Source organism: Streptomyces rimosus subsp. rimosus, assembly GCF_000720725.1.
GTDB lineage: Bacteria > Actinomycetota > Actinomycetes > Streptomycetales > Streptomycetaceae > Streptomyces > Streptomyces rimosus_A.
This window is the reverse complement of record NZ_JOCQ01000019.1, coordinates 55,204-105,848: the sequence shown is the minus strand read 5'-3', so window position 1 is coordinate 105,848 and position 50,645 is coordinate 55,204. Positions and strand designations below refer to the sequence as shown.

The 50,645-nt window shown below is 72.2% G+C and carries 47 protein-coding genes, 1 tRNA gene and 1 pseudogene (1 of these 49 running past the window's edge); 24 read left to right on the top strand and 25 right to left on the bottom strand.

The window, feature by feature from the left end; all coding sequences use genetic code 11:
- Both IH45_RS1000000148685 and IH45_RS0112890 read right to left on the bottom strand, forming a co-directional pair.
- A pseudogene (locus tag IH45_RS1000000148685) lies at window positions 1-849 on the bottom strand (SUKH-4 family immunity protein); the annotation flags it as partial.
- Window positions 850-855: 6 nt separating this feature from the next.
- A complete protein-coding gene (locus IH45_RS0112890) occupies window positions 856-1,863 on the bottom strand; it encodes an SMI1/KNR4 family protein (protein WP_030666286.1) in 1,008 nt (335 codons plus the stop codon).
- Window positions 1,864-2,193: 330 nt separating this feature from the next.
- Here IH45_RS0112890 and IH45_RS0112885 point away from each other — a divergent pair, with 330 nt between their 5' ends.
- From IH45_RS0112885 to IH45_RS0112875, 3 genes are all read left to right on the top strand, one after another.
- Window positions 2,194-2,706, top strand: coding sequence for a YwqJ-related putative deaminase (locus tag IH45_RS0112885; protein WP_030644407.1), 513 nt, complete (start codon window positions 2,194-2,196; stop codon window positions 2,704-2,706).
- Window positions 2,707-2,714: 8 nt separating this feature from the next.
- Complete coding sequence (locus tag IH45_RS0112880; protein ID WP_030666285.1) at window positions 2,715-3,275, top strand: SUKH-3 domain-containing protein; 561 nt, start codon at window positions 2,715-2,717, stop codon at window positions 3,273-3,275.
- Between the two features lie 232 nt (window positions 3,276-3,507).
- Window positions 3,508-3,852, top strand: a complete 345-nt coding sequence (locus IH45_RS0112875; protein ID WP_030666284.1) for a hypothetical protein — start codon at window positions 3,508-3,510, stop codon at window positions 3,850-3,852.
- 99 nt (window positions 3,853-3,951) lie between these two features.
- On the opposite strand, the gene IH45_RS0112870 is transcribed toward IH45_RS0112875, so the two are convergent.
- Window positions 3,952-5,457: a sensor histidine kinase gene (locus IH45_RS0112870; RefSeq protein ID WP_234440524.1), complete on the bottom strand. Its 1,506-nt coding sequence runs from the start codon at window positions 5,455-5,457 to the stop codon at window positions 3,952-3,954.
- Window positions 5,458-5,613: 156 nt separating this feature from the next.
- Here IH45_RS0112870 and IH45_RS0112865 point away from each other — a divergent pair, with 156 nt between their 5' ends.
- The 7 genes from IH45_RS0112865 (at window position 5,614) to IH45_RS0112835 (ending at window position 11,332) form a co-directional block, all read left to right on the top strand.
- Entirely contained in the window at window positions 5,614-6,468 is an 855-nt protein-coding gene (locus IH45_RS0112865; RefSeq protein WP_030666282.1) for a hypothetical protein, read from the top strand.
- A 27-nt stretch (window positions 6,469-6,495) separates the two neighbouring features.
- Window positions 6,496-6,567 (top strand) — tRNA-Gln (locus IH45_RS0112860).
- 111 nt (window positions 6,568-6,678) lie between these two features.
- Window positions 6,679-8,136: a bifunctional UDP-N-acetylglucosamine diphosphorylase/glucosamine-1-phosphate N-acetyltransferase GlmU gene (gene glmU / locus IH45_RS0112855; protein WP_030666281.1), complete on the top strand. Its 1,458-nt coding sequence runs from the start codon at window positions 6,679-6,681 to the stop codon at window positions 8,134-8,136.
- Between the two features lie 70 nt (window positions 8,137-8,206).
- Window positions 8,207-9,181: a ribose-phosphate diphosphokinase gene (locus IH45_RS0112850; RefSeq protein ID WP_030374403.1), complete on the top strand. Its 975-nt coding sequence runs from the start codon at window positions 8,207-8,209 to the stop codon at window positions 9,179-9,181.
- Window positions 9,182-9,401: 220 nt separating this feature from the next.
- Complete coding sequence (locus tag IH45_RS0112845; protein ID WP_030666280.1) at window positions 9,402-9,986, top strand: 50S ribosomal protein L25/general stress protein Ctc; 585 nt, start codon at window positions 9,402-9,404, stop codon at window positions 9,984-9,986.
- 115 nt (window positions 9,987-10,101) lie between these two features.
- Complete coding sequence (gene pth, locus IH45_RS0112840) at window positions 10,102-10,695, top strand: aminoacyl-tRNA hydrolase (protein WP_030666279.1); 594 nt, start codon at window positions 10,102-10,104, stop codon at window positions 10,693-10,695.
- An 88-nt stretch (window positions 10,696-10,783) separates the two neighbouring features.
- Window positions 10,784-11,332 carry a hypothetical protein gene (locus IH45_RS0112835; RefSeq protein ID WP_030666277.1) on the top strand — a complete coding sequence of 183 codons (549 nt, stop codon included), beginning with the start codon at window positions 10,784-10,786 and terminating at the stop codon, window positions 11,330-11,332.
- A 21-nt stretch (window positions 11,333-11,353) separates the two neighbouring features.
- Here the strand turns inward: IH45_RS0112835 and IH45_RS0112830 are convergent, their stop codons facing one another.
- Together IH45_RS0112830 and ppc are read right to left on the bottom strand one after the other, a co-directional pair.
- Complete coding sequence (locus IH45_RS0112830; protein ID WP_030666275.1) at window positions 11,354-11,953, bottom strand: hypothetical protein; 600 nt, start codon at window positions 11,951-11,953, stop codon at window positions 11,354-11,356.
- A 134-nt stretch (window positions 11,954-12,087) separates the two neighbouring features.
- A complete protein-coding gene (gene ppc, locus IH45_RS0112825; RefSeq protein WP_030666273.1) occupies window positions 12,088-14,862 on the bottom strand; it encodes a phosphoenolpyruvate carboxylase in 2,775 nt (924 codons plus the stop codon).
- Between the two features lie 376 nt (window positions 14,863-15,238).
- Between ppc and IH45_RS0112820 the strand changes: the two genes are divergently transcribed.
- Window positions 15,239-16,237 carry an acyl-CoA desaturase gene (locus tag IH45_RS0112820; protein WP_030666271.1) on the top strand — a complete coding sequence of 333 codons (999 nt, stop codon included), beginning with the start codon at window positions 15,239-15,241 and terminating at the stop codon, window positions 16,235-16,237.
- 22 nt (window positions 16,238-16,259) lie between these two features.
- Window positions 16,260-16,946, top strand: coding sequence for a TetR/AcrR family transcriptional regulator (locus IH45_RS0112815; RefSeq protein WP_030666270.1), 687 nt, complete (start codon window positions 16,260-16,262; stop codon window positions 16,944-16,946).
- 18 nt (window positions 16,947-16,964) lie between these two features.
- Here IH45_RS0112815 and IH45_RS0112810 read toward each other — a convergent pair whose 3' ends face one another.
- Window positions 16,965-17,333: a VOC family protein gene (locus IH45_RS0112810; RefSeq protein WP_030666269.1), complete on the bottom strand. Its 369-nt coding sequence runs from the start codon at window positions 17,331-17,333 to the stop codon at window positions 16,965-16,967.
- A gap of 17 nt (window positions 17,334-17,350) precedes the next feature.
- A complete protein-coding gene (locus IH45_RS0112805; protein ID WP_030666267.1) occupies window positions 17,351-18,169 on the bottom strand; it encodes a trans-aconitate 2-methyltransferase in 819 nt (272 codons plus the stop codon).
- Between the two features lie 144 nt (window positions 18,170-18,313).
- Here IH45_RS0112805 and IH45_RS0112800 point away from each other — a divergent pair, with 144 nt between their 5' ends.
- From IH45_RS0112800 to IH45_RS0112790, 3 genes are all read left to right on the top strand, one after another.
- Window positions 18,314-18,811, top strand: coding sequence for a MarR family winged helix-turn-helix transcriptional regulator (locus IH45_RS0112800; protein WP_003984378.1), 498 nt, complete (start codon window positions 18,314-18,316; stop codon window positions 18,809-18,811).
- 68 nt (window positions 18,812-18,879) lie between these two features.
- Window positions 18,880-19,803 (top strand): SDR family NAD(P)-dependent oxidoreductase, encoded by a 924-nt coding sequence (locus IH45_RS01000000143575; RefSeq protein ID WP_030666266.1) that lies wholly within the window; start codon window positions 18,880-18,882, stop codon window positions 19,801-19,803.
- A 125-nt stretch (window positions 19,804-19,928) separates the two neighbouring features.
- Window positions 19,929-22,013: a beta-galactosidase gene (locus IH45_RS0112790; protein ID WP_030666264.1), complete on the top strand. Its 2,085-nt coding sequence runs from the start codon at window positions 19,929-19,931 to the stop codon at window positions 22,011-22,013.
- A 40-nt stretch (window positions 22,014-22,053) separates the two neighbouring features.
- Here the strand turns inward: IH45_RS0112790 and IH45_RS0112785 are convergent, their stop codons facing one another.
- The 4 genes from IH45_RS0112785 to galT all read right to left on the bottom strand — a co-directional run bounded on the left by IH45_RS0112785 (window position 22,054) and on the right by galT (window position 26,404).
- Entirely contained in the window at window positions 22,054-22,833 is a 780-nt protein-coding gene (locus IH45_RS0112785; RefSeq protein ID WP_030666263.1) for a LuxR C-terminal-related transcriptional regulator, read from the bottom strand.
- A gap of 327 nt (window positions 22,834-23,160) precedes the next feature.
- On the bottom strand, window positions 23,161-24,393 hold the full coding sequence (galK, locus tag IH45_RS0112780; protein WP_030666262.1) for a galactokinase: 1,233 nt from the start codon (window positions 24,391-24,393) through the stop codon (window positions 23,161-23,163).
- Complete coding sequence (galE, locus tag IH45_RS0112775; protein WP_030666260.1) at window positions 24,390-25,361, bottom strand: UDP-glucose 4-epimerase GalE; 972 nt, start codon at window positions 25,359-25,361, stop codon at window positions 24,390-24,392. Before galE ends, galK begins: the two co-directional genes overlap by 4 nt.
- Window positions 25,358-26,404 carry a galactose-1-phosphate uridylyltransferase gene (galT, locus tag IH45_RS0112770; protein WP_030666258.1) on the bottom strand — a complete coding sequence of 349 codons (1,047 nt, stop codon included), beginning with the start codon at window positions 26,402-26,404 and terminating at the stop codon, window positions 25,358-25,360. The genes galE and galT overlap by 4 nt, the downstream gene beginning before the upstream one ends.
- A 235-nt stretch (window positions 26,405-26,639) precedes the next feature.
- Here galT and IH45_RS0112765 point away from each other — a divergent pair, with 235 nt between their 5' ends.
- Together IH45_RS0112765 and IH45_RS0112760 are read left to right on the top strand one after the other, a co-directional pair.
- Complete coding sequence (locus IH45_RS0112765) at window positions 26,640-28,310, top strand: sodium:solute symporter family protein (RefSeq protein ID WP_030666256.1); 1,671 nt, start codon at window positions 26,640-26,642, stop codon at window positions 28,308-28,310.
- Window positions 28,311-28,338: 28 nt separating this feature from the next.
- On the top strand, window positions 28,339-28,635 hold the full coding sequence (locus IH45_RS0112760) for a hypothetical protein (RefSeq protein ID WP_030666253.1): 297 nt from the start codon (window positions 28,339-28,341) through the stop codon (window positions 28,633-28,635).
- A 9-nt stretch (window positions 28,636-28,644) separates the two neighbouring features.
- Here IH45_RS0112760 and IH45_RS0112755 read toward each other — a convergent pair whose 3' ends face one another.
- Both IH45_RS0112755 and IH45_RS0112750 read right to left on the bottom strand, forming a co-directional pair.
- On the bottom strand, window positions 28,645-29,361 hold the full coding sequence (locus tag IH45_RS0112755) for a response regulator transcription factor (protein ID WP_032917329.1): 717 nt from the start codon (window positions 29,359-29,361) through the stop codon (window positions 28,645-28,647).
- A gap of 228 nt (window positions 29,362-29,589) precedes the next feature.
- The gene (locus IH45_RS0112750) at window positions 29,590-31,389 is read right to left on the bottom strand and encodes an ABC-F family ATP-binding cassette domain-containing protein (RefSeq protein ID WP_030666249.1); all 1,800 of its coding nucleotides are present in this window, start codon (window positions 31,387-31,389) and stop codon (window positions 29,590-29,592) included.
- A gap of 80 nt (window positions 31,390-31,469) precedes the next feature.
- Here IH45_RS0112750 and IH45_RS0112745 point away from each other — a divergent pair, with 80 nt between their 5' ends.
- On the top strand, window positions 31,470-32,168 hold the full coding sequence (locus IH45_RS0112745; RefSeq protein ID WP_030666247.1) for an alpha/beta hydrolase: 699 nt from the start codon (window positions 31,470-31,472) through the stop codon (window positions 32,166-32,168).
- 184 nt (window positions 32,169-32,352) lie between these two features.
- On the opposite strand, the gene IH45_RS0112740 is transcribed toward IH45_RS0112745, so the two are convergent.
- From IH45_RS0112740 to rsmI, 6 genes are all read right to left on the bottom strand, one after another.
- Window positions 32,353-33,258: a 4-(cytidine 5'-diphospho)-2-C-methyl-D-erythritol kinase gene (locus tag IH45_RS0112740; RefSeq protein WP_030666245.1), complete on the bottom strand. Its 906-nt coding sequence runs from the start codon at window positions 33,256-33,258 to the stop codon at window positions 32,353-32,355.
- Window positions 33,255-34,145 (bottom strand): 16S rRNA (adenine(1518)-N(6)/adenine(1519)-N(6))-dimethyltransferase RsmA, encoded by an 891-nt coding sequence (gene rsmA, locus IH45_RS0112735; RefSeq protein WP_030666241.1) that lies wholly within the window; start codon window positions 34,143-34,145, stop codon window positions 33,255-33,257. The genes IH45_RS0112740 and rsmA overlap by 4 nt, the downstream gene beginning before the upstream one ends.
- Before the next feature lie 114 nt (window positions 34,146-34,259).
- Window positions 34,260-35,945, bottom strand: coding sequence for a resuscitation-promoting factor (locus IH45_RS0112730; RefSeq protein ID WP_030666225.1), 1,686 nt, complete (start codon window positions 35,943-35,945; stop codon window positions 34,260-34,262).
- A 125-nt stretch (window positions 35,946-36,070) separates the two neighbouring features.
- On the bottom strand, window positions 36,071-36,946 hold the full coding sequence (locus IH45_RS0112725; RefSeq protein WP_030666223.1) for a TatD family hydrolase: 876 nt from the start codon (window positions 36,944-36,946) through the stop codon (window positions 36,071-36,073).
- 71 nt (window positions 36,947-37,017) lie between these two features.
- Complete coding sequence (locus IH45_RS0112720; protein ID WP_030666221.1) at window positions 37,018-37,515, bottom strand: hypothetical protein; 498 nt, start codon at window positions 37,513-37,515, stop codon at window positions 37,018-37,020.
- 170 nt (window positions 37,516-37,685) lie between these two features.
- Entirely contained in the window at window positions 37,686-38,555 is an 870-nt protein-coding gene (rsmI, locus tag IH45_RS0112715) for a 16S rRNA (cytidine(1402)-2'-O)-methyltransferase (protein WP_030666218.1), read from the bottom strand.
- A gap of 112 nt (window positions 38,556-38,667) precedes the next feature.
- Between rsmI and IH45_RS0112710 the strand changes: the two genes are divergently transcribed.
- From IH45_RS0112710 to IH45_RS0112690, 5 genes are all read left to right on the top strand, one after another.
- Window positions 38,668-40,389: a dolichyl-phosphate-mannose--protein mannosyltransferase gene (locus IH45_RS0112710; RefSeq protein WP_030666215.1), complete on the top strand. Its 1,722-nt coding sequence runs from the start codon at window positions 38,668-38,670 to the stop codon at window positions 40,387-40,389.
- A 152-nt stretch (window positions 40,390-40,541) separates the two neighbouring features.
- Window positions 40,542-40,889 carry a hypothetical protein gene (locus IH45_RS0112705; protein WP_030666212.1) on the top strand — a complete coding sequence of 116 codons (348 nt, stop codon included), beginning with the start codon at window positions 40,542-40,544 and terminating at the stop codon, window positions 40,887-40,889.
- Between the two features lie 142 nt (window positions 40,890-41,031).
- Entirely contained in the window at window positions 41,032-42,684 is a 1,653-nt protein-coding gene (locus IH45_RS0112700; protein ID WP_030666209.1) for a penicillin-binding transpeptidase domain-containing protein, read from the top strand.
- Window positions 42,685-42,897: 213 nt separating this feature from the next.
- The gene (locus IH45_RS0112695; RefSeq protein WP_030666205.1) at window positions 42,898-43,743 is read left to right on the top strand and encodes a DMT family transporter; all 846 of its coding nucleotides are present in this window, start codon (window positions 42,898-42,900) and stop codon (window positions 43,741-43,743) included.
- A gap of 135 nt (window positions 43,744-43,878) precedes the next feature.
- Window positions 43,879-45,270, top strand: a complete 1,392-nt coding sequence (locus IH45_RS0112690; RefSeq protein ID WP_030666202.1) for a carotenoid oxygenase family protein — start codon at window positions 43,879-43,881, stop codon at window positions 45,268-45,270.
- On the opposite strand, the gene IH45_RS0112685 is transcribed toward IH45_RS0112690, so the two are convergent.
- The 6 genes from IH45_RS0112685 to IH45_RS0112660 all read right to left on the bottom strand — a co-directional run bounded on the left by IH45_RS0112685 (window position 45,260) and on the right by IH45_RS0112660 (window position 50,429).
- Complete coding sequence (locus tag IH45_RS0112685) at window positions 45,260-46,087, bottom strand: SDR family NAD(P)-dependent oxidoreductase (protein WP_030666200.1); 828 nt, start codon at window positions 46,085-46,087, stop codon at window positions 45,260-45,262. The two genes, IH45_RS0112690 and IH45_RS0112685, sit on opposite strands and share 11 nt — an antisense overlap.
- 94 nt (window positions 46,088-46,181) lie before the next feature.
- On the bottom strand, window positions 46,182-46,343 hold the full coding sequence (locus IH45_RS1000000148680; RefSeq protein ID WP_158813065.1) for a hypothetical protein: 162 nt from the start codon (window positions 46,341-46,343) through the stop codon (window positions 46,182-46,184).
- 79 nt (window positions 46,344-46,422) lie between these two features.
- Complete coding sequence (locus IH45_RS0112675; protein WP_050514787.1) at window positions 46,423-47,637, bottom strand: serine hydrolase domain-containing protein; 1,215 nt, start codon at window positions 47,635-47,637, stop codon at window positions 46,423-46,425.
- A gap of 89 nt (window positions 47,638-47,726) precedes the next feature.
- A complete protein-coding gene (locus IH45_RS0112670) occupies window positions 47,727-48,515 on the bottom strand; it encodes an energy-coupling factor ABC transporter ATP-binding protein (RefSeq protein ID WP_030666194.1) in 789 nt (262 codons plus the stop codon).
- Entirely contained in the window at window positions 48,503-49,264 is a 762-nt protein-coding gene (gene cbiQ / locus IH45_RS0112665; RefSeq protein ID WP_030666192.1) for a cobalt ECF transporter T component CbiQ, read from the bottom strand. The genes IH45_RS0112670 and cbiQ overlap by 13 nt, the downstream gene beginning before the upstream one ends.
- A 1-nt stretch (window position 49,265) precedes the next feature.
- Complete coding sequence (locus IH45_RS0112660) at window positions 49,266-50,429, bottom strand: energy-coupling factor ABC transporter permease (RefSeq protein ID WP_030666189.1); 1,164 nt, start codon at window positions 50,427-50,429, stop codon at window positions 49,266-49,268.
- 150 nt (window positions 50,430-50,579) lie between these two features.
- Here IH45_RS0112660 and IH45_RS0112655 point away from each other — a divergent pair, with 150 nt between their 5' ends.
- Window positions 50,580-50,645, top strand: partial view of an MDR family MFS transporter gene (locus tag IH45_RS0112655; protein WP_030666186.1) — the 5' portion only. 1,980 nt of this gene lie beyond the right edge of the window; 66 of the gene's 2,046 nt are visible here — the first part of the coding sequence; the start codon lies at window positions 50,580-50,582; the stop codon falls past the right edge of the window.

Here is a 50,645-nt window from a genome sequence, read left to right as displayed (position 1 = left end):
GGGCGGCATCGCCCCGGCGGACGGGCCGGGCGGCGCGGGGGGCGGCGACGACGGCATCGGCGGCGCCACCGGCCCGCCGGTCCCCGGCTCCTCGATCGCCGGCGCCAGCATCGTCCGCGGCAACTGGCTGCCGCCCGCCAGCAGTTCGGTCTTCGCCTCGGGACGCGCGCTCCGCGGCGGCGCGTCCTCCTCGTCGAACCCGGTCAGCGGCGGCGCGAAGACGGTCTCGGGCAGCCCCACCGAACGGTCGTCGCTGCCGTCGTCCGCCCGGATATCGGTACCGGACCACGGGGTGGCACCGTCGGGGACCCGGTCCTGCACGGGCGGCTCGTCCTGTACAGGCTGCTTGTCCTGTATGGGCCGCTCATCCCGTACGGGGCGCTCACCCCCTATGGGCCGCTCGTCCCGTACGGAGGCAGCCCCCGCAGCCCCCGCGGCCGTCTCCCCCGCAGCCGTCTCCCCCGACCGCCGGTCCCCCAGCCCGATCTGGTCCGCCGCCTCCTGCAACCACTCCGGCGGCGTCAGCAGGAACGACGTCGCCTCCAGGTCGATCCGCTGCGGCGGCGCCTCCACCGGGGCGGCATCCGCCACCGCGCCGTACTCCTCCTCGTACCGCCGGATCACCTCACCCACCGGCAGCCCCGGCCACAGCGTCGTCTCCCCGCTGTCCCGCGCGATCACCAGCCGAGCCCGGCCCCCATCCGTGGACGGTCCGCCCTCACGGTCCTCCGCCCAGGCCACGAACCCCAGCTCGAACTCCCGCACCCGCACCTCACGCCGGAACGGACCCGGCACGTCATCGTTGACCCAGCGCTCCGCGCGCTCCTGAGCCTGCGCGAACGTCACCACCGCGCCTCACCCCTCCACCGGAACGGCACGCGCGAAGCCACCGTCCACCATCAAGTTCGCCACCGTCTCCAGCTCCGGCGGACTGCCCGCCAGCTGCTGGAGGAAATCGTCGAAATCCGCGCCGCACGGCAGCAGCAGCCGCTCCACCCGCTCCTGCACCGGCCACCCGTCCCGGTCCCGGGCGTCGTCGTACGCGCAGAACCACACCGAACCCGGCGCCTCCCCCCGCACCCGCACCGCGATCACCCCGCCCTGCACGAACCCCACACCCAGATAGTCCTTGGTGAAGTGGTCACGCAGACACTTGTTGACGTACACCAGATCATTCATCGCGGCCTCGTCCCGCACCGTGAAGAACGGCTGGTCCACCAGCAGCCCCAGATCCGCGTGCAGCCCCACACCCACCGGCGCACAGCCGCCCGCCGCCTTCAAAAACGCCCGGTACGCGCCCGGCAGCCGGTACCCGAGCGACTCCTCGGCCTGCTGCACCTGCTCCTCCGCCACCGACAGCTCCCGGTGCGGCAGCCCGAAGTGCACCGGCCGCGTGTCCTGCAACGGCCGCGTACCGCGCCGGCCGTGATCCACCGAAGCCGTCGCCAGCCCGCCGTGGTGCCGCAGCAGCGCCTTCACCTCGACCGGCACCAGCTCCATCCGCCGCGTACCCGCCACGTGGTGCCACGTCCAGCCGTGCGGCGTCGCCACCGACGGCACGTCCTCCCACAGCTCGTGCCCCTGCGCGTGCAGCGCCACGTTCGCCGACACATAGTCCGTCAGCCGCAGCTCATCCACGCCGAAACCCTCCGGCGGCTCCGCGATCTCCGCGGCCGCCCGCGCGTACGACGAGAAGTCCGGGAACCCGCGCCCGTCCACCGGCACCCCCCGCGGATACCGGGCGGCCCGCACCGGATCCGGGAAGTGCACGACCTGCCCGGCATAGGCCGAGTTCGGTGGCGCGGTGTGGCCCGCGGCCTGGGGGCCGGGAGGTGCCCCCAGCCCGTGCCGACCTGACGTCATGGCGGTGCTCCCTGGCTGATTCCGGCTACTGGGCACAGCCTATGCCGTGCCGCAACAGGCTCTCCCGCGCACACCCGCCCGCCACCCCGCCGCCCCGCCCCAACACCCGCGGCCGATCTCCCACTTCGGCGCACGCCCCCGCCGCGCACCCGTCCGCCGCCCGCCGCCGTACCGGTGCCCGTTCCGGGACCGGACCCGCACACAACCGTGACATCACCGACAGCCCGTCCGACTTCCCCAAGACCCGGGGCATTTGGCAGGCTGATCTCCCCCTACCCTTGCGGGGGACCTCCGGCGTCCCGGGGATTCGGGGAGGGAAAAGCACTGACCATGCGCACCACGGCACACCAGAAGACCGCCGCCACGGGAGACCCCCGCGTCGGCTGGAGCGGCACCGCCGACGACGACCGTCCGCCTGCCCTCCGCCACCGCCGCGACGGCATCCTCCCCACCGTCGGCGCCGCCCTGTCCGTACGCGGACGCACCCTCACCTGTACCGCGAGCAAGGCCGAACAGCCCCCCGTGCTCCACCACCTCGTACAGGACTTCCTCGACACGCTCCCCACCGCCCAGCGCGAACGCTTCACCGGGCGCTGCCCCGAAGCCGTCCTGCTGAGCCGCCACCTGACCGCCGTCGAGGCCAACCGCGGCAAACGCGCCTCCCGCAAACCCCTCACCAACGGCGAGGCCCGCCGCTCCCTGAAACATTCCAAACTCACCGCCCGGCACATCCGCGAGGACGGCGACCCCCTGCACGGCAGCTACGCTCCCCCCTGTCGCTCCTGCGACGCCCTCCTCGCCTTCTTCGGCGTCATGCCCATCGGCACGCACGCAGGGAGCTGACCAGCACCATGCCCCCCACCGCACCGTCCGCGGACTCCGCGGCACCCGTCGCCCCGGTCTACGACCGCTCCCGCAGCGCGGCCACCCGCTTCCCCGTCGCCGTCGACGCGGCCCTCCAGGACGCCGGCTGGCGCCCCGGCCGCTGGGACATGCAGCAGGCCGAACACTGGGCCGACGCCCTGCGCTCGCACGCCTCCCCCGCCGGACACCGGCACACCGTCTTCCCCGCCGCCGTCGAGGCGTGGGCCGAGTTCGGCGGCCTGGACATCAACCCCACCGGGCCCGGCCGCCACATCGCCCCCACCCCCTTCACCCTCGACCCGCTGCACGGCCTCCACCTCGCCCGCACCCTCGGCGACCTCGGCCGCGCCCTGGAGACCGACGTCGCCCCGCTCGGCCAGGAAGCCGGCGGCCAGGCCGTCCTCGCCATCGACACCGAAGGCCGCGTCTACAGCCTCGACCACACCGGCGACTGGTACCTCGGCCCGGACCTCGACCAGGCCCTGAACACGCTGGTCCTCGGCACCCGCCCGATACGGCTCAGCGCGGGGGCCGCTGCGGAGCACTGACGGTCCGGGAGCGCTGACGGTCTGGGAGCGCTGGGGCCGGGCCGTGGGAGCGCTGCGAGCCCGTCCGTGAAGCCCGACCTGAGGGCGTCATAAGGGGCGCTTCGTTCCGTTGCGCCGTGCGAGCCAATGCAGGCGTGTCCGCGTCATCCATAGGTGTGATACCCGGGTAGGCGGCTGCGCGGGCGGGCAGAGGTGAATGCGGCAATTTCTCCGCCTGCAGAGGGGCCTGTTGATGCGTCTTCGCTCCGCCTTCCCCGCCGTTCTCGGCGCCGTCCTGCTTCTGGCCGCCGTTCCCGGTTCCGCCGCTGCGGCCTCGGGGCAGTTCCGCTACTCCTACACGACCGTCGACGGTGACGAGGCCAGCGGCTTCCTGAACAACCCGCCCGGCGGCCGGTGCATCGATCTCCACGGCGTCGGCGAGGACAACCCCAAGCCGGGCCACTCGCCGAAGAACCGCACCGACGCCTGGGCGACCGTCTTCACCGACACCGACTGCGAGGGCAACTCCTTCCGCCTGAAGCCACGCACCGGCGGCGCGTCGGAGCGCCTGAAGGTACGGTCGGTCATCTTCGACTGAGGCAAGCAGGCCCCGGGGCCGCTTCGGAGGCCTCAGCCCCCGTACAGCCACGGGGCCTCATCCCCCCGTACCGCTACATGCACCCAGTCCCCCGTACCGCTACGCGGACTCAACCCCCCGCCGCCCCGGCAGCACCGCCGACACCCGGAAACCGCCCGCCTCCGTCGGCCCCGACACGAACACCCCGCCCAGACCGGCCACCCGCTCCCGCATACCGACCAGACCGTTGCCGCCGCTCGGCAGCCCGACATCCACCGCGCCACCCGCCGACGGACCGTTCTCCACCTGTACGGCGACCTCACCCTCGCGGTGCGCCAGCCGGACCCGGACCCGGGCACCCGGCGCGTGCTTGTGCACGTTCGTCAGCGCCTCCTGCACCACCCGGTACACCGTCTGCTCCGCCCCCGACGGATAACCGTCCTCCGCGGCCACGCCGTCCACCGACAGCTCCACCGCCATCCCGGCCGCCCGCGACTGCCCCACCAGATCACCCAGCTCCGCCAGCGACGGCCCCTCGCCGCCCTCCGGCTCCGCCGTCACCACCGCGGCACCGCCCCGCACCCGGCCACCGGCACCGGCCTCCGCCGCCCGCGCCCCGGACCGCGCCCCGGCACCCCTCGCGCCACCGGGCTCCGCCGGCCCAGCCGCCCCCGCGTCCGCCACAGCCGTACCCGCGCCGTCCGCCCGCGCCTTCGCCTTCGCCTTGGACGCCACCGCCACCAGGCGCTCCGGCTCGTCCGACACCGGCGCCGACGGCCGGCCCGCCGCCCCCTCCCCGGTCCGCAGCACGCCCAGCATCTCCCGCAGCTCGGTCAGCGCCTGCCGGCCCATGTCCCCCACCAGGCCCGCGTTCCGCGACGCCTTCTCCGGGTCCTTCAGCGCCACCGCCTGCAACGCCGCCGCGTGCACCACCATCAGGCTCACCCGGTGCGCCACCACGTCGTGCATCTCCCGCGCGATCCGGGTCCGCTCCTCGTTACGGGCCCACTCCGCCCGCTCCTCGGCCCGGTCGGCCAGCAGCGACAGCTCCCGCTCCAGCCCGTCCGCCCGCTCCCGCAGGCTCTCCACCAGGCGGCGCCGGGCCCCCACGTACAGACCCCACAGCACCGGCGGCGCCGTAACGATCAGCCCCACCGCGACCGACATCACCAGCACGAACCACGTCGGCGGCTGGAAGCCGGGCTCGTTGAGCAGGTCCTGCCGGAGCGAGAAGAAGCTGCTGACCAGCGTCCCGATCACCGACATCCCGGCCAGCAGCCCGAGCACCCGGCGCGGCACGTCGGAGACCGCCAGCGAATACAGGCCCACGATGCTCAGCAGCGCGCCCATCTGCGTCGGCGTCACCGCGATCGAGACCAGCACCACGGCCACCGGCCAGCGGCGGCGCAGCAGCAGCACCGGGCCCACCACCAGGCCGAGCAGCAGCCCGGCCCACGCGGGCAGCCCGGAGTCCCCGGCGAAGTCCAGCCCCTCGACCACGGTCTCCAGCGTCGAGACGACGGCCAGCGACACATCCAGGACGGCGCTCCGCCGCCGTGGCCACCACCACGGCCCGGAGGGCGCGTCCCTCGCACCCGTTGCTTCGATTGCCCCCGTTGCGGTCATACCGACCAGCCTACGGGCGCCCGCACGCGTTTTTCCGTCGAGCGCTCTGCACGCGAGTGCACCGTTACGGACCAGTACCGTCCCGTTTTCCCTCGAACTGTTGAATCGCCCACATTTTCGACCCCGCTGTACACCGCCCGGCCCGACGCTGAGCGCATGCACGACCACACACGAGCGGACTTCGAGTCCCTGCGCGACCAGGCCGTCACCCTCCGCCGCGCGGGCTTGAGCCGCCGCCAGATCCGCGACCGCCTCCACATCCACAACAACGACATCCTCAACCGCCTCCTGGAAGGCGAGCCCCCACCGGACTGGACCCGGCGCCCGAACGCGAAGGACGAGTTGCGGGCCAAGGCGCGGGAGCTGCGGGGGCGGGGGATGACGTACGACGAGATCCAGGTCGAGCTGGGCTGCTCGAAGAGCTCCATCTCCCTGTGGGTACGGGATATGCCCAAGCCGTCGCCTCGGCGGACCCGGACGGAGCAAGCCCAGCTCGCCGCCCGCAAGCGCTGGGAGCACGAGCTGACGATCCGGGACAAGGAGCGACAACGGACCAAGGCCACGGCCATGGGCGAAATCGGCACGCTTTCCGACCGAGAACTGATGCTGGTGGGCGTCGGGCTCTACTGGTCCGAGGGGACGAAGAGCAAGCCGCACCGCACGACGGAGACCATCGAGTTCGTCAACAGCGACCCAACCATGATCGAGATCTTCCTGGCCTGGCTGAAGCTGATGTCCGTCGAGCCCGAACGACTGCGGTTCCACGTGATGATCCATGAGTCCGCCGACGTAGCCGCAGCCGAGCACTACTGGGCGGATCTGGTCGGCCTCGATGTCACGGACTTCGGCAAGACGACCCTGAAGAAACACAACCCGAAGACAGTGCGCAAGAATGTGGGCGAGGGCTATCACGGCTGTCTCGTGGTCCGGGTTCGACGCGGAGCCGACCTATACCGTCGCGTCGAAGGCTGGTGGTACGGCATAGTGTTGGGAGTCCGGTCAACAGCCTGACGGAATGTCCGGTTTGTGCCGCAATAGTCCCCCGTGGTGTAATTGGCAGCACTGTGGCTTTTGGTGCCATCTGTTCGGGTTCGAGTCCTGACGGGGGAGCAATACTAAGTTCGGGTCCCGACCACAGGTCGGGACCCGCCCGCGTTTCGCCCGCAAACCACACCGGTATCCTTCGGGTGTCCACCACCCGAAGAAGCCGAAGGGCATCCCGTGAGCGCCAACCGCCCGGCCGCCGTCGTCGTTCTCGCAGCGGGTGAGGGCACCCGCATGAAGTCGTCGACCCCCAAGGTCCTGCACGCGATCTGCGGTCGCTCCCTCGTGGGGCATGTCGTCGCCGCCTCCCGAGAGCTGGACCCCGAGCACCTCGTCGTGGTCGTCGGTCACGCCCGTGAGCAGGTCGGCGGGCACCTCGCCGAGATCGACCCGGAGGTGCGCACCGCGGTCCAGCACGAGCAGAACGGCACCGGCCATGCCGTCCGCATGGGCCTGGAGGAGCTGAGCGACAGCGGTGTCACCCTCGACGGCACCGTGATCGTCGTGTGCGGCGACACCCCGCTGCTGACCGGCGGGACCCTCAAGAAGCTCGGTGACACCCACGCCGCGGACGGCAACGCCGTCACGGTGCTGTCGGCCGAGGTCCCGGACTCGACCGGGTACGGCCGGATCGTGCGCGACGAGAACACCGGCGCGGTCACCGAGATCGTCGAGCACAAGGACGCCACGGACGCGCAGCGCGCGATCCGGGAGATCAACTCCGGGGTGTTCGCGTTCGACGCGCAGCTGCTGACCGACGCGCTGGGCAAGGTGCGTACGGACAACAGCCAGGGTGAGGAGTACCTCACCGATGTGCTGGGGATCCTGCGCGAGGCCGGCCACCGGGTCGGTGCCGCGGTGGCGGACGACCACCGGGAGATCCTGGGCATCAACAACCGGGTGCAGCTCGCGGAGGCGCGCCGGCTGCTCAACGACCGCCTGCTGCACCGCGCGATGCTGGACGGCGTGACGGTCGTGGACCCGGCGACGACGTGGGTGGATGTGACGGTGACGTTCGAGGCGGACGCCATGGTGCACCCGGGTACCCAGCTGCTGGGCGCCACGCATGTCGCGGCGCACGCCGAGGTGGGTCCGGACTCGCGGCTGAAGGACACGTCGGTCGGCGAGGGGGCGACGGTGTCGTTCACGGTCGCGGACGGCGCGAAGGTCGGTCCGGGTGCGAGCGTGGGTCCGTACGCGTATCTGCGTCCGGGTACGGATCTCGGCCCGAAGGCGAAGGCCGGTACGTACGTGGAGATGAAGAACGCGTCGATCGGTGAGGGCACGAAGGTGCCGCACCTGTCGTATGTGGGTGACGCGACGATCGGTGAGTTCACCAACATCGGTGCGGCGAGCGTGTTCGTGAACTACGACGGCGAGGCGAAGCACCACACGACGGTCGGGTCGCACTGCAAGACCGGCTCGGACAACATGTTTGTGGCTCCTGTCACGGTCGGGGACGGCGCGTACACCGCTGCCGGCTCGGTCATCACCAAGGATGTGCCCCCGGGTTCGCTGGCGGTCGCGCGCGGCCAGCAGCGGAATATCGAGGGCTGGGTCGCCCGTAAGCGTCCCGGAAGCGCCGCCGCGCAGGCTGCGTCTGCTGCTGGCCAGGAGTCCGACGGCGAGCAGTGATCGTGCTCGGGTACGCCGTGCGGGGCGTACCGTGATAAGTGCACGCAAACAGGATTCGAGGAGATTTGCTGTGACCGGGATCAAGACGACCGGCGAGAAGAAGCTGATGCTCTTCTCCGGCCGCGCCCACCCCGAGCTGGCTGAGGAGGTCGCCCACCAGCTGGGTGTCGGGCTGGTCCCGACCAAGGCGTTCGACTTCGCCAACGGCGAGATCTACGTCCGTTACCAGGAGTCGGCGCGCGGTGCGGACTGCTTCCTGATGCAGAGCCACACGGCTCCCATCAACAAGTGGATCATGGAACAGTTGATCATGATCGATGCGCTGAAGCGGGCCTCGGCCCGCAGCATCACCGTGGTCATCCCGTCCTACGGCTACGCCCGCCAGGACAAGAAGCACCGCGGCCGCGAGCCGATCTCGGCCCGCCTGATCGCCGATCTGCTGAAGTGCGCGGGCGCGGACCGGATCGTCACGGTCGACCTGCACACGGACCAGATCCAGGGCTTCTTCGACGGCCCGGTGGACCACCTGTTCGCACTGCCGGTGCTCGCCGACTACGTGGGCGCGAAGGTGGACCGCGAGAAGCTGACGGTGGTCTCGCCGGACGCGGGCCGGGTGCGGGTCGCGGACCGCTGGTGCGACCGGCTGGACGCGCCGCTGGCGATCGTCCACAAGCGCCGGGACAAGGACGTGGCGAACCAGGTCACCGTCCACGAGGTCGTCGGTGACGTGAAGGACCGGGTCTGCGTCCTGGTGGACGACATGATCGACACCGGTGGCACGATCTGCGCCGCGGCGGAGGCGCTGTTCGCGAACGGCGCGGCGGACGTCATCGTGACGGCCACGCACGGCATCCTGTCCGGTCCGGCGGCGGACCGGCTGAAGAACTCGAAGGTCAGCGAGTTCGTCTTCACCAACACCCTGCCCACCCCGTCCGAGCTGGAGCTGGACAAGATCACGGTGCTGTCGATGGCGCCGACGATCGCCCGGGCGATCCGTGAGGTGTTCGAGGACGGCTCGGTGACCAGCCTCTTCGAGGAGCAGTGAGCCGGATTCCGTAGCCCTGGGGGCTGACGGAGATCGACTTTGGGGGCGGCCTCCCCGCCGGGTAGACTCATGGAGTTGCTCGGCGAGGGAGGCCGCACTTTTCTGTGGTGCGGCGGTCCGTTATCGACGCGCTCTTCGTAGCAGGTCTGTCGTGGGCCGGGTGACGCCCCACAGATCCGTCCGGTCCTTCCGCGACCGTGCCGACTACGAGGAGTGCCACATGGCCGAGGTCAAGCTCGACGCCAAGATCCGTACCGACTTCGGTAAGGGTGCCGCCCGCCGTTCCCGCCGCGAGAACATGGTTCCCGGCGTGATCTACGGTCACGGTGACGCCCCGAAGCACGTCGCCATCTACAACCACGCGCTGATGATGGCCCTGAAGACCCCGAACGCGCTGATCCGTCTGGAGATGGACGGCGAGAGCATGCTGGTCATCCCCAAGGCCGTGCAGCGTGAGGCCATCCGCGGCTTCCTGGTCCACGTGGACTTCCTGGCCGTGCGCAAGGGCGAGAAGGTCACCGTCGAGGTGCCGATCCACGTCGAGGGCGACCTGGCGCCGGGTGCCAACCTGCTGGAGCACCTGCTGAACACCCTGCCGCTGGAGGCCGAGGCCACCCACATCCCGGAGTCGGTGACCGTCTCCGTGGCGGGCCTGGACGCCGGTGACTCGGTGCACGCCAAGGACATCACCCTGCCGACCGGCTCGGCCCTGGCCATCGACGAGGAGACCGTGGTGCTCCAGGTCGTCGCGGCGCAGGCCGAGGCGCCGGCGGAGGCCGAGGGCGACGAGTCCGCCGAGGGCTGATCGCTTCCGTAACACGGGTTATCGTCTCGACCGCCGCCCCGCACCGTGCGTGCGTGGCGGCGGTCGAGCCGTTTCACGGGGCCGGCCGGTCCGGTTGCTGCAAGGAGACATGAGGATGACGACGGACGCTGAGGGTCCCTGGCTGGTCGCGGGGCTGGGCAACCCGGGCCCCGAGTACGCGGCCAACCGCCACAACGTGGGGTTCATGGTGGCGGACCTGCTCGCGGAGCGGATGCGCGGGCGGTTCAAGGCGCACAAGGCGCGGGCGCAGGTCGTGGAGGGCCGGATCGGCCCGCCGGGTCCGGGCAGCCGCCGGGTGGTGATCGCCAAGCCGATGACGTTCATGAACCTGTCGGGCGGTCCGGTGACGGCGCTGCGGGACTTCTACAAGGTGCCGGTCGGCAACATCGTGGCGGTGCACGACGAGCTGGACATCGATTACGGGGCGCTGCGGCTGAAGCTGGGCGGCGGTGACAACGGCCACAACGGTCTGAAGTCGATCACGAAGTCGCTGGGTGCGGAGTATCACCGGGTGCGGTTCGGTATCGGGCGTCCGCCGGGCCGTATGCAGGTGGCGGATTTCGTTCTGAAGGACTTCTCCGGCGCGGAGCGCAAGGAGCTGGACTATTTCGTGGACCGGGCGGCGGACGCGGTGGAGGCGCTGATCGTGGACGGTCTGGAGCGGGCGCAGAGCACGTACAACTCGTGACGGCGCGGCGGTGTCCGGTGGGTGGCGGGTGGCGGTGGACCCGGCCCCAGGTTGACCGCGGACAGTCACATGCCCAAGGATCGCCGCCATGCCCAAGAGCAGTCCGAGTACCAAGACGCGCGGCCGTACCGGTCGTACGGCCAAGAAGCGCAGCCGCACCCGTCGGCTGGGGGAGAGCGCCTACGGGCTGCTGCTGGTCGCCCGTACCGGGCTGATGGCGGCGCTGGCGCTGTTGCTGCTGGTGGCGGGCGTGTGGACGTCGTGGAACACGGCCAAGTACGCGATGTTCGTGAAGGGGCGTGAGCGCGGCACGATGACGGTGGCGGACTGCCGTGACGATCGGTGTGCGGGCCCGTACGTCCCCTCGGGGGGCGGTGGCGGGCGCCCGGCGCGGGTGTCGATGGCTGCTGCGGCGGCGCCCGGCGAGGGTGAGCGGGTCGAGGTGGTGCTCAAGCCCGGCACGGACCGTGCCGTGCGGACCGGCCCGGGCGGCATCCTGCATGCGTGGGTGCCGTTCGCGGGTTCACTGCTGCTGGCGGCGCTGGTGGTGGCGGGCGGTATGAAGATGCGGCGCACGGCGTGGGTGATGGGGGCGCTGGGGGCGGTGTTGCTGGGGGCTGCGTTCGTGGCGTTGTAGGGGTCCCTGCGGTGGGCCTCCTCAGTGCCGGTCGTGCATTTCCCACATGCCGAGTTCGTCGTCGTGGGCGCGCAGCCGGGTGACGGCCTCGCTGAGGGTGCGCTGCTCGGTGAGCTCGTAGAACAGGAAGAGCGGGGCGAAGACGCTGGCGTAGCCGAACGGTGCGCCGCGCGGTGCGATGTACGCGCTCGCTCCGGCGTCGAGGAAGGCGTCGGCCAGGGCCGGGTCGCCGGTGTCGCAGCCGTTGTTGATGACGACGCTGCCCGGCAGGCGGAGGTGTGTCCGCACCTCGTCGGGTCCGGCGGAGGCGTTGAACGGCTGGAAGGCGGCGAGTTCCGGGGCGAGGTCGTCGAGCAGGATGCGGCCTTCGTCGCCGTGGCAGGACAGGATGACGTACGGCGCGACCGGCCGGCTGCCGTCGAGGGCGGCCACGAAGTGCCGGGGCTGTCCGATGGGCAGGTAGTGGACCTGCACGCCGAAGCTCTCCAGGGCGTCCCGGAGCGGCCGTGCGTACCCGCTCTCCAGGTCCAGCAGGTCCACGGAGGTCCAGGCCAGCCGTCCCGCCTGGACTTCCCGTACGCGCGACGGCCGCTGTGTCGCGAGCCAGGTCTCTTCGTCCATGCGCGGTACCCCCCTAACGACCGTTGGCCGGGGCACGAGCCCCGGCCAACCATCCAAGTCCGTCCGGCGATTGAGGACAATCGTTTATCCGGCGCGCAGCGGCCGGCCCGGGTCACGCCGGGCCGGCCGCCGGGTCACCCCGTGTTGCGCAGCCCCGCCGCCACACCGTTGACGGTGAGCAGCAGCGCCCGTGCCAGCACCGGGTCGGATTCCTCGCCGCGTTCGACGGCGGTCCGCTGCCGGTGGAGCAGCGAGACCTGGAGGTAGGAGATCGGGTCCAGGTAGGCGTCGCGGATGTGGAAGGTCTGCTTGAGGACCGGGTTGGAGTCGAGGAGTTCGGTCTCGCCGGTGATGCGCAGGACTTCCTGGACGGTCAGTTCGTGCTCGGCCTTGATGGTGTCGAAGACGTGCTTGAGCTCGTCGGGTACGAGGGTGTCGACGTAGTGCCGGGCGATCCGCAGGTCGGTCTTGGCCAGCGTCATCTCGACGTTGGACAGGAAGTTGCGGAAGAAGTGCCAGTGCTCGTGCATCTCGTCGAGGACGACGTCGAGTCCGGCCTCGCGGGCGGCCTTCAGGCCGGTGCCGACGCCGTACCAGCCGGGGACGATCTGGCGGGACTGGGTCCAGCCGAAGACCCACGGGATGGCGCGCAGGCCGTCGAGGCCGGCGCCGGAGTCGGGGCGGCGGGAGGGCCGGGAGCCGAGGTGGAGGTCGGCGAGCTGGTCGACGGGGGTGGACGCGAAGAAGTACGCGGGCAGGTCGGGGTCCTCGACCAGCTTGCGGTAGGCGCCGTGGGCGGCGTCGGAGACGGTCTCCATGGCGGCGTCCCAGCGGGCCAGGGCCTCGTCGGACTGGCGGGGCGCGGTATGCAGCGCGGATGCCTGGAGGGTGGCGGCGACGGTCAGTTCCAGGTTCTCCCGGGCGAGGGAGGGGACCAGATACTTGTCGGAGATGACCTCGCCCTGTTCGGTGACCTTGATCTCGCCTTCGAGGGTGCCGTAGGGCTGGGCGAGGATCGCGTCGTGGGAGGGGCCGCCGCCGCGGCCGACGGTGCCGCCGCGGCCGTGGAAGAGGCGCAGGCGTACGCCGTGCCGGTGGGCGACGTCGCGCAGCAGGCGCTGGGCGCGGTGGATCTCCCACTGGCTGGTGGTGATGCCGCCGAACTTGGAGGAGTCGGAGTAGCCGAGCATGACCTCCTGGACGTCGCCGCGCAGGGCGACCAGGCGCCGGTAGGAGGGGTCGGCGAGCATTTCGTCCAGCAGCTGGTCGGCGATCTTCAGCTCGTCGGTGGTCTCCAGGAGCGGCACGATGCCGATCTTGGCCCAGCCGGCGTGCAGGTCGATGAGGCCGGCCTCGCGGGCCAGGACGGTGGCGGCGAAGACGTCGTCGGAGCCCTGGCACATGGAGATGATGTAGGACTCGACGACCTCGGGGCCGAAGGTGTCCTTGGCCTTGCGGATGGTTTCGAAGACGCCGAGGGTCTTGGCGCCGGCCTCGTCCAGGGGGGCGGGGCTGGGGGCGAGGGGGCGACGCGAGCGCAGTTCCTTGGCGAGGAGCTTGCGGCGGTAGTCGCGCGGCATGTCGGTGTAGCGCCAGGATTCCTCGCCGAGGCGGTCGAAGAGCTGGCCGAGGGCGTGGTGGTGGGCGTCGGCGTGTTCGCGGACGTCCATGGTGGCGAGCTGGAGGCCGAAGGCGGAGATGGTGCGCAGGGTGCGCTCCAGCCGGCCGTCGGCGACGAGGCCGCCGCGGTGTGCGCGCAGCGAGGTCTGGATGAGGGCGAGGTCGTCGATGAGTCCCGCGGTGCCGAGGTAGTCGCGGCCGGGGACGTGCGGGGTGTCGCCCGCCAGGCGTTCGCGGGTGTTGACGAGCTTCTGGCGGATGCAGGTGGCCTTGAGGCGGTAGGGCTCCTCGGCGTTCAGCCGCTTGTAGCGGGGGCTGATCTCGGGGAGCGCGTCGAGGTCCTGCTGGAGGGAGGCGAGGAGTTCTTCGGTGGCGCCGCAGTTGCGGATGGAGTTGGACAGGGCGCCGCGCAGCTCGTCGATGTGTTCGAGGGCGTCGGTGATGCCGTGTTCGTGCTGGAGGATCAGCACGTCCCAGGTGACCTGGGGGGTGACGTTGGGGTTGCCGTCGCGGTCGCCGCCGATCCAGGTTCCGAAGGTCAGCGGGCGGGTGCCGGGGGGCAGCTCGGTGCCGGCGCGTTCCAGTTCGGCGGCGAGGTCTTCGAGGACGTCGCCGACGGCGCCGCGGCCGAGTTCGTCCAGGTAGTAGATGGCGTTGCGGGCCTCGTCGGTGGGCTCGGGGCGGGCGACGCGCAGTTCGTCGGTCTGCCAGATGAGGTCGATGTTCTCGGCGAGGCGGAGGTCGGCGCGGCGGCGCTCGGTGGCGTCCGTACGGTCGAGGAGTTCGGCGACCTTGCGGAGCTTGGTGAGGACGGAGCGGCGGGCGGCCTCGGTGGGGTGGGCGGTGAAGACGGGGCGGACGCCGAGGTTGGCGGCGGTGGCGCGCAGGTGCTCGGGGTCGGCGTCCTTGAGCATGTCGGCGGTGCGGGCGAGGATGCCGCCTTCGGCGGCGCGCTTGGCGCGCAGTTCGCGGCCGCGGTGGACCTGCTCGGTGACGTTGGCGAGGTGGAAGTAGGTGGAGAAGGCGCGGACCAGCTTGGCGGCGGTGGCCAGGTCGGTCTCGCCGAGGAGCCGGGCGGCGGCCTCGCCGTCGGAGCGGGTCAGGGCGCGCACCTGTTCGACGAGGTCCAGCAGCTCCTGGCCTTCCTGGCGGACGAGGGTCTCGCCGAGGAGGTCGCCGAGGCGGCGGATGTCGGCGCGCAGGGGCCCGTTGTCGCGGGCGGCGTCGGCGGCGGCCGGGGTGGCGGTGCGCTCGTCGTTCGCGGCGGGGGTGATGTCGGCACTGCTCACAGGTGCGGCTCCTTGCAGTGATCTTCGTGATCTGAGCACGTCCGGGCTTGCAGGGGGTACTCCCCTACCGGTGGTGGGCGGGGAGGGTCGCGGACCGCGCTGTCCGACGTTCCCCAGGATAGGTCTCCGCGCGGTCGGCGGATCACCCTGTCCGTTCTGTGGGACCTACCTGCCACGGGCGGTGCTCACACCTGCGCGTTGACCGGATGTGACGGAACTTGCACCGCTCTCCCGGCTTGTTCTGCCGCAATTCGGTCACTCGTTACCGACCTGTCGGACCCTTGTCCGTGTCGGCGGCACTGCCATACTTACGAGACCGTAGGTTACGGTCCCGTAGCCGTAGCCGTGCCCCCGAGCCCCCGACGAGGGACACCACATGACCGCTAGCCCCGAAGTCATCGAAGAGACTCCCAAACCAGCCGAAACCGGAACGCCGCTGCCGTCGGCGACGCTCGGCGGCGACAGCAAACGCTCGGTCGAACAGATCACCCTGCTGCTGTTCATCACCGTGCCCTTCCTGGCGCTGGTGGCCGCGGTGCCGCTGGCCTGGGGCTGGGGGGTGAGCTGGCTCGACCTGGCGCTGCTGGCGGCGATGTACTTCATCGGCTGCCACGGCATCACGATCGGCTTCCACCGCTACTTCACCCACGGGGCCTTCAAGGCGAAGCGCCCGCTGCGCATCGCGCTCGCGATCATGGGGTCGATGGCGGTGGAGGGGCCGCTGGTGCGCTGGGTGGCGGACCACCGCAAGCACCACAAGTTCTCCGACGCGGAGGGCGACCCGCACTCGCCGTGGCGGTACGGCGAGACGGTCCCGGCGCTCATGAAGGGCCTGTGGTGGGCGCACGTCGGATGGATGTTCGACGAGGAGCAGACGCCGCAGCACAAGTACGCGCCCGACCTGATCAAGGACGACGCGATCCGCCGCGTCTCCCGCCAGTTCGTCCTGTGGACGGTGGTCTCGCTGCTGGCCCCGCCCCTGATCGGCGGCCTGGTCACGATGTCCTGGCAGGGCGCGCTCACCGCGTTCTTCTGGGGCTCCCTGGTGCGCGTGGCCCTGCTCCACCACGTCACCTGGTCGATCAACTCGATCTGTCACGCGGTCGGCAAGCGCCCTTTCAGGTCCCGCGACCGGTCCGGCAACGTCTGGTGGCTGGCGGTGCTCTCGTGCGGCGAGTCGTGGCACAACCTGCACCACGCCGATCCGACGTGCGCGCGGCACGGCGTCCTGCGGGGGCAGCTGGATTCCAGCGCCCGGCTGATCCGCTGGTTCGAGAAGGCGGGCTGGGCGTACGACGTGCGCTGGCCGAACGCCTCGCGGCTGGACGCCCGGCGCCTGGCGGGGGCCGCGAGCGGGGGTGCCGGGGAGCGGTAGCCGGGGAAGGCATGATGGACGGGTGGCGATCGACGGCAGCAGCGTGAACGACAAGCAGGGCAAGGCCCCCTCCGGCGCGGGCACCCGGCGCACCCGCAGGGTGCGGATGACGGGCGCCCAGCGCCGTGAGCAGCTGCTCGACATCGGCCGCACGCTCTTCGCGGAGCGCGGCTTCGAGGGCACCTCGGTCGAGGAGATCGCGGCCAAGGCCGGTGTCTCCAAGCCGGTCGTCTACGAGCACTTCGGCGGCAAGGAGGGGCTGTACGCGGTCGTGGTGGACCGCGAGATGCGCCAGCTGCTGGACATGGTCACCGGCGCGCTGACCGCCGGCCACCCCCGTGAGCTGCTCGAACAGGCCGCGTTCGCGCTCCTGGACTACATCGAGACGTATACGGACGGCTTCCGCATCCTGGTCCGCGACTCCCCCGTCGCCCAGTCCACCGGCACCTTCGCGTCGCTGATCAGCGATATCGCCACCCAGGTCGAGGACATTCTGGGCCTGGAGTTCAAGGCCCGCGGCTTCGACCCGAAACTGGCCCCCCTGTATGCGCAGGCCCTGGTCGGCATGGTCGCGCTGACCGGTCAGTGGTGGCTGGACGTCCGTAAGCCGAAGAAGGCCGAGGTGGCCGCCCACCTGGTCAACCTGGCCTGGCACGGGCTGGACGGCCTGGAGCCGAAGCCGCGTCTGATAGGCCACCGCCGGTCCTGAACCGGACCGGTCACCCGGTCACCCGCCGCTTCGCCGCTCCAGGAATTCCAGGCGGTTGCCGATGGGGTCGTACGCGTAGAAGCGGTCGTGGTCCGGCAGGCCGTCGTCCCAGGTGACCTGGATGCCGTGGGCGGCCAGGCGGCGGGCGTAGGCGCCGAGGCCCGAGACGCGCAGGGCCGGGTGGGCCTTGCGGGCGGGGTGGAAGTCGGGATCGATGCCCAGGTGGAGCTGAGCCTCACCGGCCTCGAACCAGCATCCGCCCCGGCCGGCCAGCGAAGGCGGCTTCGGGGCCTCCCGCAGCCCGAGCACGCCCCCGTAGAACCCTCGCAGAGCGGGCTCGCTGCCCGGCGGGGCCGCAAGCTGGACATGGTCGAGGCCGGTGATCACAGTCTCACCTCACAGGGTCATCGTTCCTTGTGGGCCACCACGAAGATGCGGCGGAACGGGAAGACCGTGCCGTGCGGGCCGGGTGGGTAGGACTTGCGGAGCAGGTCGCGGTACTGGGACAGGAATTCGTCGCGGGCGGCCGGGTCGTCCTCCAGGGCGGTCAGCACGGGGCGCAGGGCGGTGCCCTTGACCCAGTCCAGGACCGGGTCCTCGCCCTGGAGGAGCTGGACGTAGGTCGTCTCCCAGGCGTCGACCGCGCAGCCGAGCGCGGTGAGGCGTTCCAGGTAGCCGGTGGGGTCGAGGATGTGCACGAAGCGGCGGCCGTGGCCGGCGAGGCGGTCGCGCCACTGCGGTTCGTCGCACAGGTCGCCGAGCAGCGCGTGGCTGGGCGAGGTGAAGTTCCCGGGGACCTGGAAGGCGAGGGTGCCGCCGGGGGTGAGGCCGTCGATCCAGGCCGGCAGGGATTCGGGGTGGTTGGGGACCCATTGCAGCGCCGCGTTGGAGACGATCAGGTCGAAGGGTTCCGCGGGGCGCCAGTGGGTGGCGTCGGCGGGCCCGAAGTCGAGGTGGCCGCCGCCGGGGGTGGGGCCCGCGTAGGCCTCGGCCTCCTTGAGCATGTCCGCGGAGCTGTCCAGGCCGGTGATGTGCGCGTCGGGCCAGCGGTCGGCGAGCTGGACGGTGACGTTGCCGGGGCCGCAGCCGAGGTCGGCGATGCGGGCGGGGCGGTTCCGGTTGGGCAGCTCGGGTATGCGGGCGAGCAGATCGTGGAACGGGCGCGTGCGGTGTCCGGCGTGGCGCAGGTACTGCTGTGGATCCCAGGTTGGTGCGACGTGCATGTTCGAACCCCTTCAGCGGATGCAGGGCTGGTGCAGGCCACGCGAGCGCGGCGTGAGCCCATCGCCGACGATGCCCAATAGTCCACCGAAATATATCTTGACGTCAAGAGACTTCACATCGACAGACCAACTACACTGATCTCCATGGAGGACGAGGTCGACCGACTGGTCGCAGCATGGCGCCGGGAGCGCCCGGACCTCGACGTGGAACCGCTTGAGGTCCTCAGCCGCATCAGCAGGCTGGCCAGACACCTCGACCGCGCCCGCCGCCTCGCCTTCTCCGAGGTCGGCCTGGAGCCCTGGGAGTTCGACGTGCTCACCGCGCTGCGCCGCGCGGGGGCGCCGTACCAGCTCTCCCCCGGGGCGCTGCTGACGCAGACCCTGGTCACCTCCGGCACGATGACCAACCGTATCGACCGGCTCGCGAAGAAGGGCCTGGTCGAGCGGCTGCCCGACCCCAGCGACCGGCGCGGGGTGCTGGTGCGGCTGACGCCGGAGGGGCGCGAGGCGGCGGACGAGTCGCTGGCCGGGCTGCTCACCCAGGAGCGCGCGATCCTGGCCGAGCTGTCCCACCAGCAGCGTGGCGAACTGGCCCGTCTGCTGCGCCAGTTGACGGCCCCCTTCGACAACACACCCGGCTGAGAGCCTGGGGCCGCCCGGCCCGCCACGGCCCCTTGCCGCGCACTCGCCCGGTGGGCTTGGATCGCTCCATGAGCCAGCACGGCCCGCGGGGCCAGCAAGGGCACGAGGGACGGCAGGGACACGAGGGGCGGCACGGGCGCGAGGGCCGGCCGGGACACCGCGAACAGCAGGAGCCGTACGGGCGGCAGACTCCGTACGGGCGGCACGGGCACCGGCGTCCCTCCGGGGCGCCGGACGGCGCGCGCTTTCCCGGGCGCACGGTCCTGGTGACCGGCGCCGCCGCCGGGATCGGCGCCGCGACCGCCGACCGGCTGGCCGCCGAGGGCGCGCAGGTACTGATCCTGGACATCGACGACGAGCTGGGCGAGCGCACCGCCCGCCGCATCCGCGCCGCGGGCGGCCGGGCCTCGTACGAGCACTGCGACGTGGCGCGCGAGGAGCACTGGCAGCGCGCCGTACGGGCCGCGCGGCAGCGGTACGGCCCGGTGGACGCCCTGGTCGGCAACGCCGCCCTGCAAGGGCTGCACGCGCCCGCCGACCTGGCTGCCCCGACGGACTGGGAGCGGCAGCTGGCGATCAACCTGACGGGCGCTTTCCTGGGCGTCCGGGCCGTCCTTCCCGACCTGCGGGAGCGCGGTGGTGCGATCGCGCTCATCTCGTCGGTGCAGGCCCGCTTCGGGCTGCCGGGCCGTCCCGCGTACGCCGCGTCCAAGGCGGGGCTGACCGGGCTGGCGCGCCAGCTGGCGGTCGAGTACGGACCGGAGGTACGGGTGAACTGCGTACTGCCCGGCCCCGTGTTGACCGCCGCGTGGGACGCCATCGGCGAGGCGGACCGGCGGGCCACCGCGGCGGAGACCGCGGCCGGGCGGCTCGGGCGTCCGGAGGAGGTGGCGGCGGCCGTCGCGTTCCTGCTCTCCGACGACGCGTCGTTCGTGACGGGGACGGAGCTGGTGGTGGACGGCGGCTGGAGCGTCCGCAAGAACTCGTCCTGAGGCCGCGCGGCCGGATGTGCGCCCCGCGGTGCCCGCGGGCGGGAATCATGGCGTACGGGCGGCGCCGCCCCGCGTACGCGCCGCCCGCAGCTCGTGCCGGTACACGTCGCGACCCGGGAGACCCGATGGGCATCCACTTCGGTGCGGACTACAACCCCGAGCAGTGGCCCGAGGAGGTGTGGGAGGCGGATCTGGGCCTGATGAAGCAGGCGCACGTCACGATGGTGACCGCCGGGATCTTCTCGTGGGCGCGGGCCGAGCCCCGGCCCGGCGCGTACGACTTCGACTGGTTCGACCGGGTCATGGACGGCCTCGGCGGCGCGGGCATCCGTGTGTGCCTGGCCACCATGACCGCCTCCCCGCCGCCCTGGCTCACCCACGCACACCCGGAGATCCTGCCGCAGGGCCCGGACGGGCAGCGCCGCTGGCCCGGCGGGCGGCAGCACTACTGCCCCTCCAGCCCCGTCTACCGCGAACACGCCGTCCGCCTCGTCAAGCGGCTCGCCGCCCGCTACGCCGAGCATCCCGCGCTGGCCCTGTGGCACATCGGCAACGAGTACGGCTGCCACACCCGCCAGTGCTACTGCGACGTGTCGGCTGCGGACTTCCGGGACTGGCTGCGCGCGCGGTACGGGAGCGTGGACCGCCTCAACGACGCCTGGTCGACGGCCTTCTGGTCGCAGGCGTACACGGACTTCGAGGAGGTGCTGCCGCCGCGTACCGCCCCCACCTTCCCCAACCCGGCGCAGCAGCTGGACTACCTGCGCTTCAGCGACGACGCGCTGCGCCGCTGCTACCTGGCGGAGAAGAAGGTGCTGACGCGCCTGAGCCCCGCGGTGCCGGTGACCACGAACCTGATGCCGTTCCACAAGCCGGTGGACGCCTTCGCGTGGTCGCGGGACATGGACGCGATGGCGCTGGATTTCTACCAGGACCCCTTCGACCCCGGGACGCATCTGACGGCCGCGTACACCTTCGACCTGATGCGGTCGGCGCGCGGCGGGCGGCCCTGGCTGCTGCTGGAGCAGGCGCCCGGCGCGGTCAACTGGCGGGCCCGCAACGGCACCAAGCCGCCGGGCGCGATGCGCCTGTGGAGCTGGCAGGCCGTCGCGCAGGGCGCGGACGCCGTCCTGTACTTCCAGTGGCGGCAGTCGCGCGGCGGCGCGGAGAAGTTCCACTCCGCGGTGGTGCCGCACGCCGGTACGGACACCCGGATCTTCCGGGAGGTCTCCGAGCTGGGGCGGGAGCTGGCGTCCGTACCGGAGATCGCGGGGACGCGGGTGGTGCGGCCGACGGCGGCGCTGGTGACGGACTGGGACAGCTGGCGGGCCCTGGAGCTGGACTCGCACCCGTCGACGGCGCTGCGCCTGCCGGAGCTGGCGCTGGGGCACTACCGGCCGCTGTTCGAGGCGGGTGTCACGTGCGACGTGGTGCCGCCGGACCGCGCCCTGTCCGGCTACCGGCTGGTCGTCGTGCCGAACCTGTACCTGCTGACCGAGCCGGTCGCGGCGCGGCTGGCGGCGTACGTACGGGGCGGCGGGCACCTGCTGGTGTCGTTCTTCTCGGGCGTGGTGGACGCCTGCGACCGGGTGCACCCCGGTGGCTGTCCGGGGCCGCTGCGGTCGCTGCTGGGCCTGCGGGTGGAGGAGTTCTGGCCGCTGGACGAGGGGGCGACGGTGGGCGTACGGGGTGCCGCGGGCGTACGGAAGCCGGGCGGGCCGGGGCGTGCGGGAGGGGCGCCGGGTGCCTGGGAGCTGCCCTCCGGTACGGCGGACCTGTGGTCGGAGGCGATTCTCCTCGAAGGTGCCGAGCCCGTCGCGCGGTTCGCGGACGGCGACCTGGCGGGCGCCCCGGCCGTCACCCGGCACGGCTACGGCACGGGCACGGTGACCTACGTCGGCACCCGCCTCGAACCGGCCCTGATGCGGGCCCTGATGGACCACGTACGGGCGGCGGCGGGCGTGCGGCCGGTGCTGGCCGGGCTGCCCGAGGGCGTACAGGCCACCGTGCGGGAGGGCGCCGGCGGGCGCTTCCTCTTCCTCCTCAACCACGGTGCGAGGGCGGCCGACATCACGCTGCCCTGCCCGATGGCCGACGCGCTCGCCGGGGCGCGCGGGGAGCGGTCGGAGCACACCTACCGGATCGCGCTGCCGGCCCGTGGTGTGGCCGTGCTGAAGGACCCGCGCGGGGCGGGGTCCGCGGGCGGCTGACCGGTGCCGGGCGCGGCGCGGGCGGTCCCCGCGCCGCGCCTCAGGTGAGCGCGGAGGCCGCGGCGGTGGCCGGTTCCAGCTCCACCGGCCCGACCCCGGCCCGCCGCGCCAGCGCCACGGCGGCCAGCGTCGAGTGCACGCCGAGCTTGCCGAGCACGTTCTGCATGTGCGTACGGACCGTGTGCGGGGACAGGAACAGCCGCTCGGCGACCGCCTTGCGGCCCAGCCCCGCCACCATGCAGCGCAGCACCTCGCGCTCGCGCGGCGTCAGCGACTCCACCAGGCGCTCGCTCTCCGTGCGGTGCTTGCGCGCCGCCGTCAGCTCCCGCAGGACGCCGGTCAGCAGTGCGGGCGGCAGATGCGTCTCGTCGCGCAGCACGCCGCGGATGACGGCGAGCAGGCGGGAGAGCGAGCAGTCCTTGGCGACCCAGCCGCCGGCGCCCGCCTGGAGCGCGAAGGCGGCCCGGCGCGGGTCGTCCTTCTCGGCGAGCACGACGGTACGGACGTACGGATAGGCCGTACGGACGCCCGCGACCAGCGAGATGCCGTCCAGCGGGCCGCCGTCCGCGCTGCCGTCGCGGCCCGGCGTGGGCTGCGACGGTACGGATGCCAGCGGTGCCGTGACGGTGCCGAGGTCGGCGTCGATGAGCATCACGTCGAAGCGCCGGCCGTCGGCGGCCGCCCGCTCCAGGCTGCGCAGGGCAGCCGGTCCACTGCCGGCCGCCGCCACGTCCACGTCCTGTTCGGCCGCGAGCGCGGCCGCCAGGGACTCGGCGAAGATGCGGTGGTCGTCGACCACCAGAACCCGGATGCGTTGCACTGAGACCCCCTGTCTCGGGGAACGGACCAAGTGGGCACGACGCCCGGGACCGAGGCCGACGCAGCCGCACGGCCGCCGCCGTGCCGCATGACCACCCCACCCCGGGCGTCGTACCCGACTGTCTCGCCCCCTGATCAGCACCGGCCCCCACCGGTGCTGGCACTCAGATTACGGACGGGGTGCGGCAACGGAAGGCTATTGGCAAAACTGCCCGGCCCAAGTGTTCAGGGTGGGGCCCAGCGGCCGTCGAGGGGCGGAAGTCGACAAGGTTCGTCTCAATTCGATCGGCCGTGGGCGGGCCGGTGACCCCGGTCCCGCCCCCGTGCCTCACACCAGCCGCCGCGCCCCCGCGCTCGGTACGGCCGGGAAGATCCGCGGCGCGGTGTGCCCGGCCGCCGCGAACGCCTCCGTGATCCGTACGGCGACGGTGTCCGCGTCCGCCTCCTCGACGAGCACGACGGCCGAGCCGCCGAACCCGCCGCCGGTCATCCGGGCCCCGAGCGCGCCCGCCGCCCCGGCCGCCTCGACGGCGAGGTCCAGTTCGGCGCAGGAGACCCGGAAGTCGTCGCGCAGCGAGGCGTGTCCGGCGGTCAGCAGCGGGCCGATGGCGCGGGCCTCGCCGGCGTCCAGGCGGGCGATGACCTCTTCGACGCGCCGGTTCTCGGTCACCACGTGCCGGACCACCGCCGCCGTACCGGGGCCGCCGCCGACCGGCCCGGCCCCCTGTCCATCGTCCGCCGCGGCCAACTTGTCCAATGCCTCGGGCAGATGCGCGTACGGCACATCGCGCAGCGCGCGTACGCCGAGCGCCCGCGCACCGCGCTCGCACATGGCGCGGCGCTGTGCGTACGCGCCGTCCCCCAGCTCGTGTGTGACGCGGGTGTCCACGACCAGAAGCCGCAGCCCCTCCCCCGCCAAATCGAACGGGACCTGCCGCTGGGCGAGGTCGCGGGTGTCCAGGAACAGGGCGTGGCCGTCCGTGCAACAGGCCGCCGCGGTCTGGTCCATGATGCCGCAGGGCACACCCACGAAGGCGTTCTCGGCGCGCTGGGCGAGCTGCGCCAGGCGCTGCCGGGTAAGGCCGAGGCCGTACAGGTCGTCGAGGGCGAGCGCGGTGACGACCTCCAGGGCGGCCGACGAGGACAGGCCCGCGCCGACCGGGACGGTGCTCTCGTAGTGCAGATCCGCGCCGCCGACGGGCAGCCCGGCCTCCCGCAGGGCCCAGGCGACACCCGCCGGATAAGCCGCCCAGCCGCCGTCCGCGGCCGGGCGCAGGGTGTCCAGGCGCAGTTCGACGGTCTGGCCGCCGCCGCTGCCGTCGCCGGAGTGCACCCGCAGCACGCCGTCGGCGCGGGGCGCGACGGCGGCGAGGGTGGTGTGCGGCAGGGCGAGCGGCATCACGAAGCCGTCGTTGTAGTCGGTGTGTTCGCCGATGAGGTTGACGCGGCCGGGCGCCGCCCACACCCCGGCGGGGGCGGTGCCGTAGACCTCGCGGAAGCGGTCGGCGGTGTGGCGGGCGCGTTGTTCCTGATCGGCCGTCGGCCGGCTGGTGTCCGTCATGGGGTGCCGGCCTCCCTGCTGCGGGCGAACTCCCAGGCGTCCGCGACGATGTCGGCCAGATCCGTACGGCTGGGACGCCAGCCGAGCCGGTCGATCGCGGTCTGCGCGGAGGCGACCAGGACGGCGGGGTCGCCGCCGCGGCGGCCCGCGGTGATCTCGGGTACGGGGTGGCCGGTGACCTTGCGGACGGTCTCGATGACCTCGCGCACGGAGAAGCCGTTGCCGTTGCCGAGGTTGCAGATGAGGTGTTCGCCCGGTTTCGCGGCGGTGAGCGCGAGCAGGTGGGCCTCCGCCAGGTCGGCGACATGGATGTAGTCGCGTACGCAGGTGCCGTCGGGCGTCGGGTAGTCGTCGCCGTAGACGGAGATGGCGTCCCGCTTGCCCAGGGCGACCTGGAGGACGAGGGGGATCAGGTGCGACTCCGGGTCGTGGCGCTCGCCGCAGTCGCCGTACGCGCCCGCGACGTTGAAGTAGCGCAGCGAGACGGCGGCCAGGCCGTGCGCGGCGCACTCGCCCGCGATCATGTGGTCGACGGCGAGCTTGGAGGCGCCGTACGGGCTGGTGGGCGCGGTGGGCGCGGACTCGGTGATCGGGGTGCGCTCGGGCTCGCCGTAGGTGGCGGCGGTGGAGGAGAAGACCAGGGTGCGCACGCCGGCGCCGCGCATCGCGGCGAGCAGGTCCATGGTGCCGCCGACGTTGTTGCGCCAGTACTTCTCGGGGTCCGTGACCGACTCGCCGACCTGCGAGAAGGCGGCGAAGTGCAGCACCGCGTCGTAGGAGCCGTCCAGGTGGCGGGCGGCGTCCTGGACGCGGCCCTCGATGAAGTCGGTGCCGGCCGGGACGCCCGCGCGGTGCCCGGTGGACAGGTCGTCGAGGACCGTGACGGAGTGCCCCGCCTCGACCAGGTGGGCGGCGACGACGCTGCCCACGTATCCCGCACCGCCGGTGACCAGGTACTTGTTGCTCACTCGCTCGCTACCTCTCGCAGTCGTTCGGCCGCAGCCTCCGGCGGCACGTCGTTGATGAACACGTTCATGCCGGATTCGGAACCCGCGAGGAACTTCAGCTTGCCGGAAGTCCGGCGGACGGTGAAAAGCTCCAGATGGAGCGCGAACTCGCCGCGGTCGGCGGCGTGCAGCGGCGCCTGGTGCCAGGCGGAGATGTACGGGGTCGGTGGCTCGTCGGGGCCGAAGATCCGGTCGAACCGCCGCAAGACTTCCAGATAGACCTGTGGGAACTCTGTGCGCGCCGCCTCGCCGAGCGCGAGCAGGTCGGGGACCCGGTGCTTGGGGTAGAGGTGGACCTCGTACGGCCAGTGGGCGGCGTACGGGACGAAGGCGGTCCAGTGCTCGGCGTCCAGCACGATGCGGCGGCCGTCGGCGCGTTCGTCGGCGAGCACGTCGTCGAAGAGGTTGCGGCCGCCGGTCTGTTCGCGATGGGCGGCCAGTGAGGCCAGCATCCGCTCGGTGCGCGGGGTGACGAAGGGATAGGCGTAGATCTGGCCGTGCGGGTGGCCGAGGGTCACGCCGATCTCCGCGCCGCGGTTCTCGAAGCAGAAGACCTGCCGGACGGCGGGGTGCTGGGAGAGTTCGGCGGTGCGGTCGGTCCAGGCCTCCAGGACGAGCGCGGCCTGTTCCTCGGTGAGGTCGGCGAAGGAGGCGTCGTGGTCCGGGGTGAAGCAGACGACCTCGCAGCGGCCGGTGTCGCCGGCCAGGGAGGGGAAGCGGTTCTCGAAGACGGCGACGTCGTAGTCGGCGGCGGGGATCTCGGTGGCGCGGCCGTCGCGGGAGGGGCACAGCGGGCAGGCGTCGGCCGGCGGGTGGTAGGTGCGGCCCTGGCGGTGCGAGGCGACGGCGACGGCGTCGCCGAGGAGGCGGTCGTGGCGGATCCCGGAGGCGGTGGAGACCGGGTCGAGCGGCCGGTGGTCGGCGTCGTCGCGCACCACGTCGTCGCGCAGGTCGTAGTAGATGAGCTCCCGGCCGTCGGCGAGCCGGGTCATCGTCTTCTTCACTGGAGCGCTCCTCGCCACACCCACCAAACACAAACACACACAATGAAGCACAACTAAACAAGCCCGTCAACGCCCGACCGTGGCCCGCCGCGGCCGGATCCGCACCCGGAGATTCCCTCACAAAACACCCGGCCCCATCACGATGGGGCCACGAGACCGAACAAAAGTCTTCAGTTTCTGAACGACCGCGCGTAGGTTCCTGTGCGTTCATCACGCACAGAGAAGTGAGTGCCCCATGATCACCTTGGCCGCAGGGCTACGGCTGCCCACCAACGGGCTCGATTACGCGATTCTGGCCATCTACTTCGTCGTCGTCCTCGGCATCGGCTTCGCCGCCCGGCGCAGCGTGAAGACCAGCCTGGACTTCTTCCTGTCCGGGCGGTCGCTGCCCGCCTGGGTCACCGGCCTCGCCTTCGTCGCCGCCAACCTCGGCGCGACCGAGATCCTCGGCATGGCCGCCACCGGCGCACAGTACGGCGTCGCCGTCGTGCACTGGTACTGGATCGGCGCCATCCCGGCCATGGTGTTCCTCGGCCTGGTGATGATGCCCTTCTACTACGGCTCGCGGGTCCGCTCCGTACCGGAGTTCCTGCTCCAGCGCTTCGACAAGTCGGCGCACCTGCTCAGCTCGGTGCTGTTCGCCTTCGCCGCCATCCTGATCGCGGGCGTCAACCTCTACGCGCTGTCGATCGTCGTCGAGGCGCTGCTGGGCTGGCCGCAGTGGGTGGCCATCGTCGTCGCCGGGCTGTTCGTCCTCGCGTACATCACCGTCGGCGGCCTGTCCTCGGCGATCTACAACGAGGTGCTGCAGTTCTTCGTGATCCTGGCCGCGCTCATCCCGATCTGCGTCATCGGCCTCAAGCGGGTCGGCGGCTGGGACGGGCTGTCCGGGACGCTGGAGAAGAAGTACGGGCACAGCTTCCTGACCGCCTGGGACGGCACCGGCATCGGCGAGCCCAACGCGCTGGGCGCCAACTGGCTGACGATCATCCTGGGCCTGGGCTTCGTGCTCTCCTTCGGCTACTGGACCACCAACTTCGCCGAGGTGCAGCGCGCGCTGTCCGCGAAGAACCTCTCCGCCGCGCAGCGCACCCCGCTGATCGCCGCGTACCCGAAGATGTTCATCGCCTTCCTGGTGATGATCCCCGGCCTGGTCGCCGCGGTCGTCGTGCCCCGTATCGGCCAGGAGGGCTCGGACCTGACCTACAACGACGCCATTCCGCTGCTGATGCGCGACCTGCTGCCGAACGGCGTCCTGGGCATCGCGGTCACCGGCCTGCTGGCCGCCTTCATGGCGGGCATGGCCGCCAACGTCTCGTCGTTCAACACGGTCTTCACCTCCGACATCTGGGCGAAGTACGTCAGGCCCGGCCGCGAGGACCGCTACTACCTGCGGTTCGGCCGCCTGGTCACCGCCGTCGGCGTGCTGTGCAGCATCGGCACGGCCTTCCTGGCCGCCACCTTCAACAACATCATGGGCTACCTCCAGACGCTGTTCTCGTTCTTCAACGTGCCGATGTTCGTGGTCTTCATCATCGGCATGTTCTGGAAGCGGGCCTCCATGAAGTCCGGTGTCTGGGGCCTGGTCGCGGGCACCACCGCGGCGATGGTCAACTACTTCTGGATCTACAAGCAGGGCATCATCGCCATCCCCACCGACCAGGGCGCCAACTTCGTCTCCGCGATCGTCGCCTTCGTCGTCGGCGCCGTGGTGATGGTCGCCGTCACCCTGTTCACGAAGCCCAGGCCCGCGGCGGAACTCGCCGGCCTGGTCTACGGCACCCGGTCCCCCGGACTGGAGGAGCCGCCCGCCAAGGGCGACGACGCGTGGTACCGCAAGCCGGCCCTGCTCGGCTGGGGCGCGATCATCCTCGCCGCGCTCTGCTACGTCCCGTACTCCTTCTGACCGCACCCCTGCCGAAGGAACCAGCACCATGAGTGACTACCAGCACGAGGTCGACCTCGAACGCCGGTCCGCCACGGCCGCCCGGCTCTTCGACATCCGCCTCATCATCGGCGGCCTGTTCACGCTCTACGGCGTCATCGTGATGATCGCCGGGTTCACCGCCTCGGACGCGGACCTGAAGAAGGCCGAGGACATCAACATCAACCTGTGGACGGGCGTGGGCATGCTGCTGCTCGGCCTGTTCTTCCTGGCCTGGATCAAGCTCCGCCCGATCGTCCCGCCGACCGCCGAGGAACTGGCGGCCCTCCAGGAGGACACCGACTGAAGACCCGCGTCACGGCGGCGGGACGGCCTCGGCCCCCGCCGCCTCGCGCGCGCTCGCGCCCCGCGTGGCCGCGCGGTCCAGCAGCCCCGTACGGGCCGCCAGCGCCGCGGCCTCCAGCCGCGACCCCACACCCAGCTTCATCAGAACCCGCTGCACATGCGTACGAGCAGTACTCGGCGCGATCCCCATCCCCGCCGCGATCAGCCGGGTGTCCTCGCCCTCCGCGACCCGCACCAGCACTTCGACCTCGCGCGGAGTGAGCATCTGCAACAGCCGGGCGCCCTCGTCATCGGGCTGCGCCGCCGGGTGCAGCAGCTCCTCGAAGGCTTGCTGGAGCAACTGCGGCGCGATCGCCGCCTCGCCCGCCCGCGCCTTCATCATGGCGCGTTCCACGCCCTCGATCCGCTCGTCGTGCCGTACGTACCCCGAAGCGCCGGCGGCGAAGGCGGCCGCGATACCGCGCGGGTTGGGCACCGGGCCCAGCACCACCACCGCGACCTGCGGCCGCTCCTTCTTGATCCGTACGACCGGGTCGAAGGCGCCCGGTTCGGCCGGCGTGGCGGTGCCCAGCAGGCACACTTCGGGCGCCCGGCTCACCACCAGATCCGCCGCCCCGGCGCTCGGGGCGGCCGCCGCGAGCACGCGGTGCCCGCGCAGTTTCAAGGCCGAGGCGAGTGCCTCGGCGAGCAGTCGGTGATCGTCGACCACCATCAGCCGCACGCCCATTGCACAACCCCCCAATTCCCCGGCGAGCCCAGCCCCCCGGCCCTCGCCGGGCCCCTTGTCCCCGGAAGCTACACGCTTGTTCGACGTTGCGCGCCCCCTAAGGGGAAGAAGCCTGCCGCAACGCTGAAATCCCGGCCAATCAGGTTCAGTTACGCACACCTTCTTGGCCGTTTGTGACAAGAGAGGCGCCGGAGCCGGTCTTACCGGGCTGGCGGAACAGGCCGTACGCTACGCGTCCTCGGCCAGTTCCAGCCACCGCATCTCCAGTTCCTCCCGCTCCCCCACCAGCTCCCGCAACTGTGCGTCCAGCCCGGCCACCTTCTCGAAGTCCGTGGCATGCTCGGCGATCTGCGCGTGCAGCTTCGACTCCTTCTCGCCCATCCGGTCGAGCTGCCGCTCGATCTTCTGCAGCTCCTTCTGCGCGGCACGCGTCACGGCCGCCGGCTTCTGCTTCGGCGCGGCCTCCACCGGAGCCGCCGGCGCAGCAGCCTCGATCACCTTCTGCCGCCGCTCCAGATACTCGTCCAGCCCACGCGGCAGCATCCGCAGCGTCGCGTCACCCAGCAGCGCGAACACCCGGTCCGTGGTCCGCTCCACGAAATACCGGTCGTGGCTGATAACGACCAGCGACCCCGCCCATCCGTCGAGCAGGTCCTCCAACTGCGTCAGCGTCTCGATATCGAGATCATTCGTCGGCTCGTCCAGGAACAGCACATTCGGCTCGTCCATCAACAGCCGCAGAATCTGCAGCCGCCGCCGCTCACCACCCGACAAATCGCCGACCGGCGTCCACTGCTTCTCCTTGGTGAACCCGAATTTCTCGCACAGCTGCCCCGCGGTCATCTCCCGGCCCTTACCGAGATCCACCCGCTCCCGCACCCGCTGCACGGCCTCCAGCACCCGCAGTGCCGGATCCAGCTCCGCGACCTCCTGCGACAGATAAGCCAGCTTCACGGTCTTGCCGACAACAATCCGCCCGGCCGCGGGCTGTGCCTCCCCACCCGTACGCGCGGCATCGGCCAGCGCCCGCAGCAAGGACGTCTTGCCCGCCCCGTTCACACCCACCAGACCGATCCGGTCCCCCGGCCCGAGCTGCCACGTCAGATGCTTCAACAGCATCTTCGGCCCGGCCTGAACCGTCACGTCCTCCAACTCGAAAACGGTCTTGCCGAGCCGCGAGTTGGCGAACTTCATCAGCTCCGCGGTGTCCCGGGGCGGCGGCACATCCGCGATCAGCTCATTGGCGGCCTCGATACGGAACCGCGGCTTGCTCGTCCGCGCCGGAGCCCCCCGACGCAGCCAGGCCAGCTCCTTACGCATCAGATTCTGCCGCTTGGCTTCCTCGGTGGCCGCAATCCGCTCCCGCTCGGCACGGGCGAAAACGTAATCGCTGTACCCACCCTCGTATTCATGGACATCACCACGCTGCACGTCCCACATCCGCGTGCACACCTGGTCCAGGAACCACCGGTCGTGCGTGACACACACCAGCGCCGACCGCCGGCCCCGCAGATGCCCGGCAAGCCACGAGATCCCCTCGACATCCAAATGGTTCGTCGGCTCGTCCAGAACAATCAGATCCTGCTCGGCGATCAGCAGCTTCGCCAGCGCGATCCGCCGCCGCTCACCACCCGACAGCGGCCCGATCACGGTGTCCAGCCCCTGCCCGAGCCCCGGCAGATCCAGCCCGCCGAAGAGCCCCGTCAGCACATCCCGGATCTTGGCATTGCCCCGCCACTCATGATCGGCGAGATCACCGATCACCTCGTGCCGCACCGTGGCGGCCGGATCCAGCGAATCGTGCTGCGTCAGCACCCCCAGCCGCAGCCCGCTGTTGTGCGTGACCCGCCCGTCGTCAGCACCCTCCAGCTTCGCGAGAATCCGGATCAAGGTCGTCTTGCCGTCGCCGTTACGCCCCACGACGCCGATCCGGTCCCCTTCATTGACACCCAGGGAGACACCGTCGAGCAGTGCACGCGTCCCGTACACCTTGCCCACGGCTTCCAGATTGACGAGGTTGACGGCCATATCGCTCCTGAACTTCGGATCGGTCGGCTTCCCAGCCTAGTCGGCGCTCAGGGACACCCCCGTACGGATACCGTGCGCCCATGGACATACGGACCTACGGCCCCAGCGGCAAACACCTGGACATCCACCACCCCGCCGGGCCGCCCACCGCCACCGTCCTCCTGTGGCACGGCACCGGCCCCGACGAACGCGACGTCCTGCGCCCACTGGCCCGTACGGCCGCGGACCACGGCCTGACCGTCCTCGTACCCGACTGGCGCTCGGACGCGGCCGACAACGGCCGCACCCACCTCCTGGAATCCCTGGCCTACGCCCGCACCTACGCCCAGGAGGAAGCAAACGGCACCCTCCTCCTGGCCGGCTGGTCCGCCGGCGCAGGCGCAGCCCTGGCCATAGCCCTCCACCCCGACCTCACCGCAGGCCACGCCCCAACCGCCGTACTGGCCCTCTCCGGCCGCTACGACGTCCCGGCCCGCACCACCGGCACCCCACCCCTGACGGACCTGGAAAAGGGCCGCACCCCGAACGCCCCCATCCACCTGCTGCACGGCACACACGACACAGTGATCCCCGCCGACCACTCCCGCACCATGGCAGAGGTACTGCGCAAGGAGGGTCACACAACCACGTACACGGAGTGCCCGACGGACCACGCAGGCACGATCATGACTGAGTACGACCCGGCGACGAACCGCTGCCGCCCGACGGACGACGAGGCGGCGCAAGCCGCCGGAAAGGCGGCGGTACAGCTGCTGGTGGCCAGCGTCGCGGGGTTGTAAGACCCCAGCTACGACGGCGGGACAGCCGCAAACGGAGCGGGCTCGGGGACATACAGGGGTCTCCCCGCAGGCGACCGAGGCCCCGGTCGCGAATAGACACAAGGTCGCGTCCCCGGCAACGAGGAGTGACCCCTGTGTGGCCCCGAGCCCCCACCCACCGGACCCTAGGCGCAGGACGCGCGCCCTAGACCACAGTCGCCCCAGAAACCGGCCCAGCCGCCACCCGAGCAGCACGACACGTCCCGGACGCCATCAACGCGGCAGCCACCACGGCGGCGGAGTCCGCGTCCTTGGCCAGAAACGCCGTCGTGGGCCCGGACCCGGAAACCAGCGCCGCCAGCGCCCCGGCCGCAACACCCGCGTCCAGCGTGGCAGCCAAAGACGGCCGCAACGACAGCGCGGCAGCTTGAAGGTCATTGGACAGCGCACCGGCCAGCGCCACCGCGTCCCCCGCGCGCAGCGCGGCCCTCAACGCCTCCGAAGCCACCGGCTCCGGCACGTCCACCCCGGCGTTCAGCCGATCGAATTCCCGGTAAACCGCTGGCGTAGCCAGCCCCCCGTCGGCCACCGCGAACACCCAGTGGAACGAACCGCCCACCTCCAGCGGCGTCAGCAGCTCTCCCCGTCCAAGCCCCAGCGCTGCCCCACCCACCAGCGAGAACGGCACGTCACTACCCAGCTCGGCACAGATCGCCAACAACTCGTCACGCGAAGCCCCGGTCCCCCACAGCGCATCGCACGCCACCAGGGCCCCCGCCGCATCCGCACTGCCCCCCGCCATACCGCCCGCGACAGGAATGTCCTTGGCGATGTGCAGGTGTACACGTGGCTCAAGCCCGTACCGAGCCGCCAACAGCTCCGCCGCCCGCGCCGCGAGATTCGTACGGTCGAGCGGCACCCGATCGACATCCGGCCCGGTCGCGCTGACCCGCAGCGCCTCCGCAGGCACCGCCGTGACCTCGTCATACAGCCCCACGGCCAGAAACACGTTGGCCAGGTCATGAAACCCGTCCGCCCGCGCACCGCCCACCGCAAGCTGAACATTGACCTTCGCCGGCACGCGAACCGTAACGGCAGACCGCCCCGTCACGCGGCACCCCCCTCGCGAACCGGCTTCTGCTCGGCGATACGCGCGAACTCCTCCACCGTCAGCGCCTCTCCCCGCGCCTGCGGCGAAACCCCCGCGGCCACCAGCGCCGCCTCGGCCGCGGCAGCCGACCCGGCCCACCCGGCCAGCGCCGCCCGGAGCGTCTTACGACGCTGCGCGAACGCCGCGTCCACGACGGCGAAGACGTCATCGCGACTGGCGGTGGTCTCTACCGGCTTCTCGCGGCGGACCAGCGAGACCAGCCCGGAGTCCACGTTCGGCGCGGGCCAGAACACGTTGCGCCCGATCGCCCCGGCCCGCTTCACGTCCGCGTACCAGTTGGCCTTGACCGACGGCACGCCGTACACCTTGTTGCCGGGCCGGGCCGCGAGCCGGTCGGCGACCTCGGACTGCACCATGACCAGGGTGCGGTCGATGGTCGGGAACGTCGCGAGCATGTGCAGCAGCACCGGCACCGCGACGTTGTACGGAAGGTTGGCGACCAGCGCGGTGGGCGCGGGCCCGGGCAGCTCCCGTACGAGCATCGCGTCGCTGTGCACGAGCGCGAAGCGGTCCGCGCGGCCGGGCAGCCGCGCCTCGACCGTGGACGGCAGCGCGGCGGCCAGCACGTCGTCGATCTCGACGGCGGTGACCCGGTCGGCGGCCACCAGCAGCGCCAGGGTCAGCGAGCCGAGTCCGGGACCGACCTCGACGACGACGTCGTCCGGCCGGACCTCGGCGGTGCGCACGATGCGCCGGACGGTGTTGGCGTCGATGACGAAGTTCTGGCCGCGCTGCTTGGTGGGGCGTACGCCCAGCGCGGCGGCCAGTTCGCGGATGTCGGCGGCGCCCAGGAGGGGGCCGGGCTCATCGGTGGTGCTGTTGCTCACCCGTGCAGCTTACGGCGCCCGGCCCCCGAACCGGCCACACACCGACCCACCGGCCCCACTCACCCGCACCCTCACTCACCACACCCCGCACCTCAGCCCCCTCACCCCTCCCCCTCACCCATGCAGCCTCCGCCCGCACACCGGCCACGGACTGGCCCCCCGGCTGATGTAGAGCTTCTTCGCCCGGTACGTCTGTTCCCCGGCGGGCGCGTCCTGCGGCCGCCCGCTGCCGCCCAGCCCCTGCCAGGTACCGGTGTCGAACTGGTAGAGCCCGCCGTACGTGCCGGACGCGTCGACCGCGTCCGGCCGCCCGCCCGCCTCGCACTCGGCGAGCGCGCCCCAGTTCAGATCGTCGGCGCCGGCCACCCGCGTCGGCACCGGCTTGGTGCCCACGTGCACGATCCGGTCGCGCGGCTCGCGGACCACCTCGGAGCCGACCTTCTTCGGTTTCTGCTGGACGCCGTTGACCGTGCGCACCTCGTACGTCAGGCGCCGCACGCCGGGCTGCCCCTGCCGTACCACCGTCTCGGTGCCCTTGAAGATCGCCGGGTCGGCCCTCTTGACCGTCTCGAACGGGATGGTCTCCTCGCGGACCCTCTCGGCCCCGGTGATGCGCAGGACGGAGACGGTCTGCCCGTCGCGCGGGAAGGAGTCGGGCGCCACGGAGGTGGTGTCCTCGCCGCGCAGCGCGATGCCCGCCTGGTCGAGGGCCTCGTGGACGGTGGCGGCGTTGGTGCGCACGGTGTGCTCGCGGCCGTCGGCGACGAAGGTGACGCTGCGCTCGGTGCGTACGTCCAGGTCGAGGCCGTTGCGGCCGATGGGCCGGGTGGGGTCGGCGGACAGGTGGGCGCCCTCGGCGCGGATGCCGAACTGGCGCAGCGCGCCGCCGACGGTCTCGGCGGTCGTCCAGACGTCGCGGCGCTGCCCGTCCAGGGTGAGCCGGACCGGCCGCCCGTAGCGGATGACGACCTCGTCGCCGCTGGTCAGCTCGGCGTCGGCGGCGGGCTGGACGGAGTCGTGCTCGCCGACCTGCACCTCTTCGTCGGCGAGCAGGTCGCCGACGTCGGAGGCGAAGGTGTGCAGGGTGCGCGGTTCGCCGTCCACGTCGATGCGGACGGCCTTGTCGTGGGCGATGAACGCCGAGGTGCCGCCGGCGAGGAAGGCCACGACCAGGGCCTGGGGCAGCAGCCGGCGGCGGGTTTCGGTGCCGTCGGTGCCACGGCGGTCGGCCATGCCGCGGCGGTGGGCGGTGCCGCGCGAGGCCCGGCGGGCGGCGGCGCGGCCGCCCTGGGGGGCGGTGGAGATTCCGGCGAGGTCGTCGCGCAGCGGCACGAGCGGCCCCTGATGCGGCACCCGCCCCGACGGCGCGGCCGACGCGTCCGGAGCCCCGGCCTCCGCCGTCGCGCCCCCGCCCCCGCCCCCGGAGTCCACGGGCCTGTCCGGCGCCTCCGGAGGCTGCACGGAGTCGTACCGCTGCGCTGCGTCGTAGCGCTCGTACGGGCCCGCACCGTAGGCACCCGCCCCGTAGGCACCGGCACCGTGCGCGTCATACCCGCCGTACGACCCGCCCTGCCCATACCCCCCACCCCCGTACGAGCCATAAGAGCCATACGATCCATACGCGCCATACGTCTCATAAGCCCCGTACGCGCCATACGCGTCGTACGCATCGCACTCCCCGTACGGCGCGTACCGGCCGTACGGATCGGTCGCCTCGACGGCGCCGCCCCGCGGCTCGGCGTCCGGTCCGTATCCGGCGTGCGCGACGCGGTGGCTTTGACTGCCCTGCGAATGAGTCACGACGCTCCACATGCCACGAGTCGGGTTGTGGGGCCGGAATGTAGCGGAGCGCCGGTGACTCTCCAAAGCGAACCCGCTACACAGTGTCGCCGCGCTATTCTGCCGCGCCGCCCGCGGGGTGCCGCTCAGTAGCCGAAGGCGCGCGCGGTGTTGGCGGCCACGGCGGTGGCCAGCGCTTCCTCCGTCATCCCCGTGACTTCGGCCATGGCCCGCAGCGTGACCGGAATGAGATACGGCGCGTTAGGCCGTCCGCGGTACGGCGCGGGCGTCAGGAAGGGGGCGTCGGTCTCGACCAGCACCAGCTCGGGCGGGGCGACGGCCAGCGCGTCGCGCAGCGGCTGGGCGTTCTTGAAGGTGACGTTGCCCGCGAAGGACATGTAGTAGCCGGCCTCGGCGCAGACCTTGGCCATCTCGGCGTCGCCCGAGTAGCAGTGGAAGACCACGCGCTCCGGGGCGCCCTCCTCACGCAGGATGCGCAGCACGTCGTCGTGGGCCTCGCGGTCGTGGATGACCAGGGCCTTGCCGTGCCGCTTGGCGATCTCGATGTGGGCGCGGAAGGAGCGCTGCTGCGCGGCCATGCCGTCGGGGCCGGTACGGAAGTGGTCCAGGCCGGTCTCGCCGACGCCGCGGACGTGCGGCAGCGCCGCCAGCGCGTCGATCTCGGCGAGCGCCGCGTCTAGAGCGGCGTCCCCGCCCGCTTCCCGGGCACCCTGCCGCGACCAGCCGTCAGGATCTCCCAGAACGATCCGCGGCGCCTCGTTCGGATGCAGCGCAACCGTCGCATGCACCGCCTCATACGCGGCAGCGGTCTCCGCCGCCCAGCGCGAGCCGTTCACATCACAGCCCACCTGGACGACGGTGGTCACCCCGACGGAGGCGGCCTTCGCCAGCGCCTCCTCGACCGTTCCGTTCTGCATGTCGAGATGCGTGTGCGAGTCCGCCACCGCCACCCGAAGCGGTTCGGGCAACGGCGGCGGCGTGTCCTTGGTCGTACTGCTCATGGCCGCGATCCTACGAGGGACCGCTGACAGCCACCCACGGGCCGGTTCCGGCCCGGGACCGCGGCCCAGGCTCACCTGCGGTGATGCTGGAACGGATGCAGCAGATCGGAGAGGTGCCAGTGGTGGCGCTCCCGATGCCCGTCCTTCGCGGTCGCACCGGCCGCAGCGACCGCCCCGGCGTCGTCGCCGTGCTCCCCCTGCTGCGGCACGGATCCCGCACCCGCGCCCGCGTTGCCTTCGGCGGCGCCCGCCGACGGCTGGTCGTACAGGCTCGCCATCACCTTGGAGACCATCGAGACCTGTCCGGCCCGCATGATGCGCACGACGTGGCCGCCGCAGTTCAGGCAGGTGGGCCGGGTCAGGGGCGACGGTACGCGCTCGCCGTCCGCGTAGTACACACAGTGCGCGCGCCCGTCCGCGTCGACGTGGTGCGTTATCTCGTACGACTGCTCCCAGCCGTGCCCACAGCTCATGCACGCGAAGGCGTAGGCCTCGTGCGCCGGGGGGTCGGTCCGGGGGGTGGGGTGGGCGCCGGTCGTGATGCCCGGCGTACGCGCGATGTCACTCATAGCCGCTCCTCTTGCCCGCTGGACAAGGTCTCCGGGGACGAACGTCCCACCTCCCAGGGAACGCCTTTCCCGGCGGTGGCGCAGCAGGGCATCCGACCTGTTGGCACAGATTTGGCGGGGTGTAGAGAGTGCGCCCGGCTGCGCGGCCCACGTTTTACTTTCCAGGCTAGTCATTTACCTTCCGCTGGGCCTGTTCGCGCCGCATTCTTTGCCGCCACGACCGCATCGAACACCTCGCGCTTGGGCAGGCCGGTCTCGGCGGCGACGGCCGCGATGGCCTCCTTGCGGCGCTCCCCGGCCTCCTCCCTGACGTGTACGCGGCGCACGAGTTCCTCGGGGCCGAGATCCTGCGGGCCGGTCTCCGGGGCGCCCTCCACGACGATGGTGATCTCACCGCGTACGCCGTCCGCCGCCCATGCGGCCAGGTCCTTCAGCGGCCCGCGCCGTACCTCCTCGTACGTCTTGGTCAGTTCGCGGCAGACCGCGGCGCGGCGGTCGGCGCCGAAGACCTCGGCCATCGCGGAGAGGGTGTCGTCCAGGCGGTGCGGGGCCTCGAAGTAGACGAGGGTGCGGCGCTCGTCGGCGACCTCGCCCAGCCGGGAGCGGCGCTCGCCGCCCTTGCGCGGCAGGAAGCCCTCGAAGCAGAACCGGTCCACGGGCAGGCCGGAGACGGCGAGCGCGGTGAGCACCGCGCTGGGGCCCGGCACCGCGGTGACCTTGATGCCGCGCTCGACGGCGGCGGCGACCAGCCGGTAGCCGGGGTCGGAGACGGAGGGCATGCCGGCGTCGGTGACGAGCAGGACGCGGGCGCCGGCTTCGAGGGCGTCGGCGAGTTCCGGGGTGCGGGCGGCCTCGTTGCCCTCGAAGTACGACACGACGCGGCCGGTCGTGTGCACACCGAGCGCCTGGGTCAGGCGGCGCAGCCGCCGGGTGTCCTCGGCGGCGATCACCTCGGCCGCGGCCAGTTCGGCGGCGAGCCGCGGCGGCGCGTCCGCCACGTCGCCGATGGGCGTCCCTGCAAGTACCAGCGTTCCAGTCACGCCCCCATCCTCCCAGCCGTACGGGTCGGACATCTCCCAGCGGCACTCCCAGCCGTACGACCGGCCGTGCCGCCCCCACGTCCCGCACAGGCCGCTTCCCTACGATGGGCCGGTGACGAGTGACACCGCGACAGACGCCCACAGCGCCGAGGAGCTCGCCGGTCAGCCCCGCCGGTGGCAGCGCAGGCTGCGCCGGTTCGGATACACCGGGGCGCCCGAGGCCGACGCCCGTGAGCGCCTGGTACCGGCGTTCCCCGAGCCGGGGAAGCGGATGTGGTCGGTGCTCGGCCTGGGCCCGGCCGCGGCGGGCCGGCTGGCGCGCTGGTCGGGCTGGGGCGGGCCGCTGCTGGTCGCGCTGTTCGCCGGGGTGCTGCGGTTCTGGAACCTGGGCAGCCCGGCGAAGGTGATATTCGACGAGACGTACTACCCCAAGGACGCCTGGTCGCTGCTCCAGTACGGCTACGAGGGCACCTGGGCGAAGAACGCCAACGACGCGCTGCTCGCCCACCCCCAGGAGATCCTGCTCTCGCCCGAGCACTCCTATGTCGTCCACCCGCCGCTGGGCAAGTGGATGATCGCACTGGGCGAGTGGGCGTTCGGCATGAACCCCTTCGGCTGGCGGTTCGTGGTGGCGCTGCTCGGCACGCTGTCGGTGCTGATGGTCTGCCGTATCGGCCGCCGGCTGCTGCGCTCGACGGCACTGGGCTGCCTGGCGGGCTTCCTGCTGGCGGTGGACGGTCTGCACTTCGTGATGAGCCGTACGGCGCTGCTGGACCTCATCGTCATGTTCTGGGTGGTGGCGGCGTTCGGCTGCCTGCTGGTGGACCGGGACCGTACCCGGGCGCGGCTGGCGGCGGCGCTGCCGGTCGGCGCGGACGGGCTGGCGCGGCCGGACGAGAAGGTGGGCGACGGGCTGCGGCTGGGGTGGCGGCCGTGGCGGCTGGCGGCCGGGCTGTGCCTGGGCCTGTCCGCGGCGAGCAAGTGGAACGGCCTGTACTACCTGGCGGCGTTCGCCGTGCTGATGGTGCTGTGGGACGCGGCCGGGCGGCGCACGGCGGGCGCGCGGCATCCGGTGCGCGCCGTGCTGCGCCGCGATCTGCTGCCCGCGTTCGTCTCGACGGTCGTGGTGGCGCTGGCCGCGTACCTGGTGACGTGGACCGGCTGGCTGGTCACCAAGGGCGGCTACTACCGGGACTGGGCCACCGCCACCCCGGAAGGGCGCGCGGGCGCGTCCTGGCTGCCGGACTGGCTGCGCAGCCTGTGGCACTACGAGACCGAGGTCTACGACTTCCACAAGGGCCTGTCCACGCCGCACACCTACCAGTCGAACCCGTGGAGCTGGCTGGTGCAGGGCCGGCCCGTCTCGTACTTCTACGAGGACCCCAAGATGGGGCACGACGGCTGCACGGCGGCCGAAGGCTGTGCGCGTGAAGTGCTCGCGCTGGGTACTCCCCTGCTGTGGTGGGCCGGGTGTTTCGCGCTTCTGTACGTGCTCTACCGCTGGCTGTTCAAGCGGGACTGGCGGGCGGGCGCCGTCGCCTGCGGCATCGCCGCGGGCTATCTGCCGTGGTTCCTGTACCAGGACCGGACGATCTTCCTGTTCTACGCGGTGGTGTTCGTGCCGTTCGTGTGCCTGGCGCTGGCCATGATGATCGGCGCGATCCTCGGCCCGCCGGGGTCGGGCGAACGGCGGCGCGCGGTGGGCGCGGTGGGCGCCGGGGTACTCGTCCTGCTCATCGTCTGGAACTTCATCTATTTCTATCCGCTCTACACCGGCCAGCCGATCCCCAAGAGCGCCTGGCACAACCGTATGTGGTTCGACACCTGGGTCTAGGCCGGCCGGTCGCAGGACACGACACGGCCGGAACCCGTACACCGAAAGCGCCGTCCGCGCAGCGGCGGCGGTCATACTTGGCCGTCATCGAACGATGCCGATCAATGCCGATCGCCGCCCTGGAGCCACGGACGGCCGGGGAGGGACCGTAATTGAGCAGCCCGCAGATCGTGTACGTCATCGAGCACAACAAGCCGGAGCAGGTCCAGGACCACGGTGCGCTGCGCACGGTCGCGCCCGCCTGCAAGGAGCTGGCCCTCGCGGTGTTCGTCGACATGGAGCAGGCCCGGGAGGAGGCCGAGACCTGGGCCGAACGGCAGCACTATCCCGGGCTGACCTGGCAGGAGAGCAACAACCCGCTGATCGGTGACGCGGTGGGGCTGACGGCCACCACCGAGGTCGACGGGCAGAAGACCGTGGTCTTCCGCGTCACCGCGATGGTGGTGGTCGAATCCCGGTACTGGTCGCCGCTCGCCACGAAGCGGCCGCCGGGGCGCTGAGGCGTCACCGGCGTCGCCCGTATCACCGACGTCGCCCGTATCACAGGGCCGAGACTCACCCCCGTACCCCGTGTCCCATAGAGTGCGCTGCACGTTCTTGTGTGCGTGCGGAAGAACGAGGATTCGGGAGGGGATCGGCGACATGCGCCGTGAGGTGAGGTACGGGCTGATCGGCGGGGCGGTGGCCCTGGTCGCGGGCGGCGTCGGCGGCTATACGCTGCTCGGCGGCTCCGGTGACGACGAGCGGCCCCAGCAGGTCCGCGCCGCCCAGGACGGCAAGCCCGAGGGCGCGCCCGCGGTGAAGTCCGGCCCGCTGTCCGCCGCCGAAGTGACCGGCACCGCCGGGAAGTTCCTGGACGCCTGGAAGGCGGGGACCGCCGACAAGGCCGCCGCGCTCACGGACGACGCGAAGACGGCGGCCGCCGCCCTGACCGCGTACCCGAAGCAGACCCATTTCACGGACCTGAAGCTGACGCCCGGCAAGGCCACCGGCGACAAGGTCGCCTACACCGTCAGCGCGCAGATCTCGTACAAGGACATGAAGGAGCCGGTCTCCTACGCGACTTCACTGACCGTCAAGCGCGACCAGGAGACCGGTGAGCCGCGCGTCGCCTGGGCGCCGAGCGTGCTGCACCCCAAGCTGGGCAAGGGCGACGTGCTGCGCACCGGCGAGTCCGAGGCGCCGCCCATCAAGGCGGTGGACCGCAACGGTGCCGAGCTGACCAAGGAGGCGCACCCGGCGCTGGCCGGGGTGCTGGACAGTCTGCGCGACAAGTTCGGCAAGAAGACGGACGGCAAGCCGGGCGTCGAGCTGTTCGTCGACCGGCCCGGCGGCGACAAGGCGCAGAAGCCCGACGAGACGCTGAAGGTGCTCTCCAAGGGCAGGCCCGGCACGCTGAAGACCACGCTGGACGCCAAGGTGCAGGAGGCGGCCGAGAAGGCGGTCAAGGGCAAGCCGAAGGCGTCCGCGGTCGCCCTCAAGCCGAGCACCGGCGAGATCCTGGCCATCGCCAACTCGCCGGAGAAGGGCTTCAACACGGCCACCCAGGGCTCGCTGGCGCCCGGCTCCACAATGAAGATCGTGACGGCCTCGATGCTGATCGACAAGGGGCTGACGGCGCCGGACAAGCCGCACCCGTGCGAGAAGTTCGTGACGGTCGGCGGCTGGAAGTTCCAGAACCTGAACGAGTCCGAGATCAAGAACGGCACCTTCGCGCAGAGCTTCGCCGCGTCCTGCAACAACGCGTTCATCTCCATGGCGCCCAAGCTCAAGGACGACGACCTGACGCAGCAGGCGCGCGACGTCTTCGGCATCGGCCTGAACTGGCAGACCGGCATCCCCACCTTCGACGGCGCGGTACCGGTGCAGAGCGACGCGCAGATGGCCGCCTCGCTGATCGGGCAGGGCGGGGTGCGGATGAACCCGCTGACCGTCGCCTCGGTCGCGGCGACCGTCCAGAACGGCGGCTTCCACCAGCCGTACATCGTCGCGCCCTCGCTCGACAACCGGTCGCTCGCCAAGGCCCCGCGCACGATGAAGGCGGGCACCGCGTCGGCCCTGAAGTCCCTGATGAAGCTGACCGCCACGTCCGGTACGGCGGCGGAGGCGATGTCCGGGCTCAGTGGTGACATCGGCGCGAAGACCGGTTCTGCGGAGGTGGACGGCCAGGAGAAGCCGAACGCCTGGTTCACCGCCTACCGCGGCGACATGGCCGCGGCGGCCGTCGTCCCGGCCAGCGGCCACGGCGGCTCGAACGCCGGGCCGGTCGTCCGGTCGATCCTGTCGGCGGGCTGAGGCTCCCCGGCCGGGGGCGGCCCTTCCGCGGAAGAACGCAAGAGCCGCCCCACCCGGGGTGATCTGCCCCACCCCTCCCGTTCACCATCGCGTGGCCCGTACACCTAGAGCTAGCGTGCGGGCCATGCGCCATTTCCCGTACGGTCACCAAGCTCCCCGCCCGCCGGCCCCGCACGCCCGGAACCGCGCGGCCGACATACGCGAGCGGCCCGCATGAGCCCCCTGGTCGTCGCGGCGGTCCTGATCGCCGCCGTCACGCACGCCAGCTGGAACGCGATCGCCCACAACATCAAGGACCAGCTGCTCGCCTTCACGCTGGTCGGTGGCGGCGGCGCGCTCTGCGGGGCCGTGCTGGCCTGCTTCTCGCCGCTGCCCGCGGCCGGCGCCTGGCCGCCGCTCCTCGCCTCCGTCGTTCTGCACATCGTCTACCAGGTCCTGCTGATGCAGTCGTTCCGGCTGGGCGAGTTCGGGCAGATGTACCCCATCGCGCGCGGCACCGCGCCACTGGTCGTCACGGTCCTGGCCGCCGTCTTCGTCGGCGAGGTGCCGGACGCGTGGGGCGTCGCCGGTGTGGCGCTCGCCTCGGCGGGCCTGGTCGGCGTCGCGCTCTGGGGCATCCGCGGCTCGGGGGCGAAGCCGCACTGGCCCGCCCTGGTCGCCGCGCTCGCCACCGGCCTGGCCATAGCGTCGTACACCACGGTGGACGGCGTGGGCGTCCGCGCCTCCGGCACCGCCCCCGGCTACATCGCCTGGCTGATGATCCTGGAGGGCCTGGCCGTCCCCGCCTACGCCCTGGCCACCCGCCGCCGCGCCCTGCTCACCCAGCTCCGCCCGACGGCCCTGCGCGGCCTGGCCGGCGGCGTCCTCTCCGTCTTCGCCTACGGTCTGGTCCTGTGGGCCCAGACCCAGGCCGCGCTGGCCCCCATCGCCGCCCTCCGCGAGTCCTCGATCATCGTCGGCGCCGCCATCGGCACCCTGTTCTTCAAGGAGCGCTTCGGCGCTCCGCGCCTGGTGGCGGCGGGGCTGATGGTGGCGGGGATCGCGTTGATGCTGCGTTAGGTACGGGCGTCGCGCTTCCGCTTGCCCATCTTGGAGGGGGACGGCGGCGGCTGACGCACGCGAAAAGAACAAGACTGCCGCCGCAAACCCGGCTGCGGGACCCTGGCCGCACCGCCCCACGGCAGGAGACCGCAGATGACCACGCCATCAGGCTCTCCCACACCCCTGCACCTCTCCGGCAACAACGCACCGATCGCCACCGAAGCCACCCACCTGCCCAGCGAGGTGACCGGCACCATCCCCAGGGAGCTGTGCGGCCAGTACTTCCGCAACGGGCCCAACCCGCGCAGCGGCTGGTCACCCCACTCCTTCGCCGGCGACGGCATGCTCCACACCGTCGCGCTGGCCGACGGCCGCGCCGGCTGGTACCGCAACCGCTACGTCCGCACCCCGCTGTACGAGCAGCCCGGCGTCTCCCGCTTCGCGCTCGCCTACGACCCGGCCACCTCACGGATCGACTACCGCGTCACCACGGCCAACACCCACCTGATCGCCCACGCCGGCCGGCTCTTCGCTCTCGAAGAGGGCGGCTTCCCCTACGAGGTCACCCCCGACCTGGCGACTCTCGGAGTCTTCACCTTCAACGGGGCGCTCACCACCCCCATGACCGCCCACCCCAAGACCTGTCCCCGCACCGGGGAACTGCACTTCTTCGGCTACCGGCTGCGGCCCCCGTACCTGACCTACTACCGGGCCTCCTCGACCGGCGACGTGCTCCAGAAGCAGACCGTGGACCTGCCGCGGGCGGTCATGATGCACGACTTCGCCCTCACCGCCCGCCACGTCGTCTTCATGGACCTGCCCGTCGTCTTCGACGCCGAGCGGGCCGCCACCGGCGACCCGCCCTGGCGATGGGACGACGGGCACCGCGCCCGCTTCGGCGTCCTGCCCCGGGCCCGGCAAGGCGCCCCCGTACGGTGGTTCGACGTCACCCCCTGCTTCGTATGGCACACGATGAACGCCTTCGAGGCCGACGGGACGATCACCCTCACCGGTACTCGCGTCCCGTCCCTGTGGCGCCAGGGGCCGGCGGACCTCGGCGGCGGCCTGCCCGTCCTGCACCAGTGGGAGCTGCACCTGGCCACCGGCAAGGTCACCGAGACTCCGCTGGACGACGCGCCCAGCGAATACCCCCGCATCGCCGACACCGTCATCGGCCTGCGCCACCGCTACGGCTACACCGCCGGGTTCACCCTGGACGCCGAGCCCCGGCACGCCGAGATCCACAAGTACGACCTGGCCCGTGGCGCCCTGCGCAGCACCCATCGCTTCCCCGACGGCCACACCTGCGGGGAGCCCGTCTTCGTCCCCCGCGCCGTTGCGGTCCCCGGCCGGGAAGACGACGGATACCTCCTGACGTTCGCCCACGACCGCGCCTGCGGCACCAGCTACCTGGCCATCCTGGACGCCGCCGACCTCGGCGCCGCGCCAGTCGCCGAGGTCCACGTGCCCGTGCGTATACCGGCGGGCTTCCACGGCAACTGGGTCCCCGGCACGCGCCCCACCGCGCGCCGGTTCACCGGCTGAAAGCGAACCGCTCCGGACCGCCCCCGCGCAGCGCGTCGCGCAGTGCCGCGTTGCTGGTCAGGATGCCGCCGTCCACCGGGAGCGTGACGCCGGTGATCCAGGCGGCGTCGGAGGAGGCCAGGAAGGCGACGGCGGCGGCGATGTCGTCGGGGCGGCCGACCCGGCCCAGGGGGTAGACGGCCGCGGCGCGCTTCAGGGAGTCGGGGCGGTCGGCCCAGTTCGGGGTGTCGACGGTGCCCGGGGCGACCAGGTTGACCCGTACGCCCCGGGCCGCCGCCTCGCCCGCGAGCGTACGGGTGAGGGAGGCCAGGCCCGCCTTGGCGGCGCTGTAGGCGTGGTTGCCGAAGTCCTGCTCGCCGTTGACCGAGCCGACGCTGACGATCGCGCCGCGGCCGTCGGCGGCGGCGAGGTGGGGCAGCGCGGCGCGGGCGCAGCGGAAGGCGCCGCCGAGGGTGACGTCCAGGTCACCGGCCCAGTCCTCGTCCCGGTACGTCTCGAAGCGCGGCGGGTCGGGCAGGCACCGGTGGGCGCTGTTGACCAGCACGTCGAGCCCGCCGAAGCGGTGCACGGCGTGTGCGACGGCCGCGTCGACGGCGGTCCGGTCCGCCACGTCGCAGGCCAGCGCCTCGGCGGTGCCGCCGCTGTCCCGTACGGGGGCGCTCTCGCGGATCCGGGCGGCCGCCTGCCCGGCGCGCTCCCCGTCCAGGTCGGTGACCAGGACCCGCGCACCCTCGGTGGCGAGCCGCAGCGCGGTGGCCTCGCCGATGCCCCGGCCGGCGCCGGTGATCAGTACGCTGTAGCCGTCGAATCGCCTCATGCGCACACCTTGGCGCATGGGCCTCAGGAGCAACAGACCGCGTGGACGTGCGGTGTTCCGCGTGCCCGGTGGGCGGCCCGGGCCGGGCGCCCGGTCAGTACCGCTTCGGCGCCGGCTTCGGCTTCTCGCCGCGTACGGACGGCTGGTCCGCGTTGACCTCCTCGGCGCTGCGGTCCCGCTCGCTGCGCCGCGGCTCCGGCTTGTCCCGGTCGGGCCCGGCCTCCCGGGGGTCCTTCATCTTCCGCTCGTCGGCCATGTCGGCTCCTTCGGGTGCGGTGGGGTGTCAGGCGTACGGGTGCCCCACCCGTCACTTACGACACGTCCGTCCCGCACGCTCAGGCGTCGAGCGCGCCCCGCAGCGCCCGCACCAGCGCCTGCGCGCGCGGGTCGGCCGTCACGTTCTGCTGCATGCCGTTGGTGACGTAGCCGAAGGCCGTACCGGACTCGGGGTCCGCGAAGGCCAGGCAGCCGCCGCGGCCGGGGTGGCCGAAGGAGCCGGGGGCCAGCAGCGGCGAGGCGGGGCCGTGCAGCATGTAGCCGAGGCCGAAGCGGGTGTTCACGACGAGGGTGCGGTCCGGGCCCGCCGACTCCTCCGTACGGGCCAGGGTGAGCGTGGCGGGCGCGAAGAGGCGGGGGTGGCCGTCGACGGGGCCGATGAGCGCCGCGTAGCAGCGGGCCAGGGCGCGGGCGGTGGCGATGCCGTTGGAGGCGGGGAGCTCGGCGGCGCGGTAGGCGTCGGCGTTCTCGTCGGGGGCCGGGGTGATGGCGCCGAAGGCGCGCCGGGTGAGGGAGGCGGGGTCGCAGTAGGCGTCGGCGACGTCGCGCTTGGGGCGGACGCGCAGTCCGGCCGCGGCCGGCGGGGCGGGCGCCTCGACATCGGCCAGGCGGCCGGCGCGGGCGCGCGCGTCGGCGGGGGCGCCGACCCACAGCTCCAGGCCGAGCGGCCCGGATATCTCGTCGGATATCCAGGTGCCGATGCTGCGGCCGGTGACCCGCAGGACCAGCTCGGCCAGCAGCCAGCTGTACGTCTGGGCGTGGTAGCCGTGCTCGGCGCCGGGCGTCCAGGCGGGGGCCTGGGCGGCGAGGGCGGCGGGGCCGCTGACGCCGTCGAGGGCCTGTTCCGGGGTGAGCGGGGTGTCCAGTACGGGCAGGCCCGCGCGGTGCGAGAGGAGGTGGCGGACCAGGACGCGGTCCTTGCCGGCGGTCTTGAACTCGGGCCAGTACGTGCCGACGGGCGCGTCCAGGTCGAGCAGGCCGCGCTGGTGCAGCAGCAGCGGCACGATGGCCGCGACGCCCTTGGTGGCGGAGCGGATGACCTGGGCGGTGTCCGCTTCCCAGGGGGCGCCGCCGTCCGTACCCCCGTCGGGGCCGTCCGCGTCCCGGCTGCCGCCCCACAGGTCGACGATCTTGCGACCGTGCCGGTAGACGGCGACAGCCGCGCCGCGCTCCCCGCGCCGCGCGAAGTTGGCCGCGAAGGCGTCGCGGACCGGCTCGAAGCCGTCCTCGACCGTGCCCTGGACGTCCACCACTGTTTCCCGCTTCCCACTCATCCGTCGCGTTTGTGACCTATCAATGGTGCAACGCGCGGATCAGTGCTGGTGACCAGGGGCGTCGGCGAACGCGGTGTCCAGGGGTGCCCTCAGGACGTGGGGATCGTCACAGAGCGCGGGTCGAATCCGAAGGGGAGTTCGAGTCGGTGCGCGGCCATCAGGTCCGCGTCGCTCAGCAGTTCCTGTGTCGGCCCGTCGGCGGCGATGACGCCTTCGGACAGCACGACGCTGCGCGGGCACAGTTCGAGCGCGTACGGCAGGTCGTGTGTGACCATCAGCACCGTCACGTCCAACACCCGCAGGATGTCCGCCAGTTCACGGCGCGAGGCGGGGTCGAGGTTGGACGACGGCTCGTCCAGGACGAGGATCTCCGGGCGCATCGCGAGCACCGTCGCGACCGCGACCCGGCGGCGCTGCCCGAAGGAGAGGTGGTGCGGCGGGCGGTCGGCGAACTCCGCCATGCCGACCCGGCCGAGCGCTTCCGTCACCCGCGCGTCGAGGGCCGCGCCGCGCAGCCCGGCCGCGGCGGGCCCGAACGCCACGTCCTCCCGGACGGTGGGCATGAACAGCTGGTCGTCGGGGTCCTGGAAGACGATGCCGACGCGGCGGCGGATCTCGGCGAGGTGCCGCCGTACGACGGGCAGCCCGGCGACCGTGACCGTGCCGGCACCGGGCGCGAGGATGCCGTTCAGGTGCAGGACGAGCGTGGTCTTGCCCGCGCCGTTCGGGCCGAGCAGCGCGACCCGCTCGCCGCGCGCCACGGTCAGGTCGACACCGAAGAGGGCCTGGTGGCCGTCGGGGTAGGCGTAGGCCAGCCCGGCGATCTTCAGGGAGGGCGCGGGGGCCGTACGTACGGGTGCGGTGGTCACAGCGTCCATCCCAGCAGGCAGACGGCGAGGGCGGCGGCGGGCAGGGCGGCGGCCCGCGACCACTGCCCACCGGTCGCGGGGGCGGCGTCCGGTACGGGCAGGGTGCCCGTGTAGCCGCGGCTGACCATGGCGAGGTGGACGCGTTCGCCGCGCTCGTAGGAGCGGATGAACAGGGCGCCGGCGGACTTCGCGAGGACGCCCCAGTGGCGTACGCCGCGCGCCTCGAAGCCGCGGGAGAGGCGGGCGATGCGCATCCGCCGCAGCTCGTCGGCGATGACGTCGCCGTACCGGATCATGAACGAGGCGATCTGGACGAGCAGCGGCGGCATCCGCAGCCGTTGCAGGCCGAGCAGCAGACCGCGCAGTTCGGTGGTGGCGGCCAGCAGGACGGAGGCGGCGACGCCGAGCGTGCCCTTGGCGAGGATGTTCCAGGCGCCCCAGAGCCCGGACTCGCTCAGGGACAGCCCGAGGATATGCACCCGCGGCCCGGTGGCGACGAACGGCATCAGGACCGCGAACGCCACGAACGGCACCTCGATGAGCAGCCGCTTCAGCAGGAACCCGGCGGGCACTCGCGCCGCCGCTGCCACCGCGGCGAGCAGCAGCGCGTACAGGGCGAAGGCCCACAGGGCGGTGCGCGGGGTGGCGACGACGGCCAGGACGAAGCAGAGGACCGCGGCGATCTTGCAGTGCGGCGGCAGTGCGTGCACCGGCGAGTGCGCGGGCCGGTAGAGCTTGTGGGCGTGCCCGGCACCCATGTCAGGCCGACTCCGGCGTGTGCCGCGGCTGCGTGGCGTCTCCGGTGGCGGCATCCGCCACGGCGGTGTCCCGGGCCGCGCCACGCCGCCGCCGTACGACGACGAAGACCCCGGTCCCGACGGCGAGCGTCGCCCCCACCCCGATCACCCCGGCGAGCCCGCCCGAGATCCGCGGGTTCGCGATGTCCTTGACGCTGTAGTCGGCCAGCGGCGAGTCCTTCGCCGCGTGGTCCTCTGCCTTGGCGTCCATGCCTTCGTCCTGGGCGACCTTCTCCAGGCCGTCCGGGCTGGTGGAGGCGTAGTAGCTGACGCCGCCCGCGCAGACGAGCGCGGCGGCGACCCCGGCCAGCCAGACGCGGCGGGTGGAGCGCCGGGCGGCGACGGGCCGCGGGGCGTCGGGCGTGTCCGCCGGCTCTCCGGAAGGCTCCCGCCCTGCCGCGGGCCCGGCCAAGGGGGAAGTCCGCAGTTCGAGCGGCTTGGCCAGCCCGCGCGCCCCGTACACGAGGTCGGGGCGCACGGCGAGGACCGCGCCGACGGTCAGCGCGGTGATGGCAGCCTCGCCGAGGCCGATGAGGACGTGCACGCCGGTCATGGCCGCGAAGACGGTGCCGATCGGTACGTCGGTGGTGCCGCCCAGCGCGTACATGCCGGTGAAGGCGACGGCGGCGGCCGGTACGGAGACGGCCGCGGCCACGAAGGCCGCGGCCGTGACCGCGCGGCGCCCGCGCGGCAGCACCTTGACCAGGCCGCGGAAGATCCCGTACGCGACGAGGACGGTCACCACCGCCATGTCGGTGATGTTCACGCCCAGCGCGGTCAGCCCGCCGTCCGCGAAGAGCACGCCCTGCATGAGCAGCACGACGGAGACGCAGAGCACTCCTGTGTACGGGCCGACGAGGATCGCGGCCAGCGCGCCGCCGAGCAGGTGTCCGCTGGTCCCGGCGGCGACGGGGAAGTTGAGCATCTGCACGGCGAAGATGAAGGCGGCGACCAGCCCGGCGAGCGGCGCGGTGCGCTCGGCGCCGGGTGCGAGGTCCGGCCCGTCCGGCCGGTGGCCGCCCAGTTCGCGGCGGGCGCCGCGCAGGCTGACCGCGACGGCGGCAGCGGCGAGGACACCGGCGGCGGCCGAAACGGGGGCGTCGATGAATCCGTCGGGTACGTGCATCAGGGTCTCCGCTCAGCCGCGCAGTCCTCTCATCGTGGACGTACTGCAAACGGGTCGCAAGAGCCCACGGGCCGCGAAACCGCAACGGTGCGTCACCCCCGCGGCAGCAAAAGGTGGCGAAGCGGGCCATTGGCGCAAAGGCTTGGACGCATGACCACGGCCGCCGCGCACGCCCCCGCCCCCGAAGCGCGCAGCGCTCCGCCCGCGCTCAGCCGC

Coding starts and splice junctions, on each gene's coding strand:
- IH45_RS0112890 (WP_030666286.1), bottom strand. CDS start 1,863: ATGACGTCAGGTCGGCACGGGCTGGGGGCACCTCCCGGCCCCCAGGCC.
- IH45_RS0112885 (WP_030644407.1), top strand. CDS start 2,194: ATGCGCACCACGGCACACCAGAAGACCGCCGCCACGGGAGACCCCCGC.
- IH45_RS0112880 (WP_030666285.1), top strand. CDS start 2,715: ATGCCCCCCACCGCACCGTCCGCGGACTCCGCGGCACCCGTCGCCCCG.
- IH45_RS0112875 (WP_030666284.1), top strand. CDS start 3,508: ATGCGTCTTCGCTCCGCCTTCCCCGCCGTTCTCGGCGCCGTCCTGCTT.
- IH45_RS0112870 (WP_234440524.1), bottom strand. CDS start 5,457: ATGACCGCAACGGGGGCAATCGAAGCAACGGGTGCGAGGGACGCGCCC.
- IH45_RS0112865 (WP_030666282.1), top strand. CDS start 5,614: ATGCACGACCACACACGAGCGGACTTCGAGTCCCTGCGCGACCAGGCC.
- IH45_RS0112845 (WP_030666280.1), top strand. CDS start 9,402: ATGGCCGAGGTCAAGCTCGACGCCAAGATCCGTACCGACTTCGGTAAG.
- pth (WP_030666279.1), top strand. CDS start 10,102: ATGACGACGGACGCTGAGGGTCCCTGGCTGGTCGCGGGGCTGGGCAAC.
- IH45_RS0112835 (WP_030666277.1), top strand. CDS start 10,784: ATGCCCAAGAGCAGTCCGAGTACCAAGACGCGCGGCCGTACCGGTCGT.
- IH45_RS0112830 (WP_030666275.1), bottom strand. CDS start 11,953: ATGGACGAAGAGACCTGGCTCGCGACACAGCGGCCGTCGCGCGTACGG.
- IH45_RS0112820 (WP_030666271.1), top strand. CDS start 15,239: ATGACCGCTAGCCCCGAAGTCATCGAAGAGACTCCCAAACCAGCCGAA.
- IH45_RS0112805 (WP_030666267.1), bottom strand. CDS start 18,169: ATGCACGTCGCACCAACCTGGGATCCACAGCAGTACCTGCGCCACGCC.
- IH45_RS0112800 (WP_003984378.1), top strand. CDS start 18,314: ATGGAGGACGAGGTCGACCGACTGGTCGCAGCATGGCGCCGGGAGCGC.
- IH45_RS01000000143575 (WP_030666266.1), top strand. CDS start 18,880: ATGAGCCAGCACGGCCCGCGGGGCCAGCAAGGGCACGAGGGACGGCAG.
- IH45_RS0112790 (WP_030666264.1), top strand. CDS start 19,929: ATGGGCATCCACTTCGGTGCGGACTACAACCCCGAGCAGTGGCCCGAG.
- galK (WP_030666262.1), bottom strand. CDS start 24,393: ATGACGGACACCAGCCGGCCGACGGCCGATCAGGAACAACGCGCCCGC.
- IH45_RS0112765 (WP_030666256.1), top strand. CDS start 26,640: ATGATCACCTTGGCCGCAGGGCTACGGCTGCCCACCAACGGGCTCGAT.
- IH45_RS0112760 (WP_030666253.1), top strand. CDS start 28,339: ATGAGTGACTACCAGCACGAGGTCGACCTCGAACGCCGGTCCGCCACG.
- IH45_RS0112755 (WP_032917329.1), bottom strand. CDS start 29,361: ATGGGCGTGCGGCTGATGGTGGTCGACGATCACCGACTGCTCGCCGAG.
- IH45_RS0112750 (WP_030666249.1), bottom strand. CDS start 31,389: ATGGCCGTCAACCTCGTCAATCTGGAAGCCGTGGGCAAGGTGTACGGG.
- IH45_RS0112745 (WP_030666247.1), top strand. CDS start 31,470: ATGGACATACGGACCTACGGCCCCAGCGGCAAACACCTGGACATCCAC.
- IH45_RS0112725 (WP_030666223.1), bottom strand. CDS start 36,946: ATGAGCAGTACGACCAAGGACACGCCGCCGCCGTTGCCCGAACCGCTT.
- IH45_RS0112720 (WP_030666221.1), bottom strand. CDS start 37,515: ATGAGTGACATCGCGCGTACGCCGGGCATCACGACCGGCGCCCACCCC.
- IH45_RS0112700 (WP_030666209.1), top strand. CDS start 41,032: ATGCGCCGTGAGGTGAGGTACGGGCTGATCGGCGGGGCGGTGGCCCTG.
- IH45_RS0112695 (WP_030666205.1), top strand. CDS start 42,898: ATGAGCCCCCTGGTCGTCGCGGCGGTCCTGATCGCCGCCGTCACGCAC.
- IH45_RS0112690 (WP_030666202.1), top strand. CDS start 43,879: ATGACCACGCCATCAGGCTCTCCCACACCCCTGCACCTCTCCGGCAAC.
- IH45_RS0112685 (WP_030666200.1), bottom strand. CDS start 46,087: ATGAGGCGATTCGACGGCTACAGCGTACTGATCACCGGCGCCGGCCGG.
- IH45_RS1000000148680 (WP_158813065.1), bottom strand. CDS start 46,343: ATGGCCGACGAGCGGAAGATGAAGGACCCCCGGGAGGCCGGGCCCGAC.
- IH45_RS0112675 (WP_050514787.1), bottom strand. CDS start 47,637: ATGAGTGGGAAGCGGGAAACAGTGGTGGACGTCCAGGGCACGGTCGAG.
- IH45_RS0112670 (WP_030666194.1), bottom strand. CDS start 48,515: ATGGACGCTGTGACCACCGCACCCGTACGTACGGCCCCCGCGCCCTCC.
- cbiQ (WP_030666192.1), bottom strand. CDS start 49,264: ATGGGTGCCGGGCACGCCCACAAGCTCTACCGGCCCGCGCACTCGCCG.
- IH45_RS0112660 (WP_030666189.1), bottom strand. CDS start 50,429: ATGCACGTACCCGACGGATTCATCGACGCCCCCGTTTCGGCCGCCGCC.